46 protein-coding genes are annotated in these 48,337 nt (G+C 74.1%); 37 read left to right on the top strand and 9 right to left on the bottom strand.

What is annotated here, in order from left to right:
• Together ABZS66_RS31385 and ABZS66_RS31380 are read left to right on the top strand one after the other, a co-directional pair.
• Nucleotides 1-447 (top strand): nitronate monooxygenase (locus tag ABZS66_RS31385; protein WP_354763967.1); only part of this gene is annotated, 447 nt, incomplete at its 5' end.
• Between the two features lie 77 nt (nucleotides 448-524).
• Nucleotides 525-2,363: a M14 family zinc carboxypeptidase gene (locus ABZS66_RS31380; RefSeq protein WP_354763965.1), complete on the top strand. Its 1,839-nt coding sequence runs from the start codon at nucleotides 525-527 to the stop codon at nucleotides 2,361-2,363.
• A gap of 16 nt (nucleotides 2,364-2,379) precedes the next feature.
• Here ABZS66_RS31380 and ABZS66_RS31375 read toward each other — a convergent pair whose 3' ends face one another.
• On the bottom strand, nucleotides 2,380-3,822 hold the full coding sequence (locus ABZS66_RS31375; RefSeq protein ID WP_354763963.1) for a sensor histidine kinase: 1,443 nt from the start codon (nucleotides 3,820-3,822) through the stop codon (nucleotides 2,380-2,382).
• Here ABZS66_RS31375 and ABZS66_RS31370 point away from each other — a divergent pair.
• A complete protein-coding gene (locus tag ABZS66_RS31370; RefSeq protein WP_354763961.1) occupies nucleotides 3,809-4,045 on the top strand; it encodes a hypothetical protein in 237 nt (78 codons plus the stop codon). The genes ABZS66_RS31375 and ABZS66_RS31370 overlap by 14 nt on opposite strands.
• 287 nt (nucleotides 4,046-4,332) lie before the next feature.
• Here the strand turns inward: ABZS66_RS31370 and ABZS66_RS31365 are convergent, their stop codons facing one another.
• Entirely contained in the window at nucleotides 4,333-4,647 is a 315-nt protein-coding gene (locus tag ABZS66_RS31365) for a DUF6223 family protein (RefSeq protein ID WP_354763959.1), read from the bottom strand.
• Nucleotides 4,648-4,799: 152 nt separating this feature from the next.
• On the opposite strand from ABZS66_RS31365, the gene ABZS66_RS31360 reads away from it, so the two are divergent.
• The 7 genes from ABZS66_RS31360 (at nucleotide 4,800) to secD (ending at nucleotide 12,270) form a co-directional block, all read left to right on the top strand.
• The gene (locus ABZS66_RS31360) at nucleotides 4,800-5,852 is read left to right on the top strand and encodes a histidine kinase (RefSeq protein ID WP_354763957.1); all 1,053 of its coding nucleotides are present in this window, start codon (nucleotides 4,800-4,802) and stop codon (nucleotides 5,850-5,852) included.
• The gene (locus ABZS66_RS31355) at nucleotides 5,849-6,499 is read left to right on the top strand and encodes a response regulator transcription factor (protein ID WP_354763955.1); all 651 of its coding nucleotides are present in this window, start codon (nucleotides 5,849-5,851) and stop codon (nucleotides 6,497-6,499) included. Before ABZS66_RS31360 ends, ABZS66_RS31355 begins: the two co-directional genes overlap by 4 nt.
• Nucleotides 6,500-6,536: 37 nt before the next feature.
• A complete protein-coding gene (locus ABZS66_RS31350) occupies nucleotides 6,537-7,250 on the top strand; it encodes a metalloregulator ArsR/SmtB family transcription factor (protein WP_354763953.1) in 714 nt (237 codons plus the stop codon).
• Nucleotides 7,247-8,473, top strand: coding sequence for a chromate efflux transporter (gene chrA / locus ABZS66_RS31345; RefSeq protein WP_354763951.1), 1,227 nt, complete (start codon nucleotides 7,247-7,249; stop codon nucleotides 8,471-8,473). The genes ABZS66_RS31350 and chrA overlap by 4 nt, the downstream gene beginning before the upstream one ends.
• Before the next feature lie 229 nt (nucleotides 8,474-8,702).
• Nucleotides 8,703-9,632, top strand: coding sequence for a Dyp-type peroxidase (locus ABZS66_RS31340; RefSeq protein WP_354763949.1), 930 nt, complete (start codon nucleotides 8,703-8,705; stop codon nucleotides 9,630-9,632).
• 31 nt (nucleotides 9,633-9,663) lie between these two features.
• A complete protein-coding gene (locus ABZS66_RS31335) occupies nucleotides 9,664-10,026 on the top strand; it encodes a hypothetical protein (protein WP_354763947.1) in 363 nt (120 codons plus the stop codon).
• 30 nt (nucleotides 10,027-10,056) lie between these two features.
• Nucleotides 10,057-12,270: a protein translocase subunit SecD gene (gene secD / locus ABZS66_RS31330; RefSeq protein ID WP_354763945.1), complete on the top strand. Its 2,214-nt coding sequence runs from the start codon at nucleotides 10,057-10,059 to the stop codon at nucleotides 12,268-12,270.
• A 6-nt stretch (nucleotides 12,271-12,276) separates the two neighbouring features.
• Here secD and cofD read toward each other — a convergent pair whose 3' ends face one another.
• Nucleotides 12,277-13,227 carry a 2-phospho-L-lactate transferase gene (gene cofD / locus ABZS66_RS31325; protein ID WP_354763943.1) on the bottom strand — a complete coding sequence of 317 codons (951 nt, stop codon included), beginning with the start codon at nucleotides 13,225-13,227 and terminating at the stop codon, nucleotides 12,277-12,279.
• 50 nt (nucleotides 13,228-13,277) lie between these two features.
• Between cofD and ABZS66_RS31320 the strand changes: the two genes are divergently transcribed.
• The 13 genes from ABZS66_RS31320 to ABZS66_RS31260 all read left to right on the top strand — a co-directional run bounded on the left by ABZS66_RS31320 (nucleotide 13,278) and on the right by ABZS66_RS31260 (nucleotide 27,490).
• Nucleotides 13,278-13,847 (top strand): UbiX family flavin prenyltransferase, encoded by a 570-nt coding sequence (locus ABZS66_RS31320; RefSeq protein ID WP_354763941.1) that lies wholly within the window; start codon nucleotides 13,278-13,280, stop codon nucleotides 13,845-13,847.
• 65 nt (nucleotides 13,848-13,912) lie between these two features.
• Complete coding sequence (locus ABZS66_RS31315) at nucleotides 13,913-14,872, top strand: hypothetical protein (protein ID WP_354763939.1); 960 nt, start codon at nucleotides 13,913-13,915, stop codon at nucleotides 14,870-14,872.
• 171 nt (nucleotides 14,873-15,043) lie between these two features.
• A complete protein-coding gene (locus tag ABZS66_RS31310; RefSeq protein WP_354763937.1) occupies nucleotides 15,044-16,051 on the top strand; it encodes an ABC transporter substrate-binding protein in 1,008 nt (335 codons plus the stop codon).
• Nucleotides 16,052-16,131: 80 nt separating this feature from the next.
• Nucleotides 16,132-17,553, top strand: a complete 1,422-nt coding sequence (locus tag ABZS66_RS31305) for an aldehyde dehydrogenase family protein (protein ID WP_354763935.1) — start codon at nucleotides 16,132-16,134, stop codon at nucleotides 17,551-17,553.
• Between the two features lie 20 nt (nucleotides 17,554-17,573).
• Nucleotides 17,574-19,364, top strand: coding sequence for a thiamine pyrophosphate-binding protein (locus ABZS66_RS31300; RefSeq protein WP_354763933.1), 1,791 nt, complete (start codon nucleotides 17,574-17,576; stop codon nucleotides 19,362-19,364).
• Nucleotides 19,361-20,605, top strand: coding sequence for a CoA transferase (locus tag ABZS66_RS31295; protein ID WP_354763931.1), 1,245 nt, complete (start codon nucleotides 19,361-19,363; stop codon nucleotides 20,603-20,605). The genes ABZS66_RS31300 and ABZS66_RS31295 overlap by 4 nt, the downstream gene beginning before the upstream one ends.
• Entirely contained in the window at nucleotides 20,606-21,817 is a 1,212-nt protein-coding gene (locus ABZS66_RS31290) for a CoA transferase (protein WP_354763929.1), read from the top strand. It begins immediately after the preceding gene.
• The gene (locus ABZS66_RS31285; RefSeq protein WP_354763927.1) at nucleotides 21,814-22,581 is read left to right on the top strand and encodes an enoyl-CoA hydratase-related protein; all 768 of its coding nucleotides are present in this window, start codon (nucleotides 21,814-21,816) and stop codon (nucleotides 22,579-22,581) included. The genes ABZS66_RS31290 and ABZS66_RS31285 overlap by 4 nt, the downstream gene beginning before the upstream one ends.
• A 55-nt stretch (nucleotides 22,582-22,636) precedes the next feature.
• Nucleotides 22,637-23,785: a thiolase family protein gene (locus ABZS66_RS31280; protein WP_354763925.1), complete on the top strand. Its 1,149-nt coding sequence runs from the start codon at nucleotides 22,637-22,639 to the stop codon at nucleotides 23,783-23,785.
• A 2-nt stretch (nucleotides 23,786-23,787) separates the two neighbouring features.
• Nucleotides 23,788-24,198, top strand: coding sequence for an OB-fold domain-containing protein (locus tag ABZS66_RS31275; RefSeq protein WP_354763923.1), 411 nt, complete (start codon nucleotides 23,788-23,790; stop codon nucleotides 24,196-24,198).
• A 5-nt stretch (nucleotides 24,199-24,203) separates the two neighbouring features.
• Complete coding sequence (locus ABZS66_RS31270; protein WP_354763969.1) at nucleotides 24,204-25,166, top strand: LLM class flavin-dependent oxidoreductase; 963 nt, start codon at nucleotides 24,204-24,206, stop codon at nucleotides 25,164-25,166.
• A 4-nt stretch (nucleotides 25,167-25,170) separates the two neighbouring features.
• Nucleotides 25,171-26,481 carry an MmgE/PrpD family protein gene (locus ABZS66_RS31265; protein WP_354763921.1) on the top strand — a complete coding sequence of 437 codons (1,311 nt, stop codon included), beginning with the start codon at nucleotides 25,171-25,173 and terminating at the stop codon, nucleotides 26,479-26,481.
• 133 nt (nucleotides 26,482-26,614) lie between these two features.
• On the top strand, nucleotides 26,615-27,490 hold the full coding sequence (locus ABZS66_RS31260) for a MurR/RpiR family transcriptional regulator (RefSeq protein ID WP_354763919.1): 876 nt from the start codon (nucleotides 26,615-26,617) through the stop codon (nucleotides 27,488-27,490).
• Nucleotides 27,491-27,561: 71 nt separating this feature from the next.
• On the opposite strand, the gene ABZS66_RS31255 is transcribed toward ABZS66_RS31260, so the two are convergent.
• Nucleotides 27,562-28,695, bottom strand: a complete 1,134-nt coding sequence (locus ABZS66_RS31255) for an MFS transporter (protein WP_354763917.1) — start codon at nucleotides 28,693-28,695, stop codon at nucleotides 27,562-27,564.
• A gap of 221 nt (nucleotides 28,696-28,916) precedes the next feature.
• Between ABZS66_RS31255 and ABZS66_RS31250 the strand changes: the two genes are divergently transcribed.
• Genes ABZS66_RS31250 through fni form a run of 5 tightly spaced genes read left to right on the top strand, consistent with a single transcriptional unit; the run spans nucleotide 28,917 to nucleotide 33,977 of the window.
• Complete coding sequence (locus ABZS66_RS31250) at nucleotides 28,917-29,687, top strand: ABC transporter ATP-binding protein (RefSeq protein ID WP_354763915.1); 771 nt, start codon at nucleotides 28,917-28,919, stop codon at nucleotides 29,685-29,687.
• The gene (locus tag ABZS66_RS31245) at nucleotides 29,684-30,541 is read left to right on the top strand and encodes an ABC transporter permease (RefSeq protein ID WP_354763913.1); all 858 of its coding nucleotides are present in this window, start codon (nucleotides 29,684-29,686) and stop codon (nucleotides 30,539-30,541) included. Before ABZS66_RS31250 ends, ABZS66_RS31245 begins: the two co-directional genes overlap by 4 nt.
• Nucleotides 30,538-31,392 (top strand): ABC transporter permease, encoded by an 855-nt coding sequence (locus tag ABZS66_RS31240; RefSeq protein WP_354763911.1) that lies wholly within the window; start codon nucleotides 30,538-30,540, stop codon nucleotides 31,390-31,392. The genes ABZS66_RS31245 and ABZS66_RS31240 overlap by 4 nt, the downstream gene beginning before the upstream one ends.
• Before the next feature lie 19 nt (nucleotides 31,393-31,411).
• Nucleotides 31,412-32,890, top strand: coding sequence for a UbiD family decarboxylase (locus ABZS66_RS31235; protein ID WP_354763909.1), 1,479 nt, complete (start codon nucleotides 31,412-31,414; stop codon nucleotides 32,888-32,890).
• A gap of 4 nt (nucleotides 32,891-32,894) precedes the next feature.
• The gene (gene fni, locus ABZS66_RS31230) at nucleotides 32,895-33,977 is read left to right on the top strand and encodes a type 2 isopentenyl-diphosphate Delta-isomerase (protein WP_354763907.1); all 1,083 of its coding nucleotides are present in this window, start codon (nucleotides 32,895-32,897) and stop codon (nucleotides 33,975-33,977) included.
• Nucleotide 33,978: 1 nt separating this feature from the next.
• On the opposite strand, the gene ABZS66_RS31225 is transcribed toward fni, so the two are convergent.
• From ABZS66_RS31225 to ABZS66_RS31205, 5 genes are all read right to left on the bottom strand, one after another.
• Nucleotides 33,979-35,799, bottom strand: coding sequence for an APC family permease (locus tag ABZS66_RS31225; protein WP_354763905.1), 1,821 nt, complete (start codon nucleotides 35,797-35,799; stop codon nucleotides 33,979-33,981).
• Nucleotides 35,800-35,981: 182 nt separating this feature from the next.
• Nucleotides 35,982-36,791 (bottom strand): ABC transporter ATP-binding protein, encoded by an 810-nt coding sequence (locus ABZS66_RS31220; protein WP_354763903.1) that lies wholly within the window; start codon nucleotides 36,789-36,791, stop codon nucleotides 35,982-35,984.
• Between the two features lie 2 nt (nucleotides 36,792-36,793).
• Nucleotides 36,794-37,579, bottom strand: a complete 786-nt coding sequence (locus ABZS66_RS31215; protein WP_354763901.1) for an ABC transporter permease — start codon at nucleotides 37,577-37,579, stop codon at nucleotides 36,794-36,796.
• Nucleotides 37,576-38,382 carry an ABC transporter permease gene (locus ABZS66_RS31210; protein WP_354763899.1) on the bottom strand — a complete coding sequence of 269 codons (807 nt, stop codon included), beginning with the start codon at nucleotides 38,380-38,382 and terminating at the stop codon, nucleotides 37,576-37,578. Before ABZS66_RS31210 ends, ABZS66_RS31215 begins: the two co-directional genes overlap by 4 nt.
• On the bottom strand, nucleotides 38,379-39,380 hold the full coding sequence (locus ABZS66_RS31205; RefSeq protein ID WP_354763897.1) for an ABC transporter substrate-binding protein: 1,002 nt from the start codon (nucleotides 39,378-39,380) through the stop codon (nucleotides 38,379-38,381). The genes ABZS66_RS31210 and ABZS66_RS31205 overlap by 4 nt, the downstream gene beginning before the upstream one ends.
• Nucleotides 39,381-39,554: 174 nt before the next feature.
• Here ABZS66_RS31205 and ABZS66_RS31200 point away from each other — a divergent pair, with 174 nt between their 5' ends.
• From ABZS66_RS31200 to ABZS66_RS31160, 9 genes are all read left to right on the top strand, one after another.
• The gene (locus ABZS66_RS31200; protein WP_354763895.1) at nucleotides 39,555-40,256 is read left to right on the top strand and encodes a 4-carboxy-4-hydroxy-2-oxoadipate aldolase/oxaloacetate decarboxylase; all 702 of its coding nucleotides are present in this window, start codon (nucleotides 39,555-39,557) and stop codon (nucleotides 40,254-40,256) included.
• Nucleotides 40,253-41,350, top strand: coding sequence for a 4-oxalomesaconate tautomerase (locus ABZS66_RS31195; RefSeq protein ID WP_354763893.1), 1,098 nt, complete (start codon nucleotides 40,253-40,255; stop codon nucleotides 41,348-41,350). The genes ABZS66_RS31200 and ABZS66_RS31195 overlap by 4 nt, the downstream gene beginning before the upstream one ends.
• A complete protein-coding gene (locus ABZS66_RS31190; protein ID WP_354763891.1) occupies nucleotides 41,347-42,321 on the top strand; it encodes a VOC family protein in 975 nt (324 codons plus the stop codon). The genes ABZS66_RS31195 and ABZS66_RS31190 overlap by 4 nt, the downstream gene beginning before the upstream one ends.
• The gene (locus ABZS66_RS31185) at nucleotides 42,318-43,346 is read left to right on the top strand and encodes an amidohydrolase family protein (protein WP_354763889.1); all 1,029 of its coding nucleotides are present in this window, start codon (nucleotides 42,318-42,320) and stop codon (nucleotides 43,344-43,346) included. Before ABZS66_RS31190 ends, ABZS66_RS31185 begins: the two co-directional genes overlap by 4 nt.
• Before the next feature lie 45 nt (nucleotides 43,347-43,391).
• Entirely contained in the window at nucleotides 43,392-45,053 is a 1,662-nt protein-coding gene (locus ABZS66_RS31180) for a tannase/feruloyl esterase family alpha/beta hydrolase (RefSeq protein WP_354763887.1), read from the top strand.
• 108 nt (nucleotides 45,054-45,161) lie between these two features.
• On the top strand, nucleotides 45,162-45,842 hold the full coding sequence (locus ABZS66_RS31175) for a hydrolase (RefSeq protein ID WP_354763885.1): 681 nt from the start codon (nucleotides 45,162-45,164) through the stop codon (nucleotides 45,840-45,842).
• Nucleotides 45,843-45,884: 42 nt separating this feature from the next.
• Nucleotides 45,885-46,097: a DUF2997 domain-containing protein gene (locus ABZS66_RS31170; RefSeq protein ID WP_354763883.1), complete on the top strand. Its 213-nt coding sequence runs from the start codon at nucleotides 45,885-45,887 to the stop codon at nucleotides 46,095-46,097.
• The gene (locus ABZS66_RS31165) at nucleotides 46,088-46,630 is read left to right on the top strand and encodes a 4Fe-4S single cluster domain-containing protein (protein ID WP_354763881.1); all 543 of its coding nucleotides are present in this window, start codon (nucleotides 46,088-46,090) and stop codon (nucleotides 46,628-46,630) included. The genes ABZS66_RS31170 and ABZS66_RS31165 overlap by 10 nt, the downstream gene beginning before the upstream one ends.
• Complete coding sequence (locus ABZS66_RS31160; RefSeq protein ID WP_354763879.1) at nucleotides 46,627-48,207, top strand: AAA family ATPase; 1,581 nt, start codon at nucleotides 46,627-46,629, stop codon at nucleotides 48,205-48,207. Before ABZS66_RS31165 ends, ABZS66_RS31160 begins: the two co-directional genes overlap by 4 nt.
• The last annotated feature ends 130 nt before the right edge of the window (nucleotides 48,208-48,337 follow it).

The following is a 48,337-nucleotide window of genomic DNA, read 5'->3' as shown; positions in this document are numbered from 1 at the left end:
GGGGACGGGCGCGGGGTCGCCGCGGCGCTGGTGCTCGGGGCGGCCGGGGCGCTCATCGGCACCCGCTTCCAGGCCACCGCGGAGGCCCTGGCCGACCCGGCGACCGTCGCGGCCATCGTCGCGGCGAGCGGCGACGACACCGAACGGAACCGGGTGCTCGACATCGCCCGCGGGTCGGCCTGGCCCGCGCGGTACACCGCCCGCACCCTCGGCCATCCGTATCTCGACCGCTGGCGCGGGCGCGAGGCCGAGCTGGCCACGGAGCCCGGTGCGCTCGCGGGGTACGCGGACGACGTCGCCCGCGGCGCGGTGCCGGCGCTGCCGCGGTGGGCCGGCGAGGCGGCCGGCCTGGTCACCGACGTGCCCTCCGCGGCCGACCTGGTCCCGGCCCTGGCCGCACAGGCGGAGGCGGCCCTGACCCGCGTCGTTGATCGTCGATGTTATTGAAAAGACGTATGTTGATATGACCATGCGGTGGGTGGTCCTCTGGAGCTCTCGTGCACCTCCACATCCAAGGAGGCTTGATGAGCCACACCACCCGGAGGCTCTCCATTCCCCTCGCCCTCGTCCTGGCCGGCGCCCTCCTGGTCGCCCCCGGCCGGGCGAGCGCCGATCCCGCCGAGACCGCCGGCGCGTACGTCGTGAGCGACGTGCGGACCCTGGACGACCGCAACCGCATCGCCGCCACCGGCGCGTCGCTCGACGGTGTCGAGCACGGCGTCGCCGACATCACCGCGACGCCGTCCGAGGTGGCGCTGCTGCGCCAGCAGGGCTTCACCGTCACCCGCGCCCTGCGCGCCGCGACCCCGCCCGGACCGCCGACGATCCTCGACTTCCCGTCGGCCGACTCGCTGTACCACAACTACAGCGAGATGGTCGCCGAGCTCAACGCGGCCGCGACCAGCTACCCGGCGATCCTGCGCAAGACCAGCCTCGGCACGTCGTATGAGGGCCGCGACATCCCGGTCATCAAGATCTCCGACAACGTCGCGACCGACGAGAACGAGCCCGAGGTGCTCTACACGGCGCATCAGCACGCCCGTGAGCACCTCACCGTCGAGATGGCGCTGTACCTCATCCGCCAGCTCACCGACGGCTACGGCACCGACGCGCGGATCACCAGCGTCGTCAACTCGCGCGAGATCTGGATCGTGCCGGACATGAACCCCGACGGCGGCGAGTACGACATCGCCACCGGCTCCTACCGCTCGTGGCGCAAGAACCGCCAGCCGAACAGCGGCAGCAGCAACGTGGGCACCGACCTCAACCGCAACTGGGGCTACAACTGGGGCTGCTGCGGCGGGTCGTCGGGCACCACCAGCTCCGAGACCTACCGCGGCCCGTCGGCGTTCTCCGCGCCGGAGACCCAGCGGGTGCGCGACTTCGTGCTGGGCCGCCGCGTCGGCGGAGTGCAGCAGATCAAGACGCACATCGACTTCCACACGTACGGCAGGCTCGTGCTCTGGCCGTTCGGCTACACGACCGCCAACACCGCGCCCGGCCTGGACGCCGACCAGGAGGCGACGTTCCGCACGCTCGGCGTCCAGATGGCCGGCACCAACGGCTACACGCCCGAGCAGGCGAGCGACCTGTACATCACCGACGGCTCGATCGACGACTGGCTGTGGGGCAACCAGGGCATCTGGTCCTACACCTTCGAGATGTACCCCGGCTCGTCGGGCGGCGGCGGCTTCTACCCGCCGGACGAGGTGATCGCCGCGCAGACCGCGCTGAACCGCGAGGCCAGCCTCCAGATCGCCGAGTACGCCGACTGCCCGTACCGCGTCATCGGCAAGGAGGCACAGTACTGCGGGGTCGCCGGCACGACGGTCTGGTCCGACACCTTCGAGACCGCCCTGGGCTGGGTGACGAACCCGAACGGCACCGACACCGCGACGAGCGGCGCGTGGGAGCGCGGTGACCCGGAGGCGACGGACTCGAGCGGCCCGAAGCAGCTGGGCACCACGGCCGGCGGCACGAACGACCTGGTGACCGGGCGGCTCGCCGGCTCCAGCGCCGGCGCCAACGACATCGACGGCGGCACGACCAGCGTGCGGTCCCCGAGCATCACCCTGCCGGCGAGCGGGACGCTGACGCTGTCGTACTCCTGGTACCTCGGCCACGGCAGCAACGCGTCCTCGGCCGACTTCCTGCGCGTCAGCGTCGTGACCGCCGGCGGTACCACGGTCCTGTCCACGGTGGCCGGCGCGGCCAGCGACCGGGACGCGGCCTGGGCGACGGCGAGCGCCAGCCTCACCCCGTACGCGGGCCAGAGCGTCCAGATCCTGATCGAGGCGGCCGACGCCTCGACCGCGAGCCTGGTCGAGGCCGGCGTCGACAACGTCACGATCGTCCAGTCCTGAGCACCAACCTGAGCGCTTAGGCGTGCGGAGCCCTGGATCGCGGGTCCAGGGCTCCGCTCGCCGGTTCCCCGGGCGGCTCGTCGAGGGGCAGCTCGGCCCACAGGCGGGTGCCCTGCCCGGGTGGGCTGTCGACGGTCAGCACGCCGCCCAGCGCCTCGACCCGATCGCTCAGACCGATCAGGCCGGTGCCGCGCCGCAGGTTCGCCCCGCCGATGCCGTCGTCGTGGACCCACAGGTGCAGCGCCCCGCCGTGGACGCGGGCGCCGACCTCGACGGCGCCGGCGTGCGCGTGCTTGGCGGCGTTCGTCAGCGCCTCCGCCACCACGTAGTAGGCGGCGATCTCGACCGGTTCGGGCAGGCGCCCGTCCACGTTGACGTCGACCACCACCGGGAGGGCGGAGCGGCGGGCCAGGGTGCGCAGCGCCGGTCGCAGGCCGCCGCCGGTCAGCATGGCCGGGTGCACGCCGCGGGTCAGCTCACGCATGTCGTCGGAGGTCTCGCGCAGCCCGTCCGCGATCGTGGCCAGCTCCCGGCGCAGCTGCGGCAGCTCGTCCGGCACGCTCGCCTCGGCCCGGCGGACCTCCAGCCCGAGCGAGACGAGCCGCTGCTGGACGCCGTCGTGCAGGTCCCGCTCGAGCCGGCGGCGGGCCAGGTCGGCGGCGAGCACCAGGCGGGTCCGCGACGCGACGAGGGCGGCGCTCTCGGCGAGGGTGAGCGCCTGGCGGACGACCAGCAGCAGGATGACGACGGCCGCGGCGACGATCTCGACGCGGTCCATCGGCATCCCCCGGACGAACTGCCAGATGAGCAGCAGCCCGGCGGCGGCGACCGGGATGTACGGCAGCAGCAGGTGGCCCCAGCGGACATGCCGGCGCACCGGCGGTACCGGCGTGTCCCGGGTCGGGGTGAGCGCGGCGACGGCGACGAGCGCGTGCCCGGCGATGAACCCGGCGTCGGCCGGCGGCGGGACGCTCTGCGCGCCCGAGGACACCAGGTAGGCGAAGAAGCTGTCGGAGAACGCCAGACAGAACAGCCCGGCGCCGAGGAAGATCAGCTGGGTCCGGTTCGCGGCCGGCGCCGCCGCGGCGACGAGCAGGATGACGATGACGGCCAGCAGCAGGTCGGTGATGGGGTACGCGATCGCGACGGTGTACGCCAGCGGGGTGGCGGCGCCGGCCCGCACCACCGACCCGAGCGAGGTGCTCCAGGTGAGCACGAACAGCGCGCCCACGACGACGAGCCCGTCGAGGATGATGACCGCCAGCCCCGGCCGGCGCCGCAGCCCGCCCGGCACGGGACGGTCGGCGGCCAGGACGATGATGGCCGCGAGGGCCAGGATCGGCAGGGTGAGGTAGCCCGCGTCGGCCGGTGACGGGGACGGCAGCCCGACGCCGCGGAACAGCCGGTACCACGACCACACCAGCTGGCCGATCGTCCAGCCGCAGGTGGCGGCGCCCATCCAGAGCCGCCACCAGCGCTGCGCGCCGGAGTGCCGGGCGGCGGTGGTCCAGCAGGCGAGCGTCGCGGCGAGCGCCGCGGTCAGCTGCCCGGCGTCGTCGAGGACCGCCGACCACCACGGGCTCAGCCACCCGGAGCTGGCGAGACCGACGACGGCGGCGACCGCGACGGCGGCGATCGTGAGCGGCGAGAAGCGTACAAGACGAGAAATCGGTGCATCCTGACCGAAGGTGATCAGCGCGACATGTCGGTCACGGTACCGCCGCCGCCGGGGTCCTGCCCGGCCCGCGGCGCCGGGATCACCCGAGGCTCACCCGGGTCGGTTTCCCGGCCGGCGCCGGCCACCGTCACACCGCGCCCGACCGTGCGGGCAGGCCCCGGCCGGTGACCCGGCAGGTGACCTGGCAGGTGACCAGGTGACCCGGGCGGCCGCCGCCGAGCGCCTGGCCGCCCCCGTCCTGCCGGTCGACCGGTACGTCGCCCGCGCCCGCCAGGCGCTCGGCGGCTGACCTCAGGCGGTCCGGCGGGCCCGCACCCCCAGGACGACGGCGACCAGGCCGAACACCACGGCGGCGTAGCCGCCGACGATGCCGTTGCCGGTGCCCGGCCCGCCGTCCGCGGTGACGATGATCAGGGCGCCGACGACCACGCCGACCGCGCCCGCGGCCAGGGCGACCGTGCCGTTGCGGCGCCGGTTGCGCCGGGCCAGGGCGCCCGCGACCGTGCCGGCCAGGGCCACCAGGGCGCCGGCCGTCGCCACGACCCGGTCGAGGGTGAGGGAGTACGCGCCGACGGGGTCGGCGGCGAGCAGATCGATGAAGGACATGACCCCATGCTGTTCGCCGGCCCGGCGCGGCGCGTCGTGCCGATGCGGACTCTTCCCGCTGCCGCGGCCGCGGGCGGCTACTGCGGGCGCAGCAGGCGCCGCTCGTCCCCGCGCACGAGTCGCCGCGGCGGGCGGGCCGCTATCGTGCCGCCATGGGGGACTGGCTGATCGCGGTCGGGGTGGCGGCGATCCTCGTCGTGGCGGGGCTCTCCGCCGAGGGCTCCGCCGCCGGGTACGTGCTGCTCGCGGCGGGCGGGCTGGCGCTGGCCGCGCGCCGCAGGGCGCCCGTCGCCGTCCTCGTCGTCACCGGGGCGTGCGCGGTCGGCTACCAGGCGGCCGGGTTCGACGTGTTCGCGGTGGCGTACCTGGTCGCCGTGTACGGCGCGGTCCGGGCCGGGCACCGGGTCACCACGATCGTGGCGAGCGTGGTGATGCTGGCCGCGCTGCCGGTCGCGGCGATGGTCTCGGGCCTGCCGGCCGGCGAGGCCTTCACCCGGGCCAGGGGAGTCCTGGAGATCGCCTGGCTGCTCGCCGCCGGCGCGGCGGGGGAGGCGCTGCGGCAGGCGGAGCGCCGGGCCGACGAGGCCGAGCGCACCCGCGAGGAGAGCGCGCGGCGGCGGGCCGGCGAGGAGCGGCTGCACATCGCCCGCGAGCTGCACGACACGCTGACCCACCAGATCTCCGTGATCAAGGTGCAGGCGGAGGCGGCGGTACACCTGGCGCAGAAACGCGGCGACGACGTGCCCGACGCCCTCCTGGCCATCCGCGACGCCGGCCGGGAGGCGGCCCGTGAGCTGCGGGCGACCCTGGAGGCGCTGCGCGACGACGACGGCGCCCCGCCGTGCGGGATCGACCAGGTGCCGGAGCTGGCCCGGCGGGCCGGCGCGAGCCTGACCGTCGAGGGCGCGCCGGCGGACGTGCCGGTCGCCGTGGACCGCACCGCGTACCGCATCGTGCAGGAGGCGCTGACCAACGTCGCCCGGCACGCGCGGGCGGCCGGCGCCGCGGTCCGGATCGAGTTCCGCCCCGGCGCCGTGGTCGTCCAGGTCGACGACGACGGTGTCGGCGGCGAGCCGGTCCCCGGCGTGGGGCTGCTCGGCATGCGCGAGCGCGTGACGGCACTCGGCGGCCGCCTCCGGGCGGGCCCGCGCGACGAGGGCGGCTTCCGCGTCCGCGCCGAGCTTCCGGTCGACGGTACCGCGTGATCCGCGTCCTGCTGGTCGACGACCAGCCGCTGATCCGCAGCGGGTTCCGCGCCCTGCTGGACGCCGAGGACGACATCGAGGTGGTCGCCGAGGCCGGCGACGGCGCCGCGGGCGTGGCCCTGGCCCGCGCGCACCGCCCCGACATCGCCCTGGTCGACGTCCAGATGCCGGGCGTGGACGGCATCGAGGCGACCCGCCGCATCGCGGGCGACCCGGCCCTGGCCGCGGTGCACGTGGTGATCCTGACGAACTACGGCCTGGACGAGTACGTGTTCCACGCGCTGCGGGCGGGCGCGGCCGGCTTCCTGGTCAAGGACATCCTCCCGGAGGACTTCCTGCACGCGATCCGCGTCGCCGCGCGGGGCGACGCGCTGCTGGCCCCGTCGATCACCCGCAAGCTGATCGACCGGTACGTGACGGGCCCGCTCCCGTCGAACGAGGCCGCCCTGAGCCGCCTGACCAACCGCGAGCGGGAGGCGGTGGCCCTGGCCGCCCAGGGCCTGTCGAACGACGAGATCGCCGCGCGGATGGTGATCAGCCCGGTGACGGCGAAGACCCACCTGAACCGTGCGATGACCAAGCTGCACGCCCGCGACCGCGCCCAGCTGGTGGTGATCGCCTACGAGTCCGGACTGGTCCGGCCCTGAGGTATTGCATCAAATCGGTTTGATGTAATCTGCGGGCGTGACCGCGCCGGACTTTCTCACCGCGGCCGCGCATCCGTTGCGGTGGCGGCTGCTCGGCGAGCTCGCCACCAGTGACCTCGCCGTGCACGAGATGACCGCGCTCGTGGGGCAGCCGCAGAACCTGGTCTCGTACCACCTGCGGCAGCTGCGCGACGCCGGCCTCGTCACCGCGCGGCGCAGCAGCGCCGACGGGCGGGACAGCTACTACGCGCTCGACCTGGGGCGGTGTGCCGAGCTGCTCGCCGGGGCCGGCGGGTCGCTGCACCCGGGGCTGCGGCTGCATCCGCCGCAGCCGCCCCGCCACGTCAGCGGGCGGGTGCTGTTCCTGTGCACCGGCAACAGCGCGCGGTCACAGATGGCGGAGGGGCTGCTGCGGCACGGCACCGGCGGCACCGTCGCGGCCCACAGCGCCGGGAGCCGGCCCAAGCCGATCCATCCGCAGGCCGTCGCCACCATGGCCGCGCGGGGCATCGACCTCGCCGGTGCGCGGTCCAAGCACCTCGACGAGTTCGCCGGGCACCGCTTCGACCGGGTCATCACCCTGTGCGACCGGGTCAAGGAGGTCTGCCCGGAGTTCCCCGGCCACCCCCGGCCGGTCCACTGGAGCATCCCCGAGCCGGACGACCCCGCCACCTTCGCCCGCGTGGCGGACGAGCTGGCTGCCCGGATCGACTTCCTGCTGTACACCTTCGCCTCGGAGAGGGCGTCATGACCGACCCGACCGTGCCCGGGCCGACCGTGCCCGACCCGACCGGCGGCCCCGGTCGAGCTCGTCCAGCCGGCGGGCGGCTGATGGCGCAGCCGTCGCTGGGCACCGTCCTGCGGGAGTGGGGGCGGATCGGGTGCGTCGGGTTCGGCGGGCCGCCCGCGCACATCGCGCTGCTGCGGAAGCTGTGCGTCGAGGACCGCAAGTGGCTCGACGCGCAGGAGTTCGAGGACGCGATCGCCGCCTGCAACCTGCTGCCCGGGCCCGCCTCCACCCAGCTGGCCATCTTCTGCGCGTGGCGGGTGCGGGGCCGGGCCGGCGCCCTGGTCGGCGGCGCGGCGTTCATCGTGCCCGGGCTGATCGTCATCCTGGCCCTGGCCGCGCTGTTCCTGGAGGGCGACCCGCCCGCGTGGGTCAAGGCCGCCGGGGCGGGCGCGGGCGCGGCCGTCGCCGCGGTGGCCGTGCAGGCGGGCACCAGCCTCATGCCCGCCGGCTGGAGACGCGCACCCGCCAGGCTCCGATGGGTGGTGTACCTCGGGCTCGGCGCGGTGGCGGCCGCGACCGTCGGGCCGTGGCTGGTCCTGCTGCTGGTGGCCTGCGGCATCGCCGAGATCGTCGCGCAGCGCGTGCCCGCGCCGGGCCGCCGGCCGGTGCCCGCCCTGCCGCTGCTGGCCGCGGCCGGCCTCGGCGGCGGCGTGCTCCTGCCGCTCGCGTGGGTGGCGCTGAAGGTCGGCGCCCTCTCGTACGGCGGCGGGTTCGTGATCATCCCGATCATGCAGGCCGACGCGGTCGACCACCACCACTGGATGACCGGCGCGCAGTTCCTCAACGCCGTCGCGCTGGGCCAGATCACGCCGGGCCCGGTCGTGCAGACCGTGGCCGTGGTCGGGTACGCGGCGGCCGGCGTGGGCGGCGGCGTGCTCACGTCGGCGATCGCGTTCAGCCCGTCGTTCGCGTTCATCCTGCTCGGTGCGCACCGCTTCGACCGGCTCCGCGCGGCCCCGGGCGTCCGGGCGTTCCTGGACGGCGCGGCCCCGGCCGCGATCGGCGCCATCCTCGGTTCCGCAATACCCCTGGCCCGGGCGCTGGGGGAGCCGTGGCAGTACGCGGTCCTCGCCGGCGCGGCCGTGCTCGCCCTGGCGCTGCGCCGGGGCCCGGTGCTGACCCTGCTGACCGCGGGCGCGGCCGGCGTGGTCATCGTCCTTGCGGGCGGCCCGCTGCCGCACTGAACCTGCCGATCGCGGCGGGAGCGCACGGTGAGGCAGGAAGAGAGCGGTCCTGCCTCACCGACGGCCCTGACCGCGTGTGTGGCCGGCTTGCCTCCCCGCGGCGGCGGCGAAACCCAGGTTAATTGATCAGTGATCATTGAGTCAACGAATGTTGATCTTTCGGCCCGCCCGCCGCGGACCCACCCGCCCGGCCCGGCATGGCCGCGGTGTCGCGGGGTAGCGGGCGGCGATGGTGACGCCGCAGGCGGTGCTGAGCCCCTTGACGCGCACGGCACTGTTCCTGGTGGTGACGATCGACCCCGGCGGGGAGGCACACGCGCGGGCGGTACTGGGCGAGCTGTCCGCGCTGCAGCGGGCGGTCGGGTTCCGGGCCCAGGAGGGGCGGTTGAGCTGCGTCGCCGGGATCGGCTCCGACGCGTGGGACCGGCTGTTCGGCGGGCCGCGGCCGGCCGGGCTGCACCCGTTCCGGGAGCTGGCCGGGCCGGTGCACCGGGCCGTCGGCACCCCCGGCGACCTGCTGTTCCACATCCGGGCGCAGCGGCCCGACCTGTGCTTCGCGCTGGGGACCGAGATCATGGGCCGGCTGCGCGACGTGACCACCCTGCGCGACGAGGTGCACGGGTTCAAGAACTTCGACATGCGCGACCTGCTCGGCTTCGTCGACGGGACCGAGAACCCGGTCGGGACGGCCGCCGGCGCGGCCGTCCTCGTCGGCGACGAGGACCCGGGGTTCGCCGGCGGCAGCTACGTCGTCGTGCAGAAGTACCTGCACGACCTCGACGCCTGGAACGCGCTGCCGGTCGAGGCCCAGCAGCAGGTGATCGGCCGCACCAAGCTCGCCGACGTCGAGCTCGACGACGCGGCCAAGCCGCCCGACTCGCACGTGTCGATGACCACGATCGTCGACCCCGACGGCACCGAGCACCGGATCCTGCGCGACAACATGCCCTTCGGCGCGGCCGGGCGGGGCGAGTTCGGCACGTATTTCATCGGCTACGCGCGCAGCCCGGCCGTCACGGAGCAGATGCTGGAGCGGATGTTCCTCGGCGCCCCGCCCGCCCGGCACGACCGGATCCTCGACTTCTCCACGCCGGTGACCGGCACGCTGTTCTTCGCCCCGAGCGCGGACTTCCTCGCCCCGGGGGTTGCCCGGGCTTGACCCGGGTGCCGGACAGCAGCACGCTGCAAGGGTGACGGGAGGCCACCTGCGGGCACTGCTCGCGGTGCTGCTCGCCTTCCTGGCCGGGCTGCCGACGTCACAGGCGCCGCGGGAGGCCGTCCAGGCCGCCGTCCACGGTCCCGCCGCCGCCGCGCCGCACGTGGTGGCCGCGCCGGTCCAGCACGAGGTGCGGCTCGTCGTCAAGAGCACGCCCACGTGGCCGGGGGCGGCCTCGGCCGGTTGGGCCGTCGCCGGCTCCTCCGGCGCCGCGGCCGCGCCGGGCCCGGGCTGGTTCGCGCCGGCCGACGGGTCGCCGGCGCGCATCCTCGAACCGCACGTCCTCGCGATCAGGGGTCGGGCACCGCCGCACGCCGGCACGCCGTCCGTGTCCTGAACCCCTTCACAACAAAGCGAGGAAACCACTGTGTCGCGCGCCGTACTGGTGCGCGCCGCGCTCGTGCTCGTCCTGCTGACGCTCGCCGGGTGGCTCGTTGCCACCCGGCCGGCTCGGCTCGGGCTCGACCTGCGCGGCGGCACCCAGATCGTCCTGGAAACCCGTGACGGTGAGCATGCCAAGGCCACCGCGAAGACCACCGACGAGGCGCTGGAGATCCTCCGGCGCCGCGTCGACGAACTCGGGCTCACCGAGCCCACCCTGACCCGCTCCGGCGACCGGCGGATCATCGTCGAGCTGCCGGGCGTCGACGACCCGCAGCGGGCCGTCGAGGTGATCGGCCGCACGGCCGAGCTGACGTTCCGGCCCGTGCTCGGCATCGACGACGCCACGGCGGCCCCGGACCCGGCGGTCCTGGTCCTGCCGGACGAGGACGGCCGGGCCCGGCTGCGGCTCGGGCCGGCGGCCGTCGCCGGCAGCCAGATCGAGACGGCCGACGCCGCCGCCGGTCAGCTCGGTGGGTGGAACGTGAACGTCACCTTCCGCGGCACCGGCGTCCAGGCGTGGGCCGGGCTCACCGGCACCGCCGCCTGCTCACCCATGACCGACCCGCGCCGCCGGGTCGCGATCGTCCTCGACGACCAGGTCATCCTGTCGCCGCGGGTGGAGTCGACGGCGCGGTGCGACGTCGGGTACACCGGCGGCGAGACCACCATCACCGGCCGGTTCAGCGCCGCCGAGGCGAAGGACCTGGCCGTGCTCATCCGCGGCGGCGCGCTGCCGGTGCCGGTCGACGTCATCGAGCAGCGGACCGTCGGGCCGACGCTCGGCCGGCAGGCGATCGCGGCGAGCGCGCAGGCGGCCGTCGCCGGCGTCGCCGCGACCGTCCTGTTCATCGTCGCGGTGTACCGGCTCGCGGGCGGGCTCGCCGCGGTGTCGCTCGTGGCGTACGGGCTCGTCTCGTACGGCGCGCTGCTGGCGCTCGGGGCCACGCTCACGCTGCCGGGACTCGCCGGGTTCGTGCTCGCGATCGGGATGGCGGTCGACGCCAACGTGCTGGTGTTCGAGCGCGCCCGCGAGGAGTACGCCCTCGGGCGGCCGTTGCGCACCGCCGTGCGCAACGGGTTCTCCGGCGCCTGGTCGGCGATCGTGGACTCGAACGTCACCACGCTGCTCGCCGCCGGGCTGCTGTTCTACCTCGCGTCCGGCCCGGTGCGCGGCTTCGGGGTGACGCTCAGCGTCGGCGTGCTGGCGTCGCTGTTCACGGCGCTGGTGCTCACCCGGGTGCTCACCGACCTGGTCCTGCGCGGCAACCGGCTCGACCGGGTCAGCGGCGTCGCGCACGTCGGGTGGGTGCGGCGCACGCTGGAGCGGCGCAACCCGGACCTGATGGCCCGGCGGCGGCGCTGGCTGGTCGTCTCGGCGCTCGCCGTCGCCCTCGCCGTGAGCGGCATCGCGGTGCGGGGCCTGAACTTCGGTGTCGAGTTCACCGGCGGGCGGCTCGTGCAGTACACGATGAGCTCCCGGATCACCGTGGAACAGGCGCGGACCGCGGTCGCCGCCGCCGGGCTGCCGCGGGCGGTCGTCAACGAGGCGAGCGGCGGGGCGCTCAGCGTGCGCGCGGGAGGCTTCGACGACACGGCGGAGGCGAAGGTCCGGCAGGCCCTCACCCAGGCCGGCGCGGGCACCGTCGCGCGGCAGCGCGACGAGCGGATCGGCCCGAGCCTCGGCGCCGAGCTGCGGCGCAAGGCCGTCGTCGCGCTCGGGGTGGCCCTCGCCGCCCAGCTGGCGTACCTCGCGCTGCGGTTCCGCTGGCAGTGGGGCGTCGCGGCGGTCCTCGCCATGGCCCACGACGTGCTGGTGCTCGTCGGGGTGTTCGCCTGGCTCGGCAAGCCCGTCGACGGGGTGTTCCTCGCCGCGCTGCTGACCGTGATCGGCTACTCGGTCAACGACTCGGTGGTGGTCTTCGACCGGATCCGGGAGCTGGTGCGGGGCACCCGCGGCAGACGCGGCAAACGGCCGCCGCTGGCCGAGCTGGCCAACACGGCGTGCCTGCAGACCGTGCCGCGGACCGTGAACACCGGCCTGGGCGCGGTGTTCGTGCTGACCGCCCTCGCGCTGCTCGGCGGCGACTCGCTCGTCGACTTCGCGACGGCCCTGCTCGTCGGCATCCTGGTCGGCACGTACTCGTCGGTGTTCCTCGCGACGCCGCTGGCGGTGGGCTTCTCCCAGCGCCGGCGGTAGCCGCCGTCAGCGGCCGGCCGTGCCACCCAGGTCGGCGGCCGCGGCGACCATCGCCACCGTGTGGGCCGTGTCGTGCATCCACAACGGCACGGCCCGCACGGGGAGGCCGGCGACCCGCGTGCCCGCGTCGGCGACGTCGACGAGCCAGCCGTCGAGCAGGCCGCCGGCCGCGCGGGCGCCGAAGTGGGCGCCGACGCCGGCGGCGGTGCACGGGACGCCGATCGCGGCCAGGCAGCGGTCGGCCATGCCGAGGACCGGGGCACCGCCGATCACGGGGGACAGGCCCACGACCCGGGCCGGGGTGGCGGCGATCGCGGCCCGGATGCCGGGCACGGCCAGGATCGGGCCGATGCTGACCACCGGGTTGCTCGGGCCGAGCAGCACCAGATCGGCGCCGGCGATGGCCTCGATGACGCCGGGGGCCGGGGTCGCCGCCGCCGCGCCGGCGAACTCGAAGCGGTCGACGGGGGCGGCGCCGCGGTACCGCACCCACCACTCCTGGAAGTGCATCGTCCCGTCCGGGGTGACCACGTGCGTCTCGAACGGGTCGTCGGTGGCCGGCAGCAGCGTCACGCCCGGCCGCCAGCGCCGGCACAGCTCGGCGGTGACCTCCGACAGGGACCGGCCGGCGGCGAGGAGCCGGGTGCGCACCAGGTGGGTGGCGAGGTCCCGGTCGCCGAGCCCGAACCAGCCCGCGTCGCCGTCGTAGGCGGCCAGCTCCGCCTTGACCGTCCAGGTCTCGCCGGCCCGGCCCCAGCCGCGCTGCGGGTCGGCGCCGCCGCCGAGGGTGTACATGACGGTGTCGAGGTCGGGGCAGATGCGCAGGCCGTGCAGCGTGACGTTGTCGCCGGCGTTGACGACGGCCGTGACGTCGCCCGGTCGTTCGGCGGCGTACGCCCGCACACCGGTGAGGAACCGCGCGCCACCCACCCCGCCGGCCAGAACGACGATCTTCACGCGGGCCGCCCCGCCGGGTACGGTGACCGGACCGACGGAAGGGATATTCCATGACAATGCGGGTGGTCATCGGCATCTCGGGCGCGTCCGGCGCGGTCTACGGGGTGCGGCTGCTGGAGGTCCTCGCGGGCCGGGACGACGTGGAGACGCACCTCGTGGTGTCCTCCGGCGCGGCGGCCACGATCGAGTACGAGCTGGGGCGCACGCTCGCCGACGTGACGGCCCTCGCGGCCGTGACGTACCCGGAGAAGGCGCTCGGCGCGGCCATCGCCAGCGGCACGTTCCAGACGCACGCGATGGTGGTCGCCCCGTGCAGCATCCGGTCGCTGTCGGCGATCGCCAACTCGGCCAACGACACGCTGCTCGTGCGGGCCGCCGACGTGCACCTCAAGGAGCGCCGGCCGCTGGTGCTGGTCGTGCGCGAGACGCCGCTGCACCTCGGGCACCTGCGGCTGATGACCGCGGTCACCGAGGCGGGCGCGGTGGTACTGCCGCCGGTGCCCGGGTTCTACGTGCGGCCCACGACGGTCGCGCAGATCGTCGACCACACCGTCGGCAAGGTCCTGGACCAGCTGCGGATCGAGCACGACGTGTCCCCTCGGTGGGCCGGACCGGACTGAAACAAAAATTGCGCTACTGATCATCGCGTGGCAGGATCTGTTGCGTCAATGGGGAGGCGATCCGCATGGAGTCCCTGGAACCCGAGCCCCCGGCGCTGCCACCCGACCGCCCGCGGGCGCCGACGGTGCGGTCCCGGCTGATGCTGGAGGTCGCCGCCGAGCTCGTCGGGCGCGGCGACTGGGCGGCGAAGCAGGCGCTGGTCACGCTGCGCCGGCAGGGCGCGGACGGCTGGGACGTGGCGCTGTTCGGCAGCGACTCGCCGGCGGCGGTCGACGAGGTCCTGGCCGGCCGGGTCCAGTTCGCGATCGTCAATCCGGCGTGTGCGGTACCCCGGGGTGCCCCCCTCGCGGCGATCGCCACCGTCCCGTCTTACGACCAGCTCGCCTTCGCCGTGTCGGCCCGCTTCGGCGTCTCCTCGCTCGCCGAGGTCCGCGACCGGCGGCTGCCGCTGCGGGTGAGCCTGCGGGCCCAGCGCGACCACGCCGTCCACCGGGTCGTCGCCGACACCCTCGCCGCGGCGGGCTTCTCGCTCGCCGACCTCGAGGCCTGGGGCGGGCAGCTGGTCTACGCCGAGGGGCTGCCGCACCATCCGGACCGCTGGGCGGCCGTCGCCGGGGGCGCGGTCGACGCCGTGTTCGACGAGGGCGTCTACAACTGGGTCGAGCCGGCCGTCGCGGCCGGGATGGCCGTGCTCGACGTCGGCCCGGCCGAGCTCGCCGCCCTCGAGGCGGCCGGCTACCGCCGGGCGGTGCTGCGCCGCTCGCGCTTCCCCGCGCTGCCGCGCGACGTCGCCACCGTCGACTTCTCCGGCTTCCTCATCTACACCCGGGCCGACACGCCGGAGCACCTGGTGCGCGCGTTCTGCGAGGCCCTGCACGACCGACGCGACACCATCGCCTGGCAGGGCGGGCCGAGCCTGCCCCTGGAGCGCATGTGCGGCGGCGCGCTCGACGCGCCGGTGCCCATCCCGCTGCACCCGGCCGCCCGGTCGGTGTGGCTCGAACGCGGCATGATCGACCGCTGAACCCTGCGCGGAACAAATCGTGATGCAGCGCCATGACGAAAGTCCAGGCAGTTGGGGGCACCTGGTGGAAACATTCCTGTCACTCGGTCTTGACCGAAACAAAATATGGTGCAAGTCTGATCCGCGTCCCGCCGCGGCTGTCGCGGCGGCAGATGAAGGGCGTGGAAGGACATGAAGGTTCATCTGCTCGCCCTCGTGGCGGTCTTAGGTCTCGGCCTGGTGACCGCCTGTGGCGACGACAACGGCGGCGCGGCCGCCAACGGCCAGGGCGGCAAGGTTCGAGCGGTCGGTGTCGGCTCCGCGGACTTCAGCAGCCTCGACCTCACCGAGTGGCAGCGGCTGCTCAAGACCGACAACGTGGACTTCGAGCTCAAGTTCCTGGAAGAGGCCGATGCCACGCTGCGCGCCGTCGTGGCAGGCGCGGCCGACATGTACATCGGCGACATCAACGCCGCCGTGACCGCCATCAAGAACACCAAGGCCCCCGTCAAGGTGATCGCGGCCAACACCCAGTCCACCGACTACGTGGTGCTCGCCCGCAAGGGCATCAACTCGATCAACGACCTCGCCGGCAAGACCATCGGCGTCAACACCCCGGGCTCCGCCGGCGACGTCATCATGAAGATGGCGCTCACCAAGCAGGGCTACGACGTCGACAAGTCCAAGTACGTGGTGATCGGCGGCACGAGCGCCCGGGTCGCCGCGCTGACCGCCGGCCAGATCGACGCCACCGTCGCGCACTTCGCCGACGCGCAGGCCGCGATCGCCACCGGCAACTTCGTCTCGCTCATCGAGTGCGGCCCCGCGCTCGGCGGCCTGCTGCAGTCCGGCCTGATCGCGTCCACCGCCTGGCTGGACAAGAACCCGGAGTTGGCCCAGAAGGTCGTCGACCGCCTCATCGACGCGTCCCGCTGGGCGACCAAGGACAAGGCCGGCTACCTCAAGCGGTCCGAGGAGTTCAACGACAAGCTCAAGCCCGAGGTGAAGGAGGCGGCCTACGACACCTTCGTCTCCATCAAGTACTTCGGCGTCAACGGCGGCCTCGACACCGACCAGGTCGACAACTACGTGAGCCTGTTCCAGAACGCCGGGGTGCTGCCCAAGGACATGCCGGCCAAGTCCGACTGGCTCGACGACAAGTACGTGAAGGACTACCTGCAACGCAACGGCCGCGTGTAGGCGGCCGGACCGGGCGGCCACGGCCAAGGGTGGCCGCCCGGTCAGCGGGATCAACGAGGATCAGCGGAAGGACGAACGCGGTGGACCATCCGATCTACGTGGCGGGCGAGTGGCAGACGTCGGGCGACCCGCTGCCGGTGACCAACCCGGCCGACGGCTCGCTCGTCGGGCGGACGTTCAACGCGAGCCCGGAGCAGTACGAACGGGCGGTGACCGCCGCCCAGGCCGTCGCCGGGCAGCAGGCGAAGCAGCCCGCCTACGAACGCGGGCGGCAGCTGCGGGCGATCGCCGAGCGGATCCTCGCCCGCAAGGACGAGATCGGCGCGCTGATCGCGCTGGAGGCCGGCAAGCCCGTCCGCGACGCGGTCGTGGAGGCCGAGCGCGGCGCGTTCACCTTCCGGCTCGCCGCCGAGGAGGCCGAGCGGAGCTACGGCGAGGTCATCCCGCTCGACCTCAACGAGGTGTCGCGCGGCCGCACCGGCATCACCCGGCGGTTCCCGATCGGGCCGGTCGCCGGCATCAGCCCCTTCAACCTCCCGCTCGGCCTCGCCGCGCACAAGGTCGCGCCGGCGCTGGCCACCGGGTGCCCGATCGTGCTCAAGCCGCCGAGCGCGGCGCCGCTGACCATGCTGCTGGTCGCGCAGATCATCGACGAGGTCGGCGCGCTGCCCGGCTCGGTGTCGGTGCTGCCGATGAGCCGCGCGCTCGGCGACCGGCTGGTCGAGGACCCCCGGTTCAACCTGCTCACGTTCACCGGCAGCCCGGCCGTCGGCTGGTCGATGAAGGCCCGGGCCGGCCGGAAGAAGGTCGTGCTGGAGCTCGGCGGCAACGCGGGCGCCATCGTCGACACCACCGCCGACCTCGACCACGCGGCCGCGCGGTGCGCCTACGGCGCGTTCAAGTACGCCGGGCAGATCTGCATCAGCGTCCAGCGCATCTTCGTGCTGGAGGACGTCTGGGAGCCGTTCCTGGAGCGGTTCCTCGCCCGCACCGACGCGCTGGTCGTCGGCGACCCGTCCGACGCGGGTGTCGACCTCGGCCCGCTCATCGACGACGGTGCCGCGGCCCGCACCCAGGGCTGGGTGGACGAGGCCGTCGCGGCTGGCGCCACCCTGCTGCGCGGCGGCAAGGGCGAGGGCCGCTACTTCGCGCCGACCGTCCTCACCGACGTCCCGCACGACGCGAACATCTGCCGCGAGGAGGCGTTCGCCCCGGTCGTCGTCCTGGAGCGGGTCGCCGGCTTCGACGCCGCGCTCGCCGCCGTCAACGACTCGGCGTTCGGGCTGCAGGCCGGCGTCTTCACCAACGACCTGCGGCACAGCTGGCAGGCGTTCAACGAGCTGCACGTCGGCGGTGTCGTGCTCAACGACGCGCCCACGTACCGCATCGACCACATGCCCTACGGCGGCGTCAAGGACTCCGGCCTCGGCCGGGAAGGCCTGCGCTGGGCCATGGAGGACATGACCGAGATCAGGATCTTCGTCGTCCCGGACCGGGTGTGACAGCAACTTCAGGAGGCATCATGCGAGCCGTCGACGCCATCGCGGAGTGGTTCGACCGCGCCGGCATCACCCACTACTTCGGCTACGCCGGTGGCGCGGTCTGGCCGTTGCTCGACGCCCTGGTCGACTACCCGCACATCGAGGGCATCCAGGCCAAGCACGAGGCACACGCCGTGCACATGGCCGACATCTACTACCGCACCACCGGCCGCATCGCCCCGGTCATCGTGAGCAAGGGCCCCGGCCTGCTCAACGCGGTCGGCGGCGTCGCCAGCGCCATCCACGACACCGCCGCGCTGCTGGTCATCGCCGGCGGCGGCTCGACCCACGTGCTGGGCAAGGGCGGCATGCAGGAGATGTACTACAAGGGCTTCGAGGACGCGACGAGCGTCTTCCGGCCGGTCACCAAGGGCGCCTGGATGGCCGTGCGGCCCGACACCGTCATCGACGTGTTCAACACCGCCTACCGCACCGCCGTCAACGGCCGGCCCGGGCCGGTGTTCGTGCAACTGCCGTTCGACGTGCAGATGGGCCGGGTCGAGGGCGAGGTCGAGGCGCCGTCCCGCCGGGTCGTCTCCTCCCGGCTGCGCGGCGACCGGCAGTCGATGGAGGCCGTCGTCGAGCTGCTGCGCGGCAGCGCCCGCCCGGTCCTGCTGGCCGGTGGCGGCGCCGCCCGCTCGGCCGGCGGCCCGGCCGCGTTCCGGGCCCTCGTCGAGCGCCTCCAGGTGCCGTTCGCCACCACCCTCACCGCCAAGGGCATCGTCTCCGAGCGGCACCCGCTGTCGCTGGGCCCGGTCGGGCGCTCCGGCACCGACTCCGCCGCCGAGGCGACCCGCGCGGCCGACCTGGTGATCGCGGTCGGCGCCCGGTTCTCCGACAACCACACCGCCAACTGGCGCAACGGCCTCGTCTACGACGTGCCGAAGACCCGCATCGTCCACGTCGACATCGACGCCGGCGAGCTGGGCCGCAACTACCCGGCCGACGTCGCCGTCGTCGCCGACGCCGCGACGTTCCTCACCGACCTGGTCGAGTTCGCCGACGCCGACGGGCTCAAGCCGTCCTGGGACCCGTGGGTGGCCCAGGTGACCGAGCGGCACCGCGAGTGGGTCGCGAGCACCGCCGCCGTCACGCAGGCCGCGACCGACCCGATCCACCCGGGCCGCCTCGTCCACGAGGTCGGCGAGGCGCTCGGCGACACCGGCCGCGTCTTCATCGACGTCGGCGACGTCATCCAGTACGCCGAGCCGTACCTGACCATCACCCAGCCCGACGCGTGGCACATCAACGCCGGCATGGCCGAGATGGGCTGGGCCTCCTCCGGTGTGCTGGGCGCCCTCGTCGCCGACCGGGACCGCCCGGCGATCGCGGTCACCGGCGACGGCGCGTTCAACATGGTCTCCAACGTCCTGGCCTCCGCCGTCGAGTACGACCTGCCGGCGATCTGGGTCATCCTCGACAACAACGAGCTCGGCATCGAGCGCAAGGGCGCCGACACGGCGTTCACCCGCTCCCATCCGTGGTACTCGTTCGTGCGCAAGGACACCGGCGAGGCGTACAACCCCGACTACGTCGCCCTCGCCGAGGCCCACGGCGCGCTCGGCGAGCGCATCGAGCGCGCCGCCGACCTCGCACCGGCCCTCGCCCGGGCCCTCGCCAGCGGCCGGCCCTACGTGCTCGACGTCGTCATCGACACGACGGTGCCGACCTACTTCGCCGCCGGCATCGACCGGGCGTACCCGCACGACTGGGGCCGCAGCTACCCGATGCACAGCGGCCTGCGCATCGCCGACGCCGGCGGGACGGCATGAGCCCCGAGCCACTCGAACCCCTCGAGCCACTCGCCGGCGTCACCGTCGTCGACTGGACCGACCACACGGGCGCCTACGCCGGCCGGCTGCTCGCCGACCTCGGCGCGGACGTCGTGCGGGTGGTGCCGCCGGGCGGCGACCCGGCCGCCCGGGTCGGCCCGTTCGTCCCGGGCGCCGACGGCCGGCCGGTGAGCACGTTCGAGCGGTTCGTGAACCTCAACAAGCGCTCCGTCGCCCTGGACGTGGCGGCGCGCGACGGGCGGGACGTGTTCCTGCGCCTCGCCGGCCGCGCCCAGGTGCTGCTGCACACCGCGGCCCGGCCCACGCTGGCCGCCCTCGGGCTCGGCCCCGACGAGCTGGCCGCCGCCAACCCGGGCCTGGTGCAGGTGAGCGTGCGCCCGTTCGGCGCGACCGGCCCGTACCGCGACCACCTCGCCGACGACCTCGTGCAGCTCGCCGCCGGCGGGCTGCTGAGCCTCGGCGGCTACGCCGACACCGCCCCGATCGCCGTCGCCGGGCACCAGACGTACCTGGCCGGGTCGATCGTCGCGGCCGGCGCCGCCCTGCTCGGGCTGCTCGGGCGGCTCCACGACGGGCGCGGGCGGGCGATGGACGTCTCCGTGCAGGAGGCGATCGCCGGCGCCCTCGAGGACGCCGTGCCGACGTACGACCTCACCGGCCGGGTCCGCCGCCGGCTCGGCGAGGTGCCCCGCGAGGCCGGCACCGGCACCTTCCCGTGCCGCGACGGCCACGTCGCCATGGTTGCCGGCCGGCTCGGCACCGCCAAGGCGTGGACCGCCCTGGTGCGCTGGATGGCCGAGTCCGGCGTCGACGGCGCCGCCGAGCTGACCGGGCCGGTCTGGGAGGACTTCCGGCACCGGCAGAGCGAGCCGGCGATCGCCCGCTTCCGCGAGGTGTTCGGCGCGTTCGCCGCCACCCGCGGCAAGGCCGAGCTCTACGCCGAGGCGCAGCGGCGGCGCATCGCCCTCGCGCCGGTCAACGACGTCACCGACCTGCGGGCCGACGCCCAGCTCGCCCACCGGGGCTTCTTCGTCCCGGTCGACGACCCGGTGCTCGGCGCGACCCTGGTGTACCCCGGCCGGGTGTCCCTCGTGGACGGCCGCACGACCCTGGTGCACCGGCCGGCCCCCGCGCCGGGCCAGCACACCGGCGAGGTTCTCGCCGAGCTCGGCGTCGGCGACGAGCAGCGCACGACGCTGGTGGCGGCGGGGGTGCTGTAGGTGGCGACGGTGCTCTCCGGCGAGCGGGTGCTCGACTACTGCTGGGTCGGGGCCGGCGCGCTCGTCACGCAGACCCTGGCGCTCTACGGCGCGCAGGTGATCAAGATCGAGTCCCGGGCCCGGCCGGACAACCTGCGGCTGTCGCCGCCGGCGAAGCCCGGGCAGACCGGGCTCGACGTCTCCGGCTACTTCGCGTCGCGCAACTCCGGCAAGAAGTCCTTCGCGCTGAACATGGCCCACCCGGCGGCCCGCGACATCGCCGCCGCGCTCGCCCGCGCCTCGACGATCGTCACCAGCAACTTCCGGCCCGGCGTCATGGACCGCTGGGGCCTCGGCTACGCCGACGTCGCCGCCGCCAACCCGGCCGTGATCTACCTCAGCATGCCGATGCAGGGCAACGACGGGCCGCACCGCGACTACGTCGGCTTCGGCTCGACCATCGCCGCGGCGGCCGGCCTGGTCCACCCGTCCGGCCTGCCCGGCCGGGCGCCGCTGGGCACCGGCACCCACTACCCCGACCACGTGCCGAACCCCGGCCACGCCCTCGTCGCGCTGCTCAGCGCCGTGTACCGGCGGGTGCGCACCGGCCGCGGCGCGCAGATCGAGCTGTCGCAGTTCGAGTCCACGGTGAACCTCGTCGGGCCGGCGCTCCTGGCCGGCTCGGCGGGCGCGCCGCCGCCGGCCCCGGCCGGCAACCGCGTCCCCGGCGCCGCGCCGCACGGCGTGTTCCCCTGCCGGGAGCCCGACACCTGGTGCGCGATCGCGGTGGGCACCGACGCGCAGTGGGCGGCGCTGTGCACCGCGCTCGGGCGGGCCGACCTGCTCGCCGACGCGCGGCTCGGCACCCTGCTCGGCCGCAAGGCCCACGAGGACCGGCTGGAGGAGGAGATCGCCGCCAGCAGCCGCACCGTCGAGGCGTGGGCGCTCATGCGGCGCCTCCAGGACGCCGGGGTACCGGCCGCGGTCGTCGCCACCGCCCAGGACGTCCTCGCCGACGAGCACCTGCGCAAGCGCGGCTATTGGGTCCAGCAGGACCACCCGGCGATGGGCGCGATGACGGTCGCCGGGCTGCCGTTCCGCTCCGACGTCGACGAGGCCGGCCCCACCCCGGCGCCGCTGCTCGGCGCCGACACCTGGGAGATCGCCGAGTCGGTGCTGGGGATGCACCGGGCCGAGTACGAGCGGCTCGTCGCGGCCGGGGTGCTGACATGAGCGCCGGGGTACTGCTGGTGAGCGTCGACGCCGGCGTCGCCACGCTGCGGCTCAACCGCCCGGAGCGGCGCAACGCGCTCAACCCCGAGCTGCGCGCCCGCCTCGCCGGGGCGCTCGCCGAGCTCGACCGCGACGAGGCGGTCCGGGTCGCCGTGCTCACCGGCAGCGGCAAGGCGTTCTGCGCCGGTGTCGACCTCAAGGACCAGACCGCGCCGACCGGCCACGAGCTGGCCGGCGGCACCGAGCCGGTGAGCGCGGCCCTCGCGCGGTTCCGCAAGCCGGTGATCGCGGCGATCAACGGCCCCGCCGTCGGCGGCGGCCTGGAGCTGGCGCTCGCGGCCGACCTGCGCGTCGCCGGGCCGCACGCCACGTTCGCCCTCACCGAGGCGCGCATCGGCAGCATGCCCGGCGCCGGCGGCACCCAGCGGCTGCCGCTGCTGGTCGGCCGGGCCGTCGCGATGAAGATGCTGCTGACCGGCCGGGCCATCGACGCCCAGGAGGCGCTGCGGACCGGCCTGGTCTCCGACGTGGTGGCGGACCTCGACGCCGAGGCGCACGCCCTGGCGGGGGAGATCGCGCGCTGCGCGCCGCTGTCGCTCATCGCCATCAAGCAGGCGGTGCAGTCGGGGGCGCCCGGGCAGGCGCTCACCGCCGGCCTGGCCCTCGAACGCGGCCTGTGGGCGCTGCTGGCCGAGACCGAGGACCGCGCCGAGGGCCGCGCGGCGTTCCGGGAGGGCCGCGCACCGCGGTTCACCGCACGATGACGACCTTGCATTTCGTCCCGAGCCGGACGACGACGACACAGGCGGGAGCACCACGATGACGGGCTGGCGGAAGGCGTCCATCGCCGGGGTCGGCGCGAGCCGGCAGGGCAAGCTGCCGGGGGAGACGGCAATCTCCCTGGCGACGGAGGCGTTCACCGCGGCACTGGCCGACGCCGGGCTGGAGAAGTCCGACGTGGACGGCCTGCTGACCATGCCGGGCAGCTCCTCGCCCGAGGGCGCCAAGCACTACCTGGCCCTCGGCGAGCACCTCGGCATCGACCCGGTGCTCACCGGGACGCTGAACATGGGCGGCGCGACCGCCGGCGCGCTGGTCCAGCAGGCCGCGATGGCCGTGGCGACCGGCATGGCGTCGGTCGTCGCCTGCGTGTTCGGCGACGCGGCCCGCACCCGCGGGTCGAAGTTCGACGCGGCCCAGGGCGGCGAGGTCTCCTGGGGCAGCTGGGGCATGTTCGGCAACGCCGCGAACAGCGCGATGGGCGCCGCGCGGCACATGGCGCTCTACGGCACGACCAGCGAGCAGCTCGGCTGGGTCGCGGTCAACGGCCGGCGCAACGCCGCCCGCAACCCCAACGCCGTGATGCGCGAGCCGATGACGATCGAGGACCACCAGGCGTCGCGGTTCATCGTCGAGCCGCTGCACCTGCTCGACTGCTGCCTCATCACCGACGGCGGTGTCGCGGTCATCGTCACCTCGCCCGAGCGGGCCCGCGACCTGCGCAAGCCGGCGGTCGACATCCTCGGCATGGGGCAGGGGCACACGCTGCAGACGTTCGAACAGAAGGACTGGTGGTACCTGCCGCACCAGGAGCACTGCGTGGCCCGCGCCTACCGGATGGCCGGCGTCGGGCCGCAGGACATCGACGTCGCGCAGCTCTACGACAACTTCACCATCGCGGTCCTGCTGTGGCTGGAGCACGCCGGGTTCTGCAAGCCCGGCGAGTCGGGGCCGTTCGTCGAGGGCGGCACCCGGATCGCGATCGACGGGGAGCTGCCGGTGAACACGGCCGGCGGCAACCTCTCCGAGTCGTACATGCAGGGCTGGCTGCACGTCGTCGAGGGCGTGCGGCAGCTGCGCGGCGAGGGCGGCGAGCGGCAGGTTCGCGGCGCGGAGACCACCCTCGTCACCGGGCGGGGCATGACGTTGAACACGGCCAGCGCGCTGGTGCTGGGGAAGGGCAGGTAGTGGTGGGAACGTCCGACGACGACGTGGCGGCACCGTTCTGGGCCGCGGTGCGGGACCGGGGCGTGCTGGCGATGCAGCGGTGCCTGGCGTGTGCGCACATCCGGTACCCCGTGAGCGCGGTCTGCCCGCGGTGCCTGCACGACGGGTACGAATGGCAGGATCTCAGCGGCCGGGGCACCGTGCTGTCCTCGGTGACGTTCCACCGCGCGTACCGCCCCGAGTGGGCCGGCCTCGTCCCCTACGACGTGCTGTTCGTCGAGCTGGACGAGGGGCCGCGGATGTTCAGCGCACCGGCGCCGGACCACCGGGCCGGGTTCGCGGTCGGCCAGCGGGTCCGGGTCGTCCCGGCCGAGCTGCTGCCGGGTGAGGTCGTGCCGTGCTTCGAGCGTGCGGAAAGTGAGGTGGCCGGGTGACCGGCATGCGTGTGGGTGACATGGCGATCGGCCTGATCCTGCCGAGCAAGGGCGAGGGCACCGGCCCCGAGTCCCTCGACGCGGCCGCGTCGGCCGTGTCGGTCCTCGGCTGGAACAGCGTCTGGGTCACCGACCACATGATGGTCCCCGCCGGCGACGAGGCCGACGAGTACGGCCACATCCTGGAGGCGCTCACCGCGCTCACCTACGTCGGCGCCCGGCACCCGCACCTCCAGCTCGGCACCAGCGTGCTCGTGCCGGCCATGCGCGACGCGCCCCAGCTGGCCAAGGAGATCGCCACCATCGACGTGCTGCTCGGCGGCCGGCTCACCGTCGGCGTCGGGGTCAGCGACTCGGGCGACCTGGCCGAGTACACCAACCTCGGCAAGGCCGCCCGCTTCACCGCCCGCGGCGGGTACCTCGACGAGACCATCGCCCTGTGGCGGCACCTGTGGTCGGGCAGCACAGCGCCGTTCCGCGGCGAGCACCACGTCCTGGAGGACTTCACGTTCCTGCCGCTGCCGCCGCGGGGCGCCGCCATCCCGATCTGGTGCGGCGGCCGCAGCGCCCGGGCCCTGCGGCGCACCGCCGAGCTGTGCGACGGCTACCACGCCGCGCAGACCGGCCCCGAGCACCTGCGCGAGCGGCTGCCCGCCCTGCGCGCTGCCGTCGAGCGCACTGGGCGGCCGTTCCCGACCGTCTCGGTCCGCGCCCGGGTCAAGTTCGGCGCCCGGCCCGGCCCGGTCTACGCGATCGTCGGCGAACCCGCCGACATGGTCGCCGACGTCGCGGCCTTCGCCGAGCAGGGCGTCGACGAGCTCATCGTCGTCGTCGAGGGCAGCCGCCCCGAGCAGGTCGAGGCCAACATCGGGCGGTTCCACCGCGAGGTCCTCGAACCGGCGGCGGCGCTCGCGGCCCGCCGCGTCCGGGCCGGCTCCCGGACCGGCGCCCGGACCGGGGCCGGCTGAGCCCGTGGACACCGAGCGGGCCCTCGCCGAGTTCTGCACCGGCCTCGACCCGGCGGCGCTGCCCGCGACCGTGCGCGAGCAGGCCGAGCTGCTGCTGGTCGACGCGATCGCGTGCGCGCTGACCGGGCGGCTCGCCCCGCCGCGCCCGGACTGGGAGGCGGCCTGCCGGGCGGCGTTCGGCCCGGGCGAGGGTTCGGCCCGCTCGACGGTCGTCGCCGGCCCGCCCCTCGCCCCGGCCGGGGCCGTGCACCTCAACGCGTTCCAGATCACCGCGACGACGATGTGCGACGTGTACCGCCCGGCGCTGTGCCACATCACGCCCGAGGTGGTCCCCGTCGTCCTCGCCGTGGGCGAGGAGGTCGGGGCGCCGGGCGACCGGGTGCTCACGGCGCTCGCCGCCGGCCTGGAGGTCACCGCGCGGCTGGGCCGGGCCCTCGACTACCGCGCGTTCCGGGCGACCGGCTGGCACGCGCCCGGCATCCTCGGCCCGTTCGGCGCCGCGGCCGCCGCGGCCGTGCTGCTCGACCTGCCGGCCCCGGCGCTGGCCCGCGCCTGGGGCCTGGCGCTCGGGCAGGCCGGTGGAACGTTCGCCGCGATCGGCTCGCTGGGGGTCAAGTTCCACCAGGCCAATGGCGCCCTCTCCGGTTATCTGGCGGCCCGCTTCGCCGCCGCCGGCATCGGCGGCACCGAGCACGCCTGGACGCACGGCGACGGCGGACTGTTCGCGGCGTACGGCGGCGGCGAGCCCGACCGGGTCACCGCGGCGCTGGGGGAGCAGTGGGAGCTGCTGAACGTGTCGATGCGGCGGTGGCCGGCGGCCAGTTCCCTGCAGTCGATGGTCGAAGCGGTGCTGGAGCTGCGCTGCGGTGACGTGGAGCGGCTGGAGGTGCGGCTGCCGCCGGCCGGGTTCGCGCTCTGCGCCGACAAGGGCTGGCCGGACCAGGGCACGGCGCTGCAGTCGGCCCGCTGGGTGGCGGCCGTCGTGCTCGCCGATGGGGAGTGCTGGCTGGAGCAGTTCGCGCCGGACCGCCTCGCCGACCCGGCGGTCGGGGCGTTCGCCCGCACCCGTGTCACCGTCGTGTCCGACCCGGCGCTGCCGGACGGCGCCGCCCGCGTGACCGCCTGGCCGTCCGGGTCGACCGGCGGGCGGGACGACGCGCCGGGCGATCCGCCCCGGCCCCTCGGACGCGCCGAGGTCTTCGGCAAACTGGCCCGGGCGGCCGCATCCGAGGGCCGGCCGGAGCGGGCCGAGCGGCTCCGGCGGCTCCTCGCCGCCGACTGGACCGCCCGTGACCTGTGCGAACGGCTGAGCTGACCGTGAGAGCAAGTTTACCGGCGAGGCTCCCAGGATCGAGCAATATTTGTTGTATAGTCCTGCCTGCTGGTACTGATATCGGCGTTGGTCGCTGGCCCGAGCGGCCGGACCGCGCCCAGAGGGGGAGACCACCGTGGTCGACGACCTGATGTCCGACATGCGACGCCGGTACGAGGACCTGACGCAGTCGCAGAAGCGCATCGCCGAGGCGATCGTCGAGGATCCGGAGTTCGTGGCGTTCGCGACGGTGGACAAGCTCGCCGGGCGGCTCGGCGTGAGCCCGTCGACGGTGGTGCGGTTCGCCTACCGGCTCGGCCTCAACGGCTACCAGGACCTCCAGGAGCGGGTCCGGGTGCAGGTCCGCTCGCAGATCCGCGGCGCCGCCGGCAAGGGCGAGCCGCTGCCGGCCCTCGCCCACCTCGAGGGCTCCGTGCACGCCCAGTCGCTCGCCCGCGACATCGAGAACCTCGACCGCACCGTCGCCGAGCTGTCCGTCGAGGTCATCGACTCGGCCGTCGAGGCGATCCACGACGCCCGCCGGGTGTACGTCGTGGGCGGCATGGCCTCCGACGGGCTGGCCACGTTCGCGGCGCTGACCCTGGGGCGGTTGCACGGCGACGCCGTGATGATCCGCAACGACGGCCACGCCGGCCCGGCCCTCTACGAGGCGAGCCGCGAGGACACGTTTTTGGCGCTGAGCTTCCCGCCGTACGCGTCGCACACCGTCGCCGTCGTCGACCAGGCCCGCAAGCGCCGGTCGAAGATCATCGCGATCACCGACAGCCTCATCTCGCCGATCGCCCAGCGGGCCGAGATCGTGCTGCCCGTGCACGTCGCCGGGGTGGCCACCCAGAACTCCCTGGTGGCCCCCCTCGCCGTGATCAACGTGCTGCTCAACGGGGTGTCGGCCCGCTCGCCGCACGCCCGCAGCCGGGCCCGGGCGATCATGGACCTGATGGACGGCTGGGACTCGTTCGTCCTGAAGGGCGACATGAAGGGCGAGCAGTAGGCCGGCCCAGGCGCGGGCCGAACGGCCTGCGGGCCCTGAGCGGCGCCCGCCGGCCGACCGGCCCGCGGGATCTAGGCGGCCTCGGCCTTCGGTGCGCCGCCGCCCGGCAGCGCGCCGAGGCCGAGCACGACCGCGACCCCGACCATCGCCGCCGGCAGTGCCACCGCGGTCAGCAGCGCGCCGATCGCGAACGGGGCGGCGAACAGCGACACGGCCCGGAAGGACCCGGTGGCGGTGATCGCGTCGCCCCGTTCGTCCGCGGGCACGGCGTCGCTGGCGACGGCCGGCCCCAGCGTGCGCAGGACGCCCGCGCCCGCTCCCGAGGCGATCAGCCCGGCGACGGCGAGCGGCACCACGGCCGCGCCCAGGGCGGTGAGCGCGAGCCCGGCGGCCACCACGACGGTGGCGGCCCGCAGCAGCACCCGCGTCCACCGGTCGGGGATGCGCCCGACGACGGCGGTGCCGGCCAGCCCGCCGATGTTGCCGGCGGAGATGAGCAGGCCGGCCAGGGCGGGGGAGTTGCCGGCGTTGACCAGCAGGAGCGCGAGGTACGAGCCGCTGACCGCCTCGACGGCGCCCGCCGTCGCGCTCGACCAGCACCCGGCGAAGACCGACGGTCGCAGCCAGACCACCCGCTGCCCGCCGGCACTGCGGTCGCGCTGGGGGAACGGCTCGATGTGGTCGAGCAGCACCGTCGGCACGAGCGCGGCGGCGGCCACGACGCTGGCGCAGACGAGGGCGACCTCCGTGCTCACCAGCAGCGCGGCGCCGCACAGCGCCGGTCCGATCAGCTGGCCGATCGCCGACCAGGTGTTCACCCAGGCCATGCCGCCGGCGGCGCGCTCGGCCCGGCGCACGGCGTGGGTCTGGCTGGCGGTCCAGAACAGCGCCCGCGCGGCGCCCTGCGCCAGCTGCGACACGAGCAGCAGCACGAACGTCGGGCTGATGAGCACGATCGCGATCGAGCCGGTCAGCAGGATCGCCGACAGGCCGATGAGCCGCCGGTCGGGCCAGCGGCGCAGCAGGGCGGCCATGAACGGGCGCACCGACAACTGGGCCACGCCGGCCGCGCCGACGAGCAGGCCGACCGTGGTGACCCGCTGACCCGCGTCGACCATCAGCAGCGGCAGGGCGACGCCGGCCATGCGCAGGGAGATCGAAATGAGGAACGCCGCGACCCCGGAGCTGAGCCGGTCGCGGGTCACCGGGATGACCCGGATCTCTGCAACATCTCGTTCATGGCGACAGGCTAGCAACAAAATCTGCTCCCGCAAGACCTCGCCGGCCCCGGTGGCGAGGCACTTGGCGACCGCGATGGAAACAAATTCGTCATGTGGCGTTGACGAGTGGAACAAGTTGTGGTGCGATCGGCAAATCGCGATGACAGCTTGACGTTCACCCCCAGCGATAGGCATCGAGGCCAGACATGCTGAAGATCGAGCACCTGTCCAAGAGCTACGACCCGACCAAACCGCCGATCCTGAACGACTTCAACCTCGACGTGGGTCCCGGGGAGTTCGTCTCGCTGCTCGGGCCCAGCGGCTGCGGCAAGACGACCGCCCTGCGCATCGTCACCGGCCTGCTGGAGGCCAGCGGCGGCGAGGTCTTCATGGACGGGCAGCCCAGCACCGGCCCGTCGCGCGAGAAGGCGATCGTGTTCCAGGGCTTCAACCTGTTCCCCTGGCGCACCGCGCTGAGCAACGCCGCCTACGGGCTGGAGCTGCAGGGCGTCAAGAAGAAGGCCCGCACCGCCGTGGCGGCCGAGTACCTGCAGCTGGTCGGCCTCGGCGACCGCATGGCGCACTACCCGTCGCAGCTGTCCGGCGGCCAGCAGCAGCGCGTCGGCCTCGCCCGCGCCCTGGCCATCAAGCCCAAGCTGCTGCTCATGGACGAGCCGTTCGGCGCCCTCGACGCGCTGACCCGCGAGCAGCTGCAGGGCATGCTCATGCGCATCTGCGCCGACCACGGCCTGTCCGTGCTGTTCGTGACGCACTCCATCGACGAGGCCATCTACCTGTCGGACCGCATCGTCGTCATGGGCGTCAACCCGGGCCGGGTCCTGCGCACCTTCGACGTCGGCCTGCGCAAGCCGCGCTACGAGTACGACTGGCGCGGCGAGGCCGAGTACGTGCGGCTGCGGGCCGAGATCTGGGCGCTGCTGCAGTCGCAGATCGCCCCGGTGGAGGCCGCGGCATGACGACCCACGCCGCCGGCGTCGCCCCGCCGGACGCCCGCCTCGCCCCCCGCCCCCGCCTGCGGGCCGTGCTCACCGCGCCGTGGCTGCTGCGGACCGCGTCGCTCGCCGCCTTCCTCGTCGCGTGGCAGCTCATCGGCAAGAGCCACCCGCTCGCCATCTCCTACCCCACGGCGATCGTCGAGGCCGCCCGCGAGTCGTTCCGCCCGGAGATCCTGCCCGCCTTCGGCGAGACCCTCAAGGGCCTGGCCGTCGGCTTCGGCCTGTCGATCGTGCTGGGCATCCCGATCGGCCTGCTCATGGGCCGCAGCCGCATCGTCGAACTGGCGCTGAGCCCGTACGTGAACGCGCTGTACGCCACCCCGCGCCTCGCCCTCGTCCCGCTGCTGGTGCTGTGGCTCGGCATCAGCTTCGAGATGCGCGTCGGCATCGTGTTCATCTCCGCCGCGCTGCCCATCATCGTCAACACGTACCTGGGCACCAAGGAGGTCAACCCCGACCTGGTCGACACCGGCAAGGCGTTCGTCGCCTCCGAGCTGCAGATCTATCGCGGCGTCGTGCTGCGCGGCTCGCTGCCGTTCGTCTTCGCCGGCCTGCGCATCGGCCTGGGCAAGGGCATGATCGGCACGGTCATCGCCGAGATCATGACCTCGGCCGGCGGCGTCGGCAACCTCATCGTCGACTACGCCCGGTACTTCCGCATCGCCGACATGTTCGTCGTCATCGTGCTGCTCGGCCTGGTGGCCCTCGCCATCAGCTGGGTGATGCGCGCCGTCGAGCTGTCCCTGACCGAGCCGTGGAACCGCCGACCCTGGAAGGTCAACCCGTTGCGACGCACGAAGGCGGCCCGGTCATGACCGGCACGATGAACGCGCCCGCCCCGGTCGCCGTGGCGCCCGCCCCGCCCGCCCGCAGGCGCCCCAAGCGGTTCCTCGACCGCGCCGGCGGCCGGTGGACCGTCCGGGTGGTCACGTTCGCGGTGCTCCTCGTCGCCTGGCAGCTCTACGCCGGCACGGTCAGCCTGGCGCTGCTGGCCAGCCCGACGCAGATCGCCGAGGCCTTCTACGAGCAGGCGTTCGTCGAGGGCACGCTGTGGGCGCCGCTCGGCGAGAGCCTCCTCGTGCTCTTCACCGGCCTCGCGCTGTCGCTGCTCATCGGCATCCCGGTCGGGCTCGCCATGGGCCGGTGGAAGCCGGTCAGCGACGTCCTCGGCCCGTACGTGACGTTCCTCTACGCGCTGCCGCACGTCGCCATGGTGCCGCTCATGGTGATCCTGCTCGGCTTCGACTTCCAGTTCCGGCTCGGCTACGTGGTCTTCTCCGCGGTCTGGCCGGCGATCATCAACACGATGGCCGGCGTCACCGCCGTGCCGAAGGAGCTCATCGACTGCGCCCGCGCGTACGACGCGTCCGAACGGCAGATCATGCGCGGCGTGATCCTGCCGGCCGCCGCGCCGCTCATCATCGCCGGGGCCCGTCAGTCGTTCTCCATGGCCTGGGTCGGCGTGGTCGTCTCCGAGATCCTCTCGACGCTCGTCGGGCTCGGCGGCCAGATCAAGATCTTCTCGATCCAGTTCCAGACCGCCGACATGCTCGTGGCCATCATCCTGATCATGCTCATCGCGACGGCGATCCAGGGCTCGGCCGGCTGGCTGCAGCAGCGCCTCACGCCGTGGCAGGCGCACCGCCACCTCTCCACCTCGAACTGAACTCTCTGATAGGAGCGCAATGTCCCTGCCGGGCAAACGGGTTCCCTACTCACCCCTCCCCGAGGTCGACGACCCGGAGAGCACCGACGACCTGCGACAGTGGCTGCGCATGGCGGACAAGCTCGGGCAGCTGCGGGTCATCGAGGGCGTCGACGTCGAGGAGAGCGCCGGGCGCATCTCCGAGATGCTGCACCACACCGAGGACGCCCCGGCGGTGCTCTTCGACGACATCCCCGGCTACCCCAAGGGCTGGCGGGTCCTGGTCAACACGCTGGGCACCCGCCCGCGGCTGGCCGCCACGCTCGGCCTGCCCTCGGACACCTCGACGTTCGGCGTCGTCGACGCGTGGGAGCGGCTGCTCAACGAGGCCAGGCCGCAGCCGGTCCGGATGGTCGAGTCCGGGCCGATCCTGGAGAACGTGATGCGCGGCGACGACGTCGACCTGCTGAAGTTCCCCACCCCGCTGTGGCATCCGGAGGACGGCGGGCGGTACATCGGTACCGGCTGCGGCATCCTCACCCGCGACCCGGACAGCGGCTGGGTGAACATGGGCGCGTACCGGGTCATGGTCCACGACCGCAACCGGACCGGCCTGTACATCTCGCCCGGCAAGCACGGCCGGATCCACCGCGACAAGTACTTCGCCAAGGGCGAGCCGATGCCCGTCGTCGTGCTCGCCGGGCTCTCGCCGCTGCAGTTCGTCGCCAGCGGCCTGGAGATCCCCAACGGCGTGTCGGAGCTGGAGTGGGTCGGCGGCCTGCTCGGCCACGGCATCCGCTGCGTGGAGGGCGAGTTCACCGGGCTGCCGATCCCGGCCGACGCCGAGATCGCGATCGAGGGCTTCCTGCACCACGACGTCACCGAGCTGGAGGGCCCGTTCGGCGAGTGGACCGGCTACTACGCCTCCGCGTCCCGGCACGAGCCGGTGCTGGAGGTCAAGGCGGTCTACCACCGCAACGACCCGATCATCCTGGGCTGCCCGCCGGAGAAGCCGCCCTACGAGGCGCAGCGGTTCCAGCAGTACCTCAGGAGCGGCAACCTGCGGCGCGAGCTGCGGGCCGCCGGGGTGCCCGACGTCGTCAACGCCTGGACCCACAGCGTCGGCGGGTGCCGGCTGTTCAACGTGGTCTCCATCAAGCAGCGCTACGCCGGCCACGCCCGGCAGGCCGGCCTCATCGCCACCCAGTGCCGCCAGGGCGCGTACCTCGGCCGCATCGTGGTCGTCGTCGACGACGACGTGGACATCACCGACCTGCACGAGGTGATCTGGGCCGTGTGCACCCGCGCCGACCCGGTCCGCGACATGGACATCATCCGCGGCGCCCTGTCCGGCCCGCTCGACCCGGCCATCCACCCGGACGAGAAGGGCACCAACAGCCGGCTCATCATCGACGCCACCCGCCCCTGGGCCTGGCGCGACCAGTTCCCGCCCGCCATCGGCCCGTCGCTCGAGGTCAAGCTGCAGACGCGCGAGACCTGGAGCTGGATCATGGACTGAGCCCGTGGCGACCATCTCCGAACGCAAGGAGCAGCACCTCACCCTGGCCGTCGCGCTCGGCGACGGCCAGGACGGCGGCCCCGGCTGGCCCGACGTCCACCTCGTCCACCACGCCCTGCCGTCCGGCACGCCCGACGGGGTCGACGTCTCGACCCGGCTGCTCGGCCGGCGGCTGCCGATCCCGCTCGTCATCGCCGGCATGACCGGCGGCCACCCGGCCGCCGCCGAGCTCAACGCGCGGCTCGCCCGCGCCGCCGAGCGCACCGGCGTGGCCATGGGCGTCGGCAGCCAGCGGGCCGCGCTGCGCGACCCGTCCCTGGCCGGCACGTACGCCGTCGCCCGCCACAACGCGCCGAGCACCCTGCTCATCGGCAACGTCGGCGCGGCCCAGCTGCTCGACCAGCGCACCGAGCGGGCGCTGAGCGCCGCCGACCTCCGCCGCGCCGTCGACATGATCGGCGCCGACGCCCTGGCCCTGCACCTCAACTTCATCGAGGAGAGCGTCCAGCCCGAGGGACAGACCAACGCCGACGGCCTCACCGCCGCGATCGCCGCGCTGTGCCAGGACCTCGACGTGCCCGTCCTGGTGAAGGAGACCGGCGGCGGCGTGTCCGGCCCGGTCGCCGAGACCCTCGCCCGGTGCGGGGCCGCCGCCCTGGACGTCGGCGGGCGGGGCGGCACCTCGTTCCGGGCGATCGAGGCCCAGCGGGCGCAGGAGCACGCCCACGCCACCCGGCGCGGCATCGGCCGCGCCCTGGCCGGCTGGGGCATCCCGACCCCGGTGAGCGTCGCCTGGTGCGCGGGCGTCCTGCCGGTGGTCGCCACCGGCGGCATCCGCAGCGGCGTCGAGGCCGCCAAGGCGATCGCCCTGGGCGCCACGGCCGTGTCGGTCGGCCGCCCGCTGCTGGAGTGCGCGATGCAGAGCGAGGACGCGGTCGTCGAGTGGATCGACACGTTCGAGGCGGCGCTGCGCGCCGCGCTCTTCCTCAGCGGCTGCCGCACCCTGGCCGACCTGCGCACGGCGCCGCGCGTGGTGCTCGGCGACACCCGCCACTGGCTGGACCAGCTCGGCCTGACCGGCAGGTAGCTCAGGGGCGCAGCGGCATCGGCACCGTGGCCACGACGACGTCGGGGCGGGTCCGCAGCGCGGCGCCGAGGGCCACCTCGAGGTGGTTGTGGAGGATCCGGTACCGCAGCCGGTCCGGCAGCGCCACCGGGATGAGCACGACGACCTGCTCGTCCCGGTGCCGGTCCAGCTCGTCGATGAACCGGGTGATCGGGTGGGTGACCGAGGCGTACTCAGTGTGCAGGATCCGCAGCGGCACGCCCGGGTCCCACCGGTCCCACTGCTCGTGCAGGTCCCGGTCCGCGGCGGCGTCGGCGCCCGTGGAGCCGGTCACGACGTGGAGCGCCACCACCCGCCGGCTGATCGACAGCGCCTCGGCGAGGGCGTGCCGGGCCAGCCGGGACACCCCGGCCACCGGCACGACGACCACCGACGGGCGGGCCCGCGGCTTGTCCGGGATCTCGCCGACGCCGAGCAGCTGCCGGGCGCGCCCGTAGTACACGTGGATCCGCACGAACAGCAGGATCAGCGCCGGCACGACCAGCACCACCACCCAGGCGCCTTCGGTGAACTTCGTGACCAGGAAGATCACCGTGGCGACCGCCGTCGTGACGGCGCCGGCCCCGTTGACCGCCACCCGGTACGGCCAGCGCCGCGGCCGGGTCTGCAGCCAGTGCCGCACCAGCCCGGCCTGCGCGAGCGTGAAGGCGGTGAAGACGCCGATCGCGTACAGCGGGATCAGCGCGAGCGTCTGCCCGCGGACCGCGACGAGCAGCACCCCGGCCAGCACCGCGAGGGCCCAGATCCCCACGGCGAACACCTGCCGCTCGTCGCGCAGCGCGAACAGGTGCGGCAGGTAGTGGTCCCGGGCGAGCAGGCTGGCCAGCACCGGCAGCCCCCCGAACGAGGTGTTGGCGGCCAGCATCAGCACCGCGGTGATGGTGAGCGACATCGCGTAGTACGCCCAGTTCCGGCCGACCGCGCCGGCGATGATCTGGCTCAGCACGGTCTGGTCGGGCTGCGGGCCGATCCGCCACCGGTGCGCGAGCACGGCCAGGCCCAGCAGCATCGTGGCGAGGATCCCGCCGAGCATCAGCTCGGTCCGCTTCGCCCGGGCGACCCGGGGCGGCTTGAACAGCGGCACCCCGTTGGCGATCGCCTCCACCCCGGTCAGGGCGCTGCACCCGGCTGAGAACGCCTTGAGGACGAGCAGCACCCCGACGGCCTCGAGGCCCTCGCCGGGCGGCGCGCGGGCGGGCGCCGGTGCGGGCAGCGCCAACGGGTGGACGAGGCCGATGCCGATCACGGCCAGCACGCCGACGATGAACAGCATCGTGGGCAGCAGGAACGCCCGGGCGGTGTCGCCCAGGCCGCGCAGGTTGAGCAGCGTGATCAGCGCGAGGATGCCGAGGCAGAGGGGCACGGTGGCCGGCCCCAGGCCTGGGAACGCCGACGTCAGCGCGGCCACCCCGGCGGCGATGGACACCGCGACGGTCAGCGCGTAGTCGACGATGAGCGCCGCGGCGGCCAGCAGGCTCACCCGCGGGGCGAAGTTCGCCCGGCACACCGCGTAGGTGCCCCCGCCCTCCGGGTACGCGTCGATGACCTGGCGGTAGGAGAACACCAGGATCGCCAGCAGGACGACGATCGCGACCGTGATCGGCAGGACCAGCGGCAGCGCCACGGCGCCGGCGGCGGCGAGCACGACCAGGATCGCCTCCGGGCCGTACGCCACCGACGTCAGGGCGTCGAGGGACAGCGCGGGCAGCCCCTCGATGGGTGTGATGCGCTCCTTGGCCGCCTGGCGCGCCCGCAGGGAGGGCCCGACGAGGAACCGCCACACGGTCGCCACCCTGCGCACAGCGGATCGCGATACCCCGGCCGGCGGTCGCGACACCCGGCCGCCGGGCGGTCACCCGGGTAGTGCCGCCGCGAGGCCGGGCAGCATCCGCAGGACGCTGTCGAGGTGGGCGCCCTCGCTCGCCAGCCGGGTGAGGGCGGTGCGCAGCTCCCCGAGCACGTCGGTCATGCCGGCCGGTGGCCCTTCTTGGCCAGCTGGACCAGCTCGTAGACCCGGGTCCGCAGGTCGGCGAACTGCTGCGAGGAGCGGGTCTGCAGCTGGTCGCGCTCGTCGGGCAGGTCGACGCGGACGTCCTCGAGGATGACCGTCGGCCGGTTCGACAGCACCAGGACCCGCTGGCCCAGGTACACCGACTCGTCGATGTCGTGCGTGACGAACAGGACGGTGACGCCGAGCTGGTGCCACAGCTGGCGGACCAGGTCCTCGAGGTCGGCCCGGGTCTGCGCGTCGACGGCGGCGAACGGCTCGTCCATGAGCAGCACGCTCGGCTCGTAGGCCACCGCCCGGGCGATCGCGACGCGCTGCTGCATGCCGCCGGAGAGCTGCCACGGGTGGGCGTCGGCGTTCTCGAGCAGGCCCACGGCGGCGAGCGCGGCGTCGACCTTCGCGGCCCGCTCGGCCCGGCCCAGGCCCTTCTCCCTGAGCGGCAGCTCGACGTTGCGGCGCACGGTCAGCCAGGGGAAGAGGCTGCGGCCGTACTCCTGGAACACCACCGCCATCCCGGGCGGCGGCCCGGTGACGGCGGTCCCGTCGAGGCTGATCCGGCCGCCGGAGACGTCGAGCAGGCCGGCGATGCAGCGCAGCAGCGTGGTCTTGCCGGCGCCGGACGGCCCGACGATGCACACGAGCTCGCCCTTGCCGATCTGGAAGGTCAGGTCGCGCACGGCCTCGACGCTGCGGCCGTGGCCGGTGTAGGTCTTGGCCAGGCCGTCGACGTCGAGCGCGATGGCGGCTCCGGGCGTGGGACGTTGCATGGTCAGCCTTCCCGTTCGGCCTGGCGCAGCCCGCGGTACCAGGCCAGGGTTCGGTGTTCGACGAGGCGGAACAGCGCGGAGAGCGCGACGCCGATGAGGCCGAGCAGGATGATGCCGGTCCACATCTGCGGGATGGCGAAGCCGCGCTGGAACTGCACGATCGCCGCGCCGAGGCCGCGGTTGGCGCCGAACAGCTCGCTGATGACCATGAGGATGACCCCGATGGACAACGACTGGCGGGCGCCGGTGACGATGCGCGGGCTGGCCGCGCGCAGGATCACGTGCTGGAGCGTGGTGAGCCGGCCCAGCCGGTACGAGCGGGCGGTGTCGCGCAGGACCTCGTCGGCGGAGCGGACCCCCTCGACGGTGTTGAGCAGGATCGGCCACAGGCAGCCCAGCGCGATCGTGACCAGCTTCGCGGTCCAGCCGGTGTACCCCGCGAAGAGCGCGATGACCGGGATGAGCACCGGCGGCGGGATGGCCCGGAAGAACTCCAGCGTCGGCTCGCACAGCGCGCGCAGCGTGCGCGACGAGCCGATCGCGGTGCCGGCGGCCACGCCGGCGACGACGGCGATGAGGTAGCCGACGCCGAGCCGGGCCAGGCTGGGCAGCACGTCGTGCAGGATCGGGTCGAGTGTCCAGGTCTGCGGGAAGGCCCGCACGATGGTCTCCAGCGGCGGCCAGAAGAAGCTGGTGCTGTCCGCCGAGACGAGCCACCAGACCCCGACGAGCACGGCCGGCAGGCCGGCGGCGAGCGCGACGCGCCGCGGCAGTTCGCGTGCCTTCACAGGTCCCCCCGTACCGAGGTGTGCCAGCGCAGCACCCGCCGCTCGACGGCCCGCGCCGACGCGTTCACCAGCACGCCGATCAGCCCGACGACGATCACGAGCGCGTAGGTCTCGGCGACGGCGCCGGAGCTCTGCGCGACGCCGATCGAGCGGCCCAGGCCGGGCACCCCGATGATGAGCTCGGCGGTGATCTCGAGGATCAGCGCGACGGCCGCGGCGAGGCGGAAGCCGGTGACGACGTAGGGCAGGGCGGTCGGCCACACGACGGTGCGCACGATCGCCCAGCGCGAGAAGCGGTACGAGCGCGCGGTGTCGCGCACGACCGGGTCGACGTCGGCGACACCGTAGAGCACCTGGACGAGCACCTGCCAGAAGGCGGCGTACACGACCAGGACGAGCGCCGACTGCAGCCGGCTGCCGTAGATGAGCACCACGAGCGGGATCAGCGCGACCGACGGGATCGGGCGCAGGAACTCGATCGTGGAGGCGGTCACGGCGCGCAGCAGCGGGACGCTGCCGATCACGACGCCGAGGACGACGCCGGCGAGCATGGCGAGCGCCAGGCCGAGCGCCCAGCCGCGCAGCGTCTGGCCGAGCGCGGTCCAGAAGCCGCCGTCGCTCACCTCGCCGCCCAGGCTCGCGGCGATGGTGCTGAACGGCGGCAGGAACCGGCGGTCGACGACGCCGGAGCGGGGCAGGATCTCGACGAGGGCCACCACGAAGGCGAGGCCCGCGAGGCCGAGCAGTGGCTGGCGCCACCGCTCGGCAAGAGACCGGCCGGTTGCTTGTGCGGCGGTCGTCACGGCAGGAGGGCGTCCAGGGTCAGCGGCTTGGTGATCAGGCCGTCGGTCTTGGCCAGGTCGGCCAGCAGCTGCACCGAGTCCCGGTCGACGGCGGCGGGCCACTTGGGCAGCACCAGCTTGGCCATCACAGCTGGGTCGATCTTCGTGTAGCTGCTGAGGATCGAGCGGACCTCGTCGGGGTGCGCGGCGGCGTACTCCATCGACTGTTTCATGGCGGCCGTGAAGCCGGCGACCAGCTTGGCGTTCTGCTGGGCGAACTGCTGCGACGTGAAGTACATGCCGACGGTGAGGTCGGGGTCGGTGCCGGCGTAGTTGGAGACCACCTGGCGGAAGCCCTGGCCGGTGGCGATGGTCAGGAACGGCTCGACGACCTGCCCGGCGTCGACGTCGCCCTTGCTCACGGCCGCGGCGATGTCCGGGAAGGCCAGCTCGACGAAGCTGATCGTCGACGGGTCGCCGCCGGCCTTCTTCACCACGTTGTTGATCGTCGTGGTGTTGATGTTCTTCAGGGTGTTCACGGCGATGCGCTTGCCGGCGAGGTCCTTGGCGGTCCTGATCGGGCTGTCGGCCTTGACGACGACGGCGCCGAAGTCCTCGCCCTCCTTGCCGGTGGAGGAGACGCCGGCGGCGGCCACCTTGAGCGGCAGGCCCTGCGAGTTGGCCAGCAGCAGCGACGTGGTGTTGCTGAACCCGAACTGGTACTGCCCGCTGACGACGGCCGGCACGATCGCCGCGCCGCCCTGGGCGGTCTCCAGGGTCACGTCGAGCCCCGCGGCGGTGAAGAAGCCCTGCTTCACGCCGAGGTAGATGGGCGCGACGTCGACGATCGGGATGACGCCGATCTTGACCTTGGTGACGCCGCCCGACGAGGTCGGGGCGGTGCCCGGGCTGTCGTCGCCGCAGCCGGCGGCGGCGACGAGGGTGGCGAAGGCGCCGAGGGCAAGGACGGAGCGACGACGCATCTGGACCGGGCCGGTGGGGGTGTGGGGTCGGGGCATGGGTCCTCCTGGTGGACGGCGAGCACCCGGCGGGGCGCTCGCGGAGCCGACGAGGCGGACGTTACACATATCGTCAACAATTGTGAAGTCAACCTTGCCTGCTGTTCAACCCGGTGTGAACCTCGTGCTGGCGAAGTTGTTGACAATCTGGGCGCGCTGTTCGAGGGTCTGAACATGGCAACGCACTACGTGGTCCGCTCCGTCGACCGTGCCGAACCGGAGATCATCGCCGCGCTGCGCGAGGCGGGCGTCGCCACCGCCCACGAGGCGGCCGGCCGGGCCGGCCTGCTCGGCCCCGCGATCCAGGCCCGCCAGGCCGGCCCGGCGATCGCCGGCTCGGCCGTCACCGTCTCCTGCCACCCCGGCGACAACCTCATGATCCACGCCGCCGTCGAGGTCTGCCGCCCCGGCGACGTGCTGGTCGTGACCACCACCTCGCCGTCCACCGACGGCATGTTCGGCGACCTGCTCGCCACCTCGCTGCGCGCCCGCGGCGTGCTCGGCCTGGTCATCGACGCCGGCGTGCGGGACATCGCGACGCTGCGGGAGATGGGCTTCCCGGTCTGGTCCCGCGCCGTGCACGCCCAGGGCACCGTGAAGGCCAGCCCCGGCTCGGTGAACGTGCCGGTCGTCGCGGCCGGCCGGCTGGTCCGCCCCGGGGACATCGTCGTCGCCGACGAGGACGGCGTGCTCGCCCTGCCCGCCGCCCGCGGCCGGGCCGTCGCCGGCGCGGCCGCGCAGCGCCTCGCCGCCGAGGCCGGCAAGCGCGAGCAGCTCGCCGCCGGCACCCTCGGCGTCGACCTGTACAACCTGCGTCCCCTCCTTGCCGAACTCGGCGTCCAGTACGTCGACCGGCTCCCGGAGGACGCCGCATGACCGACGGCATCCCGTGCATGCAGCTGCGCGGCGGCAGCTCCAAGGGCGCCTACTTCCTGCGCGACGACCTGCCGGCCGACCCGGCCGAGCGCGACGACCTGCTGCTGCGCATCATGGGCTCGCCCGACGCGCGGCAGGTCGACGGCCTCGGCGGCGGCCACCCGCTGACCAGCAAGGTCGCCGTCGTCTCCCGGTCCGGCGACCCGGACGCCGACGTCGACTACCTGTTCCTGCAGGTCGTGCCCGACCGGCCGGTCGTCACCGACGCCCAGACCTGCGGCAACCTCCTCGCGGGCGTCGGGCCGTTCGCGATCGAGCGCGGCCTGGTCCCCGCCGCCGGCGACACCACCACCGTGCGCATCCGCATCGTCAACCCGGCCGTCAGCCTCGTCGAGGCCACGGTGCAGACCCCCGGCGGCCGGGTCCGCTACGACGGCGGCACCGTCATGGCCGGCACCCCGTTCCCGGCCGCCCCGATCCACCTGGCGTTCCCCGGCGGCGCGAACCCGGTGTTCCCCACCGGCCGGGTCGTCGACGCGTTCACCGGCCTGGAGGTCACCTGCGTCGACGCCGGCATGCCGGTGGTGCTGCTGCGCGCCGGCGACCTCGGGATCGCCGGCGACGAGGACCCGGCGGTGCTGGAGGGCGACGACGCGCTGCGTGAGCGGGTGGAGTCGGTGCGCCTCGCGGCCGGCGCCGCCATGGGCCTCGGTGACGTCCGGGAGCTGACGGTACCGAAGATGACCATCGTCGCCGCGCCGCGGCACGGCGGCACCGTGACCACCCGGACCTTCATCCCGCACCGCGTCCACGCCGCGATCGGCGTGCTCGGCGCCGTGTCCGTGGCCGTGGCCGTGCGCACCCCGGGCACCGTCGCACCGGGCTCCGCCGACACCCTCGTCCGCGTGGAGCACCCGACCGGCACCTTCGACGTGGCCGTCGACCTCGACCCCGACGGCGCGGCGACGCGGGTGCGCCGCACCACCGTCGTGCGCACCGCCCGCAAGCTGACCGACGGCCTCGTCTGGCCACGGCCCGCAAGCACCCGGCCCGCAAATGCACGGCCCGCAAGCATCGGAGAGGCAACCGGATGAACCCACCGCCCCAGCTGACGCACGACCCCGACGGGCGCCGCGACATCGCCCACGTGGGGCCGATCGAGCTGTACACCCCGGTCCTGGAGGCGTCGACGGACTTCTTCGTGCGCCTGATGGGCCTGCGCGAGGTCCACCGCGACGACACGTCCGTGTACCTGCACACCTGGGACGACTACCAGTCGTGGACGGTCCGGCTGATCCAGCGCGACCGGGCCGGCATCGGGCGCACCTACCTGCGGGCCGCGGGTCCCGGGGCGCTCGCCCGGCTCACCGCCGAGGTCGCCGTCACCGGCGTGGCCACCGACGTGCACAATCTCGGCGAGGTGCACCTGTTCGCCGACCCCGACGGCCACGAGCTCGGCCTGTACTGGGACGTCGAGTGGTACCGGGCGGACGCCGCCGACCGCCCGGCGCTGAAGAACCAGGCCGCCGCCTACCCCGGCCGCGGCGCCAACCTGCGCCGCCTCGACCACGTCAACTACCTCACCGCCGACGTGCCGGCGACGTCGGCGTTCCTGCGCGACGTGCTCGGTGCCCGCTGCACCGAGCAGATCGTCAAGGACGACGGCAGCCCGCAGGCGATCTGGTACTCGCTCGGCAACAAGTCCTACGACCTCGTCTACACCGAGGACCGGACCGGCACCCGCGGCCGGCTGCACCATGTCGCGTTCGCCACCGACACCCGCGAGGAGATCCTGCGCGCCGCCGACGTGTGCCTCGACGCCGGCGTGCACATCGAGACCGGCCCGCACAAGCACGCCATCCAGCAGACGTTCTTCCTCTATGTGTGGGAGCCCGGCGGCAACCGCATCGAGCTGTGCAACGCCGGCGCCCGGCTGATCCTCGCCCCCGACTGGAAGACCATCAGCTGGACCCGCGAGGAGCGCGCGAAGGGCCAGGCGTGGGGCCTCAAGACGATCGAGACGTTCCACACGCACGGCACTCCGGTGCTGGGGGAACCTCAATGATCATCGACTGCCACGGGCACTACACCACGGCGCCCGCGGCCCACACCGCCTGGCGGGAGGCGCAGGAGGCCGCGTTCCGGGCCGGGCGGGCGGCCCCGCCGTACCCCGGCATCTCCGACGGCGACCTGCGCGCCTCGGTCGAGGACAGCCAGCTGCGGCTCATGCGGGAGCGCGGCGTCGACCTCACCGTCTTCTCGCCCCGCGCGTCCGCGATGGGCCACCACGTCGGCGACGAGGCGGTCAGCGCCGCGTGGACCCGCGCCTGCAACGACCTCGTCGCCCGGGTGGTGTCGCTGTACCCCCGGCACTTCGCCGGCGTGTGCCAGCTGCCCCAGTCGCCCGGCGTGCCGATCGCCCGCTCGGTCGCCGAGCTGCGCCGCTGCGTCGAGGAGCTCGGGTTCGTCGGCTGCAACCTCAACCCCGACCCGAGCGGCGGGCACTGGACCTCGCCGCCGCTCACCGACCGCGGCTGGTACCCGCTGTACGAGGCCATGGTCGAGCTCGACGTGCCGGCCATGGTGCACGTCTCCGCCGTCACCAACCCCAGCTTCCACGCCACCGGCTCGCACTACCTCAACGCCGACACGACCGCCTTCATGCAGCTGCTCCAGGCCGACCTGTTCCGCGACTTCCCGGGCCTGCGGTTCGTCATCCCGCACGGCGGCGGCGCCGTGCCGTACCACTGGGGCCGTTTCCGCGGGCTCACCGACATGCTCGGCCGGCCGCCGCTGGCCGAGGCGGTGATGCCGAACGTCTTCTTCGACACGTGCGTCTACCACCAGCCCGGCATCGACCTGCTGTTCGACGTCATCGACGTCGACAACATCCTGTTCGGCTCGGAGATGGTCGGCGCGGTGCGCGGCATCGACCCGCGCACCGGCCACCACTTCGACGACACCCGCCGCTACGTCGACGCGCTGGGCCTGACCCCGGCCGACCGGCACAAGGTCTACGAGGCCAACGCCCGGCGCGTCTACCCCCGCCTCGACACCGCCCTGCTGCGCCGGGAGACCGCCGCGGCCTGACCCCGCACCACGTCCCGTTCGTTCTTGTTTCGAAGGAGACGCACCGTGCACAGACCCTTCCGTACCATCCTGGTGGCCGCCGCCGCCCTGCTCCTGACCGCGACCGCCACCCCCGCCGGCGCCCAGGCCGGCCGCGCCCCGGGTGGCCTCGCCAATCTCCCCGCCGTCCAGCCCGCCATGCCGTGCGCCGACGTCACCGGCCTGACGGTCAAGGGCGTCACCATCACCTCCGCCACCGTCGTCACCGCCAACACCCCCGCCCCCTACTGCGAGGTCCGCGGCACCATCGCCCCCGCGAACACCGTCGTGGTCCGGCTGCCCGTCAACGGCTGGACCCAGCGGTACGTGCAGACCGGCTGCGGCGGCCTGTGCGGCAGCGCGAACATCAACTACGGCCAGTCCGCCGGCTGCCCGGTCATCGCCGACGGCACCGTGGCCAGCGCCACCACCGACATGGGCCACCAGGGCCGGAACGACGGCTCGTGGGCGGCGGGCAACCCGCAGGCCCAGCTCGACTTCTCCTACCGCGGCGTCCACGAGACCGCCGTCGCCGCCAAGGCGATCATCAAGGCCTTCTACCACCGCGCACCGGCCTACTCGTACTTCACCGGCTGCTCCGACGGCGGCCGCGAGGCGCTGATGGAGGCCCAGCGCTACCCGGACGACTTCGACGGCATCGCCGCCGGGGCGCCGGCGAACAACATGGCGGTACAGAACACCTTCCACCACGCCTGGAACGTCCTGGCGAACAAGGACGCGAACGGCGCCTTCATCCTGCTGTCCGGCCGGCTCCCGCTCGTGCACGACGCGGTGCTGCGGGCCTGCGACGGCATCGACGGGCTCACCGACGGGCTGATCGACGACCCGCGGCTGTGCCGCTTCGACCCGGCGAGCCTGCACTGCGCGGCGGCCCAGGACCCGGCGACGTGCCTGACCCCGGCCGAGGCCACCGTGGTGCGCAAGCTGCACGACGGCGCCACCGACGCCCGCGGCAACCGCCTCGAGCCGGCTGTCGCCCACCCGTGGGGCTCCGAGCTGGAGTGGACCCTGTTCGTCCCGGCCGCCCAGGGCCAGACGGTCGCCAGCGAGAACTTCGCGCTGTCGTTCCTGCGCTACCTCGCCGACCCGAACCACCCGAACCCCGCCTACCAGCTGACCGACCTGCGGTTCACGGTCGAGTCGTTCTGGCGGACCGTCCTGCCGTCCTCGACGTACATGGCCGCGCTGGACCCCGACCTCGGCGCCTTCCAGCGCGGCGGCGGCAAGCTCGTGCTCTGGCACGGCTGGAACGACCAGCACATCTCGGCCCAGAACACGCTGGTGTACTGGGACACCGTGCGCCGCACGATGGGAGAGCGCAGCGTCGACCGCTTCGCCCGCCTGTACCTGTTCCCCGGCATGGCCCACTGCGGCGGCGGCGCCGGCCCGAACACCTTCGACGTCCTCACCCCGCTGATGTCGTGGGTCGAACGCGGCACCGCCCCCGGCCGGATCATCGCGGCGAACGCCACCCGCACCCGCCCGGTGTTCCCGTACCCGGCGGTGGCCCGCTACGACGGCTCGGGCAGCATCGACGACGCGGCGAACTTCGTCCAGTACACCCCGCGCCACGAGGTCCGCAACGACGCCGGCTGGGTGGGCGAGCGCCTGTTCTCCCACGGCTACCAGACCTGGCCCCGCGCCGTGGACGGCACGCTCGTCATGTAGCCCCCGATGGAGCCCCCCCGGTACCGGCGGCGCACATCTCACCCGGGAGGCCCCGATCCCGGGGGCTCCCGGGGGCGTGGAATCCGCGCGACCGGGTACGTAGACCGCATGCACCCTACGTCACCGATCACGACGACGTGGCAGCTGCCGGCCGCCGGGGTCGACCTCGCCGGGGACCTCAGCGTGCCCGCCGAGGCCCGTGGGCTGGTGCTGTTCGCCCACGGCAGCGGCAGCTCCCGGCACAGCCCGCGCAACCGCTCGGTCGCCGCCGCGCTGCGCCGCCGCGGCCTCGGGACGCTCCTCGCCGATCTGCTCACCCCCGAGGAGGAGCGGCAGGGCGGCGTGACCTTCGACATCGCGCGGCTGGCCGACCGGCTCACCGCCATCACCGACCTGGCCGGGTCCCGCCCGGAGACCGCCGGGCTGCCGCTCGGGCTGTTCGGCGCCAGCACCGGCGCGGCCGCCGCCCTGTTCACCGCCGCGGCCCGACCCGGCGCCGTGCGGGCGGTCGTGTCCCGCGGCGGGCGCCCCGACCTGGCCGCCGCCGCGCTGCCGGACGTCACCGCGCCGACCCTGCTGCTCGTCGGCGGGCTCGACCTGCAGGTCCTCGACCTCAACGAGCAGGCCCGCGCCGCCCTCGGCTGCCGGACCGAGCTGCGCACCGTCGCCGGCGCCGGGCACCTCTTCGAGGAGGCGGGCGCGCTCGACGTGGTGGCCGCGCTCGCGGGTGACTGGTTCGCCGCCCACCTGGCCGCGCCGGCCGCCTCCGGACCGCCCCGCCGCCGCTGACGACCCCCGCCCGGGCTCGACGCGCTGTGGCACGATGGCTGCGTGGCAGATGAGATCGTCGATGTCGTCATCGGGCCCGACGGGAAGGTCTCGATGCACGTCCATGGGGTCGACGGGATGTCCTGCGTCGACGACACCGAGCAGCTCGTCATGCTGCTCGGCGGGGACGTCGAGGCGCAGGAGCTGACCGCCGACGCCTACGTGGCCGTCGAGACCGGCTTCGAGACTGGCGAGGTTCGGCGGCAGTGGAGCTGATCCTGCACGGCGTGCTGCGGCGCAGCCGGGCCAACGGGCCGGGGGAGCGCCTCGTCGTGTGGGTCCAGGGCTGCTCGCTCGCCTGCCCGGGGTGCTTCAACCCGGGCACCCACGCGCCCGCCGGGGGCGAGCGGTGGGACATCGCCGAGCTGATCAGGACGGCGACCCGGGACGGCGTCGAGGGCGTCACCCTCACCGGCGGCGAGCCCCTCGAACAGCCCGGGGCCGTCGCGGCGTTCGGTGCCGCGCTGCGGCCCACCGGGCTCGGCCTCATCGTCCTCACCGGCTTCTCCCGCGCCGAGATCGAGCGCGACCCGGCCCGCGCGGCCGCGGTGGCGCACGCCGACCTCGTCGTCGCCGGCCGCTACCAGCGGCGCCGGCACCTCGGCGCCGGGCTGCGCGGCTCGGCGAACAAGCAGTACTGGTGGCGCACCGGCCGCTACCGGGCGGCCGACCTCGACGCGCTGCCCGACCTGGAGGTGCTGATCGCCGCCGACGGCACCGTGACCACGACGGGGATGGTGGGCGCATGACCGGCAGCGGGACGGTCGCCGAGGAGATCCGGCTGTACCTGCGGGCGCGGGTGGCGCTCATCGTCGTGGTCACCATCGAGGAGCAGCGGGCCGTCGACATCCTCGACGAGGTCCGCCGCGACCGGGACGCGACCGCCGACCTGGTCACCTGGGACCTCGCCGACCACTTCTCGTCGGCGGCGAAGCGCCCGCTGCCCGACACCGGCGACCCGGGCACCGCCCTCGACAAGATCCGCGAGCTGGCGACCAAGCACCCCGAGCGGCGCGACCTGTACGTCCTCAAGGACTTCCACGAGTTCTGGGGCCGCGACCCGCGGATCCGGCGCAAGCTCAAGAACCTGGCCCAGCAGCTCGTCTACACCGGCGCGTCGCTCGTCGTGCTGTCCCCGGTCCGCACGGTACCGGTGGAGCTGCGCAACGACGCCGTCCTGGTCGACCTGCCGCTGCCGACCGCCGAGCAGCTGCGCCGCGAGCTCGACGCGCTCGTCGACGGCACCGCCGGGGTGCGCTCGGCGCTCACCGGCCCGGGCCGGGCCCGGCTCGCCCAGGCCGCCCTCGGCCTCACCGTGGCCCAGGCCAAGCGGGCGTTCGCCAAGGCGATCGTCCGTGAGGGCACGCTCGACGACCGGGGGATCGACACGGTACTGCTGGAGAAGCAGGCCGTCGTGCGGGAGAGCGGGGCGCTGGAGTTCCACCCGGCGGAGGAGACGAGCGCCGACGTGGGCGGCCTCGACGCCCTCAAGCGCTGGCTGAACCTGCGGGAGCGGGCCTTCGGCGAGGAGGCCGAGCGGTACGGCCTGCCGGCGCCGAAGGGCCTCGCGCTCATCGGCATCCCGGGCACCGGCAAGAGCCTCACCGCCAAGATGATCGGCGGCCTGTGGCGGCTGCCGCTGCTGCGCCTCGATGTCGGCGCGCTGTTCGGCCCGCTCGTGGGCGAGTCGGAGGAGCGGGTGCGGCTGGCCCTGACCCTCGCCGAGACGATCGCCCCCTGCGTGCTGTGGGTCGACGAGATCGAGAAGGCGCTCGCCGCCGGCGGCCACGACGGCGGCACCTCGCAGCGGGTGTTCGGCACCGTGCTGACCTGGATGCAGGAGAAGACCGCACCGGTGTTCGTGGTCGCCACCGCCAACGACGTGACCGCGCTGCCGCCCGAGACGCTGCGCCGCGGCCGCTTCGACGAGGTGTTCTTCCTCGACCTGCCGACGGAGCGGGAGCGCCGCGAGATCATCACCGTGCACCTGCGCAAGCGTCGCCGCGACCCGGAGGCGTTCGACGTGCACCACCTGGCCCAGATCTCCGACGGCTTCGTCGGCGCCGAGCTCGAGCAGGCCGTCATCGACGCGATGTACCACGCCTTCGCCGAGGACCGCGACGTGCGCACCGCCGACGTCACCGACGCCCTGCTGCACAGCGTCCCGCTGAGCCGCTCCCAGCGTGAGGAGATCGAGCACCTGCGGGCCTGGATGCGCCAGGGCCGCGCCCAGCCCGCCTCCGCCTCCGCCGACCCGCAGGCCCCGGCGGGCGGCGTGCCCGGCCTGGAGCTGGACACCGAGCGCTGGGAGGGTGACCTCAACTGAACCGGCTCGGCGCCCACCTGCGCGCGGCCGCGGTGCCCGGCACCCTCACCGGACCCGGCTGGACCGCGTTGCTGGTCGCGGCCGCCGGCGGTGACCGCGCTGCGGCCGGGGCGCTGCGGCGGCTGCTGCG

Source organism: Dactylosporangium sp. NPDC005572 (assembly GCF_040605515.1).
In the GTDB taxonomy this organism is placed as follows: Bacteria; Actinomycetota; Actinomycetes; order Mycobacteriales; family Micromonosporaceae; genus Dactylosporangium.
The sequence above is the reverse complement of the archived record's forward strand: the minus strand, read 5'-3'. Positions and strand labels throughout refer to the sequence as shown.

What these genes read in the sequence shown, in the direction of transcription:
- ABZS66_RS31205 (WP_354763897.1), bottom strand. Translation starts at nt 39,380, where the DNA reads ATGCCCCGACCCCACACCCCCACCGGCCCGGTCCAGATGCGTCGTCGC.
- ABZS66_RS31175 (WP_354763885.1), top strand. Translation starts at nt 45,162, where the DNA reads ATGCACCCTACGTCACCGATCACGACGACGTGGCAGCTGCCGGCCGCC.
- ABZS66_RS31340 (WP_354763949.1), top strand. Translation starts at nt 8,703, where the DNA reads ATGGTGACGCCGCAGGCGGTGCTGAGCCCCTTGACGCGCACGGCACTG.
- ABZS66_RS31240 (WP_354763911.1), top strand. Translation starts at nt 30,538, where the DNA reads ATGACCGGCACGATGAACGCGCCCGCCCCGGTCGCCGTGGCGCCCGCC.
- ABZS66_RS31220 (WP_354763903.1), bottom strand. Translation starts at nt 36,791, where the DNA reads ATGCAACGTCCCACGCCCGGAGCCGCCATCGCGCTCGACGTCGACGGC.
- ABZS66_RS31295 (WP_354763931.1), top strand. Translation starts at nt 19,361, where the DNA reads ATGAGCCCCGAGCCACTCGAACCCCTCGAGCCACTCGCCGGCGTCACC.
- ABZS66_RS31200 (WP_354763895.1), top strand. Translation starts at nt 39,555, where the DNA reads ATGGCAACGCACTACGTGGTCCGCTCCGTCGACCGTGCCGAACCGGAG.
- ABZS66_RS31250 (WP_354763915.1), top strand. Translation starts at nt 28,917, where the DNA reads ATGCTGAAGATCGAGCACCTGTCCAAGAGCTACGACCCGACCAAACCG.
- ABZS66_RS31280 (WP_354763925.1), top strand. Translation starts at nt 22,637, where the DNA reads ATGACGGGCTGGCGGAAGGCGTCCATCGCCGGGGTCGGCGCGAGCCGG.
- ABZS66_RS31285 (WP_354763927.1), top strand. Translation starts at nt 21,814, where the DNA reads ATGAGCGCCGGGGTACTGCTGGTGAGCGTCGACGCCGGCGTCGCCACG.
- ABZS66_RS31160 (WP_354763879.1), top strand. Translation starts at nt 46,627, where the DNA reads ATGACCGGCAGCGGGACGGTCGCCGAGGAGATCCGGCTGTACCTGCGG.
- chrA (WP_354763951.1), top strand. Translation starts at nt 7,247, where the DNA reads ATGACCGACCCGACCGTGCCCGGGCCGACCGTGCCCGACCCGACCGGC.
- ABZS66_RS31315 (WP_354763939.1), top strand. Translation starts at nt 13,913, where the DNA reads ATGGAGTCCCTGGAACCCGAGCCCCCGGCGCTGCCACCCGACCGCCCG.
- ABZS66_RS31375 (WP_354763963.1), bottom strand. Translation starts at nt 3,822, where the DNA reads ATGGGCGCCGCCACCTGCGGCTGGACGATCGGCCAGCTGGTGTGGTCG.
- ABZS66_RS31365 (WP_354763959.1), bottom strand. Translation starts at nt 4,647, where the DNA reads ATGTCCTTCATCGATCTGCTCGCCGCCGACCCCGTCGGCGCGTACTCC.
- ABZS66_RS31380 (WP_354763965.1), top strand. Translation starts at nt 525, where the DNA reads ATGAGCCACACCACCCGGAGGCTCTCCATTCCCCTCGCCCTCGTCCTG.
- ABZS66_RS31245 (WP_354763913.1), top strand. Translation starts at nt 29,684, where the DNA reads ATGACGACCCACGCCGCCGGCGTCGCCCCGCCGGACGCCCGCCTCGCC.
- ABZS66_RS31310 (WP_354763937.1), top strand. Translation starts at nt 15,044, where the DNA reads ATGAAGGTTCATCTGCTCGCCCTCGTGGCGGTCTTAGGTCTCGGCCTG.
- ABZS66_RS31195 (WP_354763893.1), top strand. Translation starts at nt 40,253, where the DNA reads ATGACCGACGGCATCCCGTGCATGCAGCTGCGCGGCGGCAGCTCCAAG.
- ABZS66_RS31320 (WP_354763941.1), top strand. Translation starts at nt 13,278, where the DNA reads ATGACAATGCGGGTGGTCATCGGCATCTCGGGCGCGTCCGGCGCGGTC.
- ABZS66_RS31360 (WP_354763957.1), top strand. Translation starts at nt 4,800, where the DNA reads ATGGGGGACTGGCTGATCGCGGTCGGGGTGGCGGCGATCCTCGTCGTG.
- ABZS66_RS31300 (WP_354763933.1), top strand. Translation starts at nt 17,574, where the DNA reads ATGCGAGCCGTCGACGCCATCGCGGAGTGGTTCGACCGCGCCGGCATC.
- ABZS66_RS31190 (WP_354763891.1), top strand. Translation starts at nt 41,347, where the DNA reads ATGAACCCACCGCCCCAGCTGACGCACGACCCCGACGGGCGCCGCGAC.
- ABZS66_RS31235 (WP_354763909.1), top strand. Translation starts at nt 31,412, where the DNA reads ATGTCCCTGCCGGGCAAACGGGTTCCCTACTCACCCCTCCCCGAGGTC.
- ABZS66_RS31270 (WP_354763969.1), top strand. Translation starts at nt 24,204, where the DNA reads ATGCGTGTGGGTGACATGGCGATCGGCCTGATCCTGCCGAGCAAGGGC.
- ABZS66_RS31185 (WP_354763889.1), top strand. Translation starts at nt 42,318, where the DNA reads ATGATCATCGACTGCCACGGGCACTACACCACGGCGCCCGCGGCCCAC.